General features: G+C 56.8%; 33 protein-coding genes and 1 pseudogene (1 of these 34 running past the window's edge). 16 read left to right on the top strand and 18 right to left on the bottom strand.

Features of this window, described 5'->3' with window-relative positions:
* Positions 1–373: 373 nt before the first annotated feature.
* Positions 374–4,189, bottom strand: a complete 3,816-nt coding sequence (locus tag E1J53_RS21195) for a T9SS type A sorting domain-containing protein (protein WP_173021591.1) — start codon at positions 4,187–4,189, stop codon at positions 374–376.
* Positions 4,190–4,497: 308 nt separating this feature from the next.
* Between E1J53_RS21195 and E1J53_RS21190 the strand changes: the two genes are divergently transcribed.
* Positions 4,498–4,764 carry a YkoF family thiamine/hydroxymethylpyrimidine-binding protein gene (locus E1J53_RS21190; protein ID WP_134274372.1) on the top strand — a complete coding sequence of 89 codons (267 nt, stop codon included), beginning with the start codon at positions 4,498–4,500 and terminating at the stop codon, positions 4,762–4,764.
* 439 nt (positions 4,765–5,203) lie between these two features.
* Here the strand turns inward: E1J53_RS21190 and E1J53_RS21185 are convergent, their stop codons facing one another.
* Positions 5,204–6,529, bottom strand: coding sequence for an ABC transporter permease (locus E1J53_RS21185; protein WP_134274373.1), 1,326 nt, complete (start codon positions 6,527–6,529; stop codon positions 5,204–5,206).
* 76 nt (positions 6,530–6,605) lie between these two features.
* Positions 6,606–7,526 (bottom strand): ABC transporter ATP-binding protein, encoded by a 921-nt coding sequence (locus E1J53_RS21180; RefSeq protein WP_134274374.1) that lies wholly within the window; start codon positions 7,524–7,526, stop codon positions 6,606–6,608.
* Between the two features lie 134 nt (positions 7,527–7,660).
* On the opposite strand from E1J53_RS21180, the gene E1J53_RS21175 reads away from it, so the two are divergent.
* The 3 genes and pseudogenes from E1J53_RS21175 to E1J53_RS24745 form a co-directional block, all read left to right on the top strand.
* A complete protein-coding gene (locus E1J53_RS21175) occupies positions 7,661–8,611 on the top strand; it encodes a diacylglycerol kinase family protein (protein ID WP_134274375.1) in 951 nt (316 codons plus the stop codon).
* Positions 8,604–8,930: a DUF6122 family protein gene (locus tag E1J53_RS21170; RefSeq protein WP_134274376.1), complete on the top strand. Its 327-nt coding sequence runs from the start codon at positions 8,604–8,606 to the stop codon at positions 8,928–8,930. Before E1J53_RS21175 ends, E1J53_RS21170 begins: the two co-directional genes overlap by 8 nt.
* Before the next feature lie 371 nt (positions 8,931–9,301).
* Positions 9,302–9,406, top strand: a pseudogene (locus E1J53_RS24745) (YgjP-like metallopeptidase domain-containing protein); the annotation flags it as partial.
* A 97-nt stretch (positions 9,407–9,503) separates the two neighbouring features.
* Here the strand turns inward: E1J53_RS24745 and E1J53_RS21160 are convergent.
* From E1J53_RS21160 to E1J53_RS21150, 3 genes are all read right to left on the bottom strand, one after another.
* Positions 9,504–10,130, bottom strand: a complete 627-nt coding sequence (locus tag E1J53_RS21160; RefSeq protein ID WP_134274377.1) for a response regulator transcription factor — start codon at positions 10,128–10,130, stop codon at positions 9,504–9,506.
* Positions 10,127–13,123: a histidine kinase gene (locus tag E1J53_RS21155; protein ID WP_173021590.1), complete on the bottom strand. Its 2,997-nt coding sequence runs from the start codon at positions 13,121–13,123 to the stop codon at positions 10,127–10,129. Before E1J53_RS21155 ends, E1J53_RS21160 begins: the two co-directional genes overlap by 4 nt.
* A gap of 68 nt (positions 13,124–13,191) precedes the next feature.
* Positions 13,192–14,514 (bottom strand): hypothetical protein, encoded by a 1,323-nt coding sequence (locus E1J53_RS21150; RefSeq protein WP_134274379.1) that lies wholly within the window; start codon positions 14,512–14,514, stop codon positions 13,192–13,194.
* A 310-nt stretch (positions 14,515–14,824) separates the two neighbouring features.
* Between E1J53_RS21150 and E1J53_RS21145 the strand changes: the two genes are divergently transcribed.
* From E1J53_RS21145 to E1J53_RS21125, 5 genes are all read left to right on the top strand, one after another.
* Positions 14,825–15,535: a hypothetical protein gene (locus E1J53_RS21145; RefSeq protein WP_134274380.1), complete on the top strand. Its 711-nt coding sequence runs from the start codon at positions 14,825–14,827 to the stop codon at positions 15,533–15,535.
* Positions 15,536–15,829: 294 nt separating this feature from the next.
* Complete coding sequence (locus tag E1J53_RS21140) at positions 15,830–17,293, top strand: hypothetical protein (protein ID WP_134274381.1); 1,464 nt, start codon at positions 15,830–15,832, stop codon at positions 17,291–17,293.
* 72 nt (positions 17,294–17,365) lie between these two features.
* The gene (locus E1J53_RS21135; protein ID WP_134274382.1) at positions 17,366–17,905 is read left to right on the top strand and encodes a hypothetical protein; all 540 of its coding nucleotides are present in this window, start codon (positions 17,366–17,368) and stop codon (positions 17,903–17,905) included.
* Positions 17,906–18,038: 133 nt separating this feature from the next.
* Positions 18,039–18,959 (top strand): hypothetical protein, encoded by a 921-nt coding sequence (locus E1J53_RS21130; RefSeq protein WP_134274383.1) that lies wholly within the window; start codon positions 18,039–18,041, stop codon positions 18,957–18,959.
* Positions 18,960–18,962: 3 nt separating this feature from the next.
* Positions 18,963–19,739, top strand: coding sequence for a hypothetical protein (locus E1J53_RS21125; RefSeq protein ID WP_134274384.1), 777 nt, complete (start codon positions 18,963–18,965; stop codon positions 19,737–19,739).
* Positions 19,740–19,909: 170 nt separating this feature from the next.
* Here the strand turns inward: E1J53_RS21125 and E1J53_RS21120 are convergent, their stop codons facing one another.
* The 3 genes from E1J53_RS21120 to E1J53_RS21110 form a co-directional block, all read right to left on the bottom strand.
* Entirely contained in the window at positions 19,910–20,572 is a 663-nt protein-coding gene (locus E1J53_RS21120; protein WP_134274385.1) for a hypothetical protein, read from the bottom strand.
* Positions 20,573–20,651: 79 nt separating this feature from the next.
* Complete coding sequence (locus E1J53_RS21115) at positions 20,652–22,772, bottom strand: helix-hairpin-helix domain-containing protein (RefSeq protein ID WP_134274386.1); 2,121 nt, start codon at positions 22,770–22,772, stop codon at positions 20,652–20,654.
* 751 nt (positions 22,773–23,523) lie between these two features.
* The gene (locus tag E1J53_RS21110; RefSeq protein ID WP_134274387.1) at positions 23,524–24,459 is read right to left on the bottom strand and encodes an NAD(P)-dependent oxidoreductase; all 936 of its coding nucleotides are present in this window, start codon (positions 24,457–24,459) and stop codon (positions 23,524–23,526) included.
* 162 nt (positions 24,460–24,621) lie between these two features.
* Between E1J53_RS21110 and E1J53_RS21105 the strand changes: the two genes are divergently transcribed.
* Positions 24,622–27,222 (top strand): TonB-dependent receptor, encoded by a 2,601-nt coding sequence (locus E1J53_RS21105; protein WP_134274388.1) that lies wholly within the window; start codon positions 24,622–24,624, stop codon positions 27,220–27,222.
* 193 nt (positions 27,223–27,415) lie between these two features.
* Here E1J53_RS21105 and E1J53_RS21100 read toward each other — a convergent pair whose 3' ends face one another.
* Positions 27,416–28,228, bottom strand: coding sequence for an ion transporter (locus E1J53_RS21100; RefSeq protein ID WP_253932215.1), 813 nt, complete (start codon positions 28,226–28,228; stop codon positions 27,416–27,418).
* A 91-nt stretch (positions 28,229–28,319) separates the two neighbouring features.
* On the opposite strand from E1J53_RS21100, the gene E1J53_RS21095 reads away from it, so the two are divergent.
* The gene (locus E1J53_RS21095) at positions 28,320–29,159 is read left to right on the top strand and encodes a sterol desaturase family protein (protein ID WP_134274389.1); all 840 of its coding nucleotides are present in this window, start codon (positions 28,320–28,322) and stop codon (positions 29,157–29,159) included.
* A gap of 7 nt (positions 29,160–29,166) precedes the next feature.
* On the opposite strand, the gene E1J53_RS21090 is transcribed toward E1J53_RS21095, so the two are convergent.
* The 4 genes from E1J53_RS21090 to porV all read right to left on the bottom strand — a co-directional run bounded on the left by E1J53_RS21090 (position 29,167) and on the right by porV (position 32,910).
* Positions 29,167–29,739, bottom strand: coding sequence for a hypothetical protein (locus E1J53_RS21090; RefSeq protein ID WP_134274390.1), 573 nt, complete (start codon positions 29,737–29,739; stop codon positions 29,167–29,169).
* A complete protein-coding gene (locus E1J53_RS21085) occupies positions 29,729–30,229 on the bottom strand; it encodes an RNA polymerase sigma factor (protein WP_368671767.1) in 501 nt (166 codons plus the stop codon). The genes E1J53_RS21090 and E1J53_RS21085 overlap by 11 nt, the downstream gene beginning before the upstream one ends.
* A 184-nt stretch (positions 30,230–30,413) precedes the next feature.
* On the bottom strand, positions 30,414–31,460 hold the full coding sequence (locus E1J53_RS21080) for a DUF1015 family protein (protein WP_134274392.1): 1,047 nt from the start codon (positions 31,458–31,460) through the stop codon (positions 30,414–30,416).
* A 235-nt stretch (positions 31,461–31,695) separates the two neighbouring features.
* Positions 31,696–32,910 carry a type IX secretion system outer membrane channel protein PorV gene (porV, locus tag E1J53_RS21075; protein ID WP_134274393.1) on the bottom strand — a complete coding sequence of 405 codons (1,215 nt, stop codon included), beginning with the start codon at positions 32,908–32,910 and terminating at the stop codon, positions 31,696–31,698.
* A gap of 313 nt (positions 32,911–33,223) precedes the next feature.
* Here porV and E1J53_RS21070 point away from each other — a divergent pair, with 313 nt between their 5' ends.
* A complete protein-coding gene (locus tag E1J53_RS21070) occupies positions 33,224–34,480 on the top strand; it encodes an arginine deiminase family protein (RefSeq protein ID WP_134274394.1) in 1,257 nt (418 codons plus the stop codon).
* An 82-nt stretch (positions 34,481–34,562) separates the two neighbouring features.
* Here E1J53_RS21070 and E1J53_RS21065 read toward each other — a convergent pair whose 3' ends face one another.
* Entirely contained in the window at positions 34,563–35,975 is a 1,413-nt protein-coding gene (locus E1J53_RS21065; protein ID WP_134274395.1) for a Gfo/Idh/MocA family protein, read from the bottom strand.
* 332 nt (positions 35,976–36,307) lie between these two features.
* Between E1J53_RS21065 and E1J53_RS21060 the strand changes: the two genes are divergently transcribed.
* Positions 36,308–37,603, top strand: a complete 1,296-nt coding sequence (locus E1J53_RS21060) for an NAD(P)/FAD-dependent oxidoreductase (protein WP_134274396.1) — start codon at positions 36,308–36,310, stop codon at positions 37,601–37,603.
* A 162-nt stretch (positions 37,604–37,765) separates the two neighbouring features.
* On the opposite strand, the gene E1J53_RS21055 is transcribed toward E1J53_RS21060, so the two are convergent.
* Positions 37,766–38,506, bottom strand: coding sequence for an STAS/SEC14 domain-containing protein (locus tag E1J53_RS21055; RefSeq protein ID WP_134274397.1), 741 nt, complete (start codon positions 38,504–38,506; stop codon positions 37,766–37,768).
* Positions 38,507–39,176: 670 nt separating this feature from the next.
* On the opposite strand from E1J53_RS21055, the gene E1J53_RS21050 reads away from it, so the two are divergent.
* The 3 genes from E1J53_RS21050 (at position 39,177) to E1J53_RS21040 (ending at position 41,614) form a co-directional block, all read left to right on the top strand.
* Positions 39,177–39,980: a 3'-5' exonuclease gene (locus tag E1J53_RS21050; protein ID WP_134274398.1), complete on the top strand. Its 804-nt coding sequence runs from the start codon at positions 39,177–39,179 to the stop codon at positions 39,978–39,980.
* 107 nt (positions 39,981–40,087) lie between these two features.
* Complete coding sequence (locus tag E1J53_RS21045; protein WP_134274399.1) at positions 40,088–41,263, top strand: DegT/DnrJ/EryC1/StrS aminotransferase family protein; 1,176 nt, start codon at positions 40,088–40,090, stop codon at positions 41,261–41,263.
* 93 nt (positions 41,264–41,356) lie between these two features.
* A complete protein-coding gene (locus E1J53_RS21040; protein ID WP_134274400.1) occupies positions 41,357–41,614 on the top strand; it encodes a KTSC domain-containing protein in 258 nt (85 codons plus the stop codon).
* A gap of 138 nt (positions 41,615–41,752) precedes the next feature.
* On the opposite strand, the gene dinB is transcribed toward E1J53_RS21040, so the two are convergent.
* Together dinB and E1J53_RS21030 are read right to left on the bottom strand one after the other, a co-directional pair.
* Positions 41,753–42,886 (bottom strand): DNA polymerase IV, encoded by a 1,134-nt coding sequence (dinB, locus tag E1J53_RS21035; RefSeq protein WP_134274401.1) that lies wholly within the window; start codon positions 42,884–42,886, stop codon positions 41,753–41,755.
* 195 nt (positions 42,887–43,081) lie between these two features.
* A protein-coding gene (locus E1J53_RS21030) for a M56 family metallopeptidase (protein ID WP_134274402.1) crosses the window boundary here: on the bottom strand, positions 43,082–43,201 show its end. 1,359 nt of this gene lie beyond the right edge of the window; only the last 120 of its 1,479 coding nucleotides appear in the window; the start codon falls outside the window, past its right edge — the gene reads right to left on this strand; its stop codon occupies positions 43,082–43,084.

Raw genomic sequence — 43,201 nt, 5'->3', positions numbered from 1 at the left:
TAACGATACGTAAGTAACGATGGCAGCTCCACAGACGATGAGGGCTGCCATCGTCATTTACGCATCTATCCAATTTGAATGTGAGTCAAAAGGAGACAGAGCCAAACTTAAAGGAGGTGTCGCGAAAATTAATACTGAACGCCCCACGTCCGCCGACCGAGTCAAAAACCTTTCGCCGGATAAATCCGGCGCTACTGAATCATTGAAGTCCTATACCCCGCCCGGCCTGATAGTCGATTGGAAGGAGAAAGTGATAAATTAAAAAAGCCCGTCCCCCTTTGTGGGGAACGGGCCGCCATCAATTTTGATGACTAGAGTATAGTGAATCCAGGACACTTCCCTTTGGTTGAAACCTCCGGGGAGTGGTCGTGGACTACTTTTTCACAAAACGGGTAACGGATATCCCCGCTACGTTCGTGAGCCGCAGGAGATAGGTTCCGGCGGGTAGGTCCGCGGCAGACACCCGGAAGCGGCCATCAGCGGCATTGAGGCGTTGCTCGATGAGCGGACGGCCATTCAGGTCCAGGATATGCAAACGGGTATCGTTGGCGCGCATGCCGGAAACCTCCAGCGTGAAGTCACCAACAACGGGGTTCGGGTAGAGGCTGAAGGCATCTACGGCCGGACGGTCCGTCGTCCCGACCGAAAGCACGTTGGGTGCACAGGGCGTTGGCATACTGAGTCCGTACATGATGTCTTCGGCGTCGGGTACCCGCTGGATGGAGAGGTCTTGGGAGGGACCATTCAAATTGATGTCAGCACTCCATAATCCGGCGGAGATGGCCATATCCTGGCCGTCCCGTGGTCCGTCGCCCCAGGCGACGTAGGAGAACAGGTTACTGGCGTCGGAGTAATCTTCCCCACGGATGAGCGCCAGCTCATCGGCTTCGGGATTGAGGAAAGTACCCAGGTTGACGCTCACCCGTTCACCGGGCTTGGCGAGCAGGTCTCCACAGTCAAGGTCAAGGTCCCCGATGCGGACGAAACTGCCGTTTCCTCCCAGGTACAGGTCATTGAAGTTGATGACGCGCTGGGAGAGGTTACGCAATTCGATCATTCCGCTGGCCTCGACTTCATTGATGACGATGTTACCCAGGATGCCACTGGCAACGCAACTGTCTCCCGAATCCCGGATGACGGTCAGTGGATTGGACAGGTCAAAGCATCCCATCAGGTCGGCGGCATTGGCGCCCACGGCGGCTCCCTGGAGTCCGTCGGCGAAGCTCAGGTGCCAAATCAGGCAGGTGCCTTCACCGGCGCCCTCAAGATCAAAGGGAGGTCCGGCGGGCAGGTCGAGGATGTTGAGGCTATCGTCGGTGATGACCCAGGCCATATTGGAGCCGGTAGCGTCCATGAGGTCAACGGCCAGGGAATCGGACTGCATGTCGCCGACGCAGATGGTTACGGTGTCCGTTTCGAAGTCCACGAAGGTAATGGAGCCTCCGTCCGGACTTTCCCGCACTACGGTCAACGGATTGGACAGGTCAAAACAACCGGCCAGGTCACCGGCGTTGGCGCCCACGGCGGCTCCCTGGAGTCCGTCGGCGAAACTGAGGTGCCAGATCAGGCAGGTGCCGGGACCGGCTTCATCGAGGTCGAAGGGAGGGCCGTCCGGCAGGGCCAGGATGTTGAGACTGTCGTCGGTAATCACCCAGGCCATGTTAGCGCCTTCGGCGCCTTCCAGGGTCACGTCCAGCGGATCGGCCACGCCATCACCGGCGCAGATGCTGACGGTGTCGGAGTCCATCCCGGTGAAGCTGATCGTTCCGCCTTCGGCACTGGTTCTGACGACGGTGATGGGGTTCGACAGGTCGAAGCATCCCATGAGGTCAGCGGCATTTGATCCTACGCCGGCCCCTTCCAATCCGTCGGCGAAGCTGAGGTGCCAGATCAGGCAGGTGCCGGGTCCGGCGTTTTCGAGGTCGAAGGGAGGCCCGGCGGGCAGGTCAAGGATGTTGAGGCTGTCGTCGGTAATCACCCAGACCATATTGGCGCCCTCGGCGCCGTCGAGGGTAACCTCCAGCGGATCGGGTTCGCCGTCGCCGGCGCAAATGCTCGTCACGTCACCTCCGCCGGCCAGGGCGATGGTTCCTCCATTGACGCCGTCGCGGATGACGGTCAGCGGATTGGACAGGTCGAAGCATCCCATCAGATCGGCGGCGTTGGCGCCCACGGCGGCTCCTTCGAGGCCGTCGGCGAAGCTCAGGTGCCAGATCAGGCAGGTGCCGCCACCGGCGCCCTCCAGGTTAAAGGGAGGACCATCGGGCAGGGCCAGGATGTTGAGGCTGTCGTCGGTAATCACCCAGGCCATATTGGCGCCCTCGGCGCCTTCCAGGGTAACGTCCAGCGGGTCATCCACACCATCGCCGGCACAGATGCTGACGGTGTCGGAGTCCATCCCGGTGAAGCTGATCATTCCGCCTTCGGCGCTGGTCCGCTCCACGGTGATGGGGTTCGAGAGGTCGAAGCATCCCATGAGGTCGGCGGCGTTGGCGCCCACGGCGGCTCCTTCGAGGCCGTCGGCGAAGCTGAGGTGCCAGATCAGGCAGGTACCGGGACCGGCTTCATCGAGGTCAAAGGGAGGACCATCGGGCAGGGCCAGGATGTTAAGGCTGTCGTCGGTGATCACCCAGGCCATGTTGGCGCCTTCGGCGCCGTCCAGGGTGACGTCCAGCGGATCGGCCACGCCGTCGCCGGCGCAGATGCTCGTCGCGTCACTGCCGTCGGCCAGAGCGATGGTGCCCCCGTCAACGCCCTCGCGAATAACGGTCAGGGGGTTGGACAGGTCGAAGCACCCCATGAGGTCGGCGGCATTGGCGCCCACGGCGGCACCGTCCAGGTCGAAGAAGCTGAGGTGCCAGATCAGGCAGGTACCGCCACCGGCGCCTTCCAGGTCGAAGGGAGGACCATCGGGCAGGGCCAAAATGTTGAGGCTGTCATCGGTGATCACCCAGGCCATATTGTCGCCTACGGCGCCCTCAAGGCTAACGTCCAGCGGATCGGCGACCCCATCACCGGCGCAGATGCTGACGGTGTCGGAATCCATACCGGTAAAGCTGATCGTTCCGCCATCGGGGTCGTTGCGGACGACGGTGATGGGGTTGGAGAGGTCAAAGCATCCGGCCAGGTCGGCGGCGTTGGCGCCGACTTCCGCACCCATCAGTCCGTCGGCGAAGCGCAGGTACCAGATCAGGCAGGTGCCACCACCGGCTTCATCCAGGTCGAAGGGCGGCTCGGCGGGCAGGGCCAGGATGTTGAGGCTGTCGTCGGTGATCACCCAGGCGGCGTTGGCGCCTTCGGATCCCTCTACGTTCACGTTCAGGGGGTCGGGGATGCCGTCACCGGCACAGATCGTGGCGGAATCGGATCCATCATCCAGGCTGATGGTGCCACCGTCTACCGCCTCCCGGTTTACGGTAATGGGGTTGGACAGGGAGAAACAACCGTCAAAATCAGCGGGGTTGTTACCTACTGCTAGCCCCGTAAGGTCTTCGTCGTAGGCAAGGTGCCAGATCAGGCAAGTGCCGGAACCGGCACCGCTGAGGTCGAAAGGACCCGCTCCGGGAGGAATGGCCAGAATGTTGCCGTTGTTGTCGGTAATGAGGAAGGTCGCGCTGTCACCACGAATGGGGCCTTCCAGGGTAACGTCAATGGCGGGGCTGGAACCCTCCACAATGCAGAGATCCTGGCTGTCGCCGCCACCGTCGGTGAGGGTCAGGGTGCCGCCGTCGGCGACGCAGAAGGCGTCACAGCCTTCCCCCGCCTTGCGGTTTACGATCAGGGGGTTGGACAGGCTGAAGCAGCCGTCGGCACCCGCCGCACAAATGTTGTCGCCGATGTTGGCGTCGGTCAGGGTTCCGGAATAGGAAACACTCCAGATAACGATTTCTCCGGTACCGGTGCCCCGGAAATCAAAGGGTGGGCCAGAGGTAGGAATCTCCTGAATGAAACCAGCCGTATTGGTGAAGAAATACTGGCTCGTCCCCCCCACGAATCCGGTACGGATAACGTCGGTTAGGGCGTCGTCACCGTCGTCCAGACATACCGGGATATAGGAACTTCCTTCTACGGAGGACAAGTCCCCTCCGCTCAGGGTGCAGTCGCTTTGGGCGGAGAGGGAAAAACCGCTACCAAGGCAAAGTAAAAAAATCAGCGCTCGAAACGCCATCAAGTAGTGCTTTCTATGCATAGTGATTGGGTTATGGATATTCGGGTTAGATGAATGAAGTAGCCCTATCCAGATCTCGCTGGATAACGCCATGCTTTTTGTAAATCGGATGGTGGGGAAGAATTTGGGACGTATGCTTTCAGTAAAATAGGGGAAATAGTCGAATAAATATGGGGTTAAAGGGTTGAATTCAAGATTATATCCTGTTTTTTGCAAAATTTACGACACCTTGTTTCGTGCATGAATTGTTGAGTCGCGTTGACACGCTGTTGGGGTCGAACCCTCACCTGCTGACCGACGATGTGTAGTAGCTTCGCGGAAAAAAAATTATGACCGCATCGGCCGAGCTGAGCATGTACCCCCTGATCTCCGATTACGAGCAGCCCATCATTGATTTCATCCATCGGTTGCGTAGTTTTTCGGGGGTGACCGTCGCGACCAACGGACTGTCCACCCAGCTCACGGGTGAGTACGATGCCGTGATGGAGGCCATCACCGAGGCCCTGCGGCCGAGCATGGCGGCGGAGACGACCGTCTCCGTGGTCATTAAGGTGCTGAACGTAGGGATTGATCCGGGAGCGGCGGTTGTAGTATAGGGCTTGCTCCTTGCCGCGCTCCGCTGACTGAACCGAACTAAAAGGAGGTGCCCCAAAATCTCCGCGGCACCTCGAAGCGTACTCAGTACCTTTGAGGGTGCTTCCCGGAATGATCTATTTGTCCTGGTTGATTAGGGTTCCCTTGCACCCTCAAAGGAATCGGCCGACTGCGTCAGGTCGATGCACTTCGAGGTGCGATCTGAGGGGCTTTCCCAAAGTGTCCGGATGCCGCCTCCCTCGGCGATGCATGTGTAAGACCTTGCCGCGCTCCTCGTAGCTGTCGAGCGCAGCGAGCTGCTCCGAGGTGTCGTGGTGAGACAGCTAGGAGGACCGGCTGCCTCCTTGTCTGGGTTCCTCAATCACAATAACCTGAAACCACTGCTTTTTTCCGTAGAACCTGGCACCGGCACTCCGTTGCCCAAGTTGTCGTGAGGGGTTCCTAATACTTTGAGAACAGCCAGCGGGCCATGTCCTTAAGCGAACTCTTTTTGCCGTAATTCAGGATGCCTACGCGGTAGATGCGGCCGGCCAGCCAGACCATGGCCGCGGCAAAGGCGATCACGATGACGAGGCTGCCGATGATCTGCCAGGCGGGCGGTTCGAAGGGTAGTCGGGCCGGCATGACGATGGGCGCAAAGAGGGGAATGAAGCTGGAGCCCACCGCCAGACTGGAGTTGGGCGCCTGCATGGCCGCCATCATGATGTACAGGGCCAGGATGACGGGGATGGTGATGGGAATGGTCAGCGACTGCCCCTCGCCGAGGTCGTCGCCCATGGCCGAACCGACGGCGGCAAAGAGGGCGGCGTACATAAAGTAGCCCCCGAGGAAGTAGATGATGAAGCAGGGGATGATGACCCACCAGTTCATCTCCATCACGCCCGCGATGGCCCGTTCGACGAGGCTCTGCATCTCTTCGGGGTCGATGTCCGGATTGGCCGCCGAGGCCTGTTGGGCCGCCTCGGGATCAAAGCCAAAGAAGAGGGTAACCAGGAAGACGGTGGCCGGAATTAGGACCATCCAGGCCAGGACCTGGGTGAGGCCCACGGCCCCGACGCCGATGATTTTTCCCAGCAGTAGGGTAGTGGGGCGCACCGAGGAGATCACCACCTCCACGATGCGGTTCATTTTTTCTTCCATCACCGAGCGCATCACCATCATGCCGTAGATGAAGATGGAGAGGTACATCATGAAACCCATCACCATGCCGATGCCGGCCCCGACGATGCCCGCCATGCTGTTGTCGGCCTTTTCGCCTTCCTCCACGGTGATTTTCTGGGAGCGGATGGCCACGTCGGTGTTCAGAGATTTGAGGGCGCTTTCGTCGAGCCCCAGGGTCTTGATTTTGTAGGCACGCATGGCCTTTTCCACCCGCCGCTCGATGGCCAGCTCGGTGTCCAGGGAAAGTGGCTCGTCGCTATAGAACTGTACGCGGAAATCCTGCGACTTCGGGTTTTTGACCTCCGGAATCACCAGGATGGCGTTGTAGCCGTCCTCCTCTCCGGCCCGGGCCTTAAGGCTGTCCACCGGCTGGTCCTCAAAGCGGAAGTACAGCCCCTTTTCGTCGGGGATTTGGCCGGAGAATACCTGGCCCTGATCCACCACGGCGATGCGGCGTACCTCGTCGTTTTCGTAGCTGAAGATGAACTGCACCACGGCAATGAAGACCGCCAGGCCGAGGGGCGTGAGCAGGGTGGCCAGGATGAACGCCCGGCGACGAACGCGGGTGAGGTATTCCCGCTTGATGACGAGCCAGAGATTTTTCATGGGGTGGGTGATGGTGGGGTGATGAAGGAGTGGAGTGGGCCCCGGAGGGCAGGTGCAAAGGAAGTAGGTGGGGCCATCAGGTCGGGCTCAGGTCGGGTTGCACCTGGGCCACCTGTTTGATGAATACTTCGTTCAGGCTGGGCAGGAGCTCGCGGAACCCGATGATGTGGACGTCGTGATCGAGCAGGTACCGCAGCAGGTCGTTGGCTCGCTGGTCTTCCCGAAGCTGCAGGTCGATGGTGGACGGCGTGGCGTCCGTGGTGGCGTAGCGCTCCAGCAGGTCCGGCGGCAGCGGGCCGTCGTATTCCAGTCGGAAACGGTTGTCCTGAAACTGCCGGCGAATCTCGCTGACCTTACCCTCCAGAATTTTATTGCCGTGGTTGATCAGGACGATGTATTCGCAGAGCTCTTCCACCTGCTCCATGCGGTGGGTGCTGAAGATTATCCCCGTACCCGCTTCGTGCAGCCGCAGGATTTCCTTCCGCATCCGGGTGGTATTGACGGGGTCCAGGCCGCTGAAGGGCTCGTCGAGGATCAGCAGTCGGGGGCTATGCAGCACGGTAGCGATGAACTGCACCTGCTGCTGCATGCCCTTACTGAGTTCCTCGACTTTTTTGTCCCACTGGTCTTCCAGTTCGAATTTGGCCAGCCATTCGCGGGCCTTGGTCTCCGCATCGTTCTTCTCCATGCCCTTCAGGCGGGCAAGGTAGAGGAGTTGCTCCCCGACGTACATTTTCTTGTACAGCCCCCGTTCTTCGGGCAGGTATCCGATCTGGGTGGGGTGGTAGCCGCTGAGCGGTTCTCCGCGGAAATAAATCTGCCCGGAATCGGGTGCGGTGATCGTGGTGATCATCCGGATGAGGGTGGTCTTTCCGGCACCGTTCGGACCCAGCAGCCCGAGGATGGCGTCGGGCGGCATGGCAAAACTGACGTCGTTGGCGGCTACTTTCTCTCCGTAGACTTTGCGGACGGATTCCAGATTGATTAATGGGGGCATAGTGTTGGGTTGGCTTACTAAAGCGACGTTGTCGGTTGTCCTTAACCGAGACGGGAGGACAAAAATGGAAAATTCAGTGGATTTTCGCACCGACTTACGACGAATTCTCTCCGATACTCGACCTTTGGAAACCGATGAAGGACAATTTACCCTGGCATTTTCTGGTAAACCCCGCCGCGGCCCGGGGCCGCGCCCGGCGCTGGTGGGCCCTCCACCTGCCCCAAATCGAGCGGGCGCTTCCCGGCCTGAGCTGGGAGATGAGCTCCCCCGAAGTCAGCCTTACGGACCTGGCCGAGCGGGCCGTCCGTAGTGGTCGCCGGCGCATCGTGGGCGTGGGCGGAGACGGCACCCACCACGACATCCTCAACGGCCTGGTCGCCGCCGGACTACCCGAAGATCTGGTGTACCTGCCGCTGCCCACGGGGTCGGGCAACGACTGGGTGCGCACGCTGGGCGTGCCGCGGCGGCTCTCCGACTGGCTCGGTATGTTGTCCTCCGCGCGGACGATCCGCCACACGGTCGGGGTGCTGCATTACCGCAGCCAGGCCTTCGGCGGAGGGATGCCGCAGCAGCGCTACTTCCTCAACGTGGCCGGCATGGCCTACGACGCCGAGGTGGTGCGCCGGGCGGAGAAAAGCCAATTTAAACGCCGACTTCTCTATCCCGTCCTGACGCTGGCCTACCTCGGTGAATACCTCGCGCCCACCGTGAAGCTGGCCTGGGACGAGGGGCAGGCAACCTGCCCCGTCCACACGATCAACCTCGGCCTGGGGCGCTACTCCGGTGGCGGCATGTCCCTGGTGCCTCAGGCCGATCCCCAGCGGGGAGACTTCGCCCTGACCTACGCCCGCCGCCTGCCCATCTGGAAAATCCTGCTCCATTCCTGGCGCTTCTACACCACCACCATCGGCCGGGTGCCCGGCGTGACGACGACCACCACCCACGCCCTCACCGCCACCCCCACCGAGGGAAAGCTGGAGCTGGAGGCCGACGGAGAATGGCTGGGCTACGGTCCGGTGCGGGCGGAAGTATTTCCGCAGCGGCTCGCGGTGCTGGTTCCCCAGAAAAGTACGGACCATGATTGACCCGGACCTCCTGCGGCCCGTCGTTCACTACTCCCTCCATTTTCTGGCTCCGGGGCTGATCGCCTACACCTTTTTTCGTGACGACTGGAAGCGGGCCTGGCTACTCATGATCGCGACAATGCTCGTCGATCTGGATCACCTGCTGGCCACCCCTCTCTTCGACCCCGACCGCTGCAGCATCGGCTTTCACCCCCTGCACACCTCCTACGCCATGGTCGCCTACGCCCTCATGCTTTTTTACCGGCCGTTGCGCATCATTGGCGTCGGCCTGCTCTTCCATATGGTAACGGACGGGATTGATTGTTGGTGGATGGATTGAGGGAGTAGTGGGGGATGACTAATTTGCCATTCCATGAAATCTATGCTTAGCGCTTTGGGTAATGGTGTTCGCTCCGACAAAGAATCGACCAGCATTCCTGCTTTTTGGGGCAGAAACATTACCACCTATAATTATTGAAATTTACAGTATTTGCAATGAATTATGTCGTGTACTCATTTCCCGAGCATAAAAAGCCCGCGCTAACAAGCGCATCGGTGCGCTTGTAGCGCATTACTCTGATCGCCTCAGGGTCACGCTCCGCCAATTGAGAGTTGTTCAGATGAGCGGTATCTGGTGACCCTGTACGCCGAAGTGGTCCGTGTCCATCGAATAGCAGTTAATTTTAGGCGGCTCCCTTCGTATTCTGCTACGTTGTTATCCACGAACTGGCGCACCAACTACAGCTTAACCACTCGCAGGATATTTGGCGAATCGTGAAGATCCAGTTGTTAGATTACATCCGGGCCAAGTTTTGACTAGAGGAGGGGGATAAGAAATTCTGTGACGTACTGATCGTGGACGATTTGCAGGTAATTTGCCATTTACGGTATCCACAAGTTTACCTCTAAGCGCTCATTTATCTAAATAAATCCGCATCGCTTCCACCCGGTTATTAACGTGAAGCTTTTTGAAGATGGCGTACATATGAGACTTAACGGTATCCAGTGCAACGCCCATTTGAGCGGCGATTTCTTTATTGAGTAATCCCTGAGCGGCCAACGACAACACCTCGTTCTGCTTTTTGGTAAGTTGCTCCATTACTTTCTGTTTATGGGACGGCTGCCGAAAGCTGGAAAGCACTCTTTGAGCGATACGCCGACTCATTGGTGCTCCACCTGCAATCAATTCACGGAGGGAAGAGATTACACCTAAAATACCGTCCTGCTTGAGGATGTAACCGGAGGCTCCATACCGCAACGCATCAAAAAGCTTCTCGTTGTCGTCAAAGACGGTAAACACGAGAAACCTTAGGTTAGGGTTGGCCGCCATCATTTTAATCATTGCTTCGATTCCCTGTATTTCTCCGGCTAGCCCGAGATCGAGCAACACGACTTCGGTACCATCGTAGGGCACGACGCGTACAGCCGTTTCCCCGTAGGCGTAAGAGCCGACAACGGAAAAACCATCACTGGAGTGAATATTACTAACGATCTTCTTTACGATATCTTCTTGATCTTCAATGATGCTAACTTTGATCATGACTCCTGTTCAGATTTAGGATAATTAATGACAATTCTGGTTCCAGAAGGCGCAACATGCTCAATGCGTAGGTTTGCTCCGATTTCTTCGCACTTTCGCTGCATATTCCGCAGCCCGAATTTAACCCCACGATCGTCGCTATTTTGCTTGGTAGCCGCCATGCCAACGCCATCGTCCTGAATAGAAAGAGTGTAATCACCTGATCCGCGGGCCGTTAAACATAAAACCACTCCGCTAGCTCCCGCGTGCTTTATTATGTTGTTAAAACTTTCCTTCACCAACAATGTAAGGTTTCGTTTTTCTTTACTGGATAGTTCTCTGACCACAGGCGGCAAATTGACGACTCCTTTAAAGTCGATGGGTAAACCCGCGAAAGTTTCCCGCCCGATAAACTCGAACTGGTCATACAAATCCCGCAAGGAAGAACGACTGGCGTCCAGGGTGTAGATAATGTCCCGCACGTTCAGTATCGCGCCTCTGGCCAGTTCACCGATGCGCTGAATTTCCTGGCTCACTCCTTTCTTTTCAGTAGCGCTAAGGGCTAATGACTGCGCCAAAAACATGATGGAAGACAACTGCCCACCGAGGTCGTCATGTACCTCTTCGGCAATCCGGTCTCGCTCCAAGGCGAGATGTTCCTGCAGCTCCCGGCGGCGGACCTCACGCGCCAAGGCACGCCGAACGAGCATGTAATGGACTAAGTAAAGGACGCTGGAAAGCGTGAGCATCGTAAGTAGGATGAACCACCAGCGTAAGTAGAACGGTGGATCAATGACTAATTGATAGGTCGACTTTCCGACGGTAACCCCGTTATGGTTAATCGCCCCAACGGTCAGTGTATAGTGTCCCCAGCGGAGACCGGGAAGCCGCAAAGGAGCATCATTGCCCACCGTTTGGGAAAAGTCATAGTCACCGGTAAGCCGGACTTTTAACCGATAGGTCTCCCAAGGAGTCGCTCCTGAGGCCGTGCTTAGCCGAACCTGGACGTCGTTCTGATAATAGTCGAGATCAAGGCGATTATCTCTCTCCATTTGTATTTTCCTATCGGACTCCGCTCCGTTAATCCATAATTGACTGATGTACGGCCTCGCTGGCGTGTTATCTGGCTGTAACTCGGTGGGGTTCACCCGCAGTACACCATTAGAAGTAGTAAATAGCAGACTGCCGTCGATTTGCGCAATGACGGGAAAAGGCTCAAAGATTTCTCCGGCCGGGAGGCCGTCAAGTTCAGTATACCGCCTTGTTTGTCCGTCAAGGTGTGAGAACAGACCCGCTGAGGTGCCCAACCAGAGTATACCCTGCTGGTCTATGCTTAGTGCCCAAACCTGGAGTACGTCATCCCCATTATCACTCAGTTCGATACGGGCCAACCGGCCGTTTTGATAGCGCCACAGCCCGGTTGCCGAGCCCAGATAGTAGACCTCCCCTTCTGGATCAAAGACCAGGTCAAAGACCTCGACGCCTACGTGGATCGAATCCGTCAGCCGCAACTCTCCCTGAGTTAATTGACCAATGTAGAAGCCGGTACTCCGGGAGGCCACCGCTATGGTTCTTTCGTTCAGCCGCCGGAGGAAAGTATACTGCGCACCTTCGGGAAAGCCTAGCCCATGGTCGGACTGACGAATACGAACGGTATCGTTCTCAATCGTCATCCACCCTACCCTACCCTCCGTAACCGCTATAATTCTGTCTTCGCCGAAGTCGGCAATACCCCGGCCAAGACCTCGCGCAAAGTGGAAGGTACTAATTTTTTGTCGCGGTTTATTCAGAACGTAAAGGGCCTCATTCCCCATTTGGTAAATACGGCCCGACTGATCGGCGAAGAATTCTTTTTTGTCAGGCATTCCGATAGTACTGCGTATATCCGTGGGTTCAGTAGATGCAGATAAGTTCGTGTGAGTATCCTCTACAACTGGATCAAAAATCTCACCAACCTCCCGAAAAGTTCCATTTTGAGTTCGACAGGTATGCCCACCACCTCCCTCCGTGACGCAGTAATCGTACGGAAGCGACACCCAGGCATCTTTGAGAGGGCTTTCGGGCATTACTACATCGTAGCCTTCAGTAGAAGTTAGCCAATGCGAGCCTCCCGGCGCTAGCCAGGCAGCACCAAACTGTTTTCCATTTGGTGGGCGAAGTTGGACAACTTCACCAGCTACCGGATTGTAGGCTAAGTAGCCGTAATCGGGATAATATAAAATCAGTTTACGCCGCAGGCTATCATAGGTAAGGTGAGTTAGACTATGGTTAGGAAGACTGGGAGCAAGGACTTTGGCGATCCCGGACTGATCACTATTCCCGGTTCTATACCGGTACAATCCATAAGTGCCGCCGAGGTAAAATTCGCCCGATCCTGTCGCGACACCGTGGTAGAATCGGGTAGAATCAGGAACGGCTTTTACTGTCCACCTTTTATTTTTCCTAGAGATAAGGTCAATCCCCTTCCCATAGTTCCACGGCAGACCAATGAACAGTGGTTCACCGTTTGCACCGCTACCTGTAGCGAAAAAGTTACCGCGGGTAACCGGCCCTGGGCCGACGAACCGCTGACGGAGGAGATCAAAGCCGAGGAGTTGGTCCTTAGCCTTCAACCAAAGCGTATCCTTGTTATTGGAGAGGAGGATAGCACGGTAGCCTTCCCGAAAGACTCGGCTGTTTGCATGCGGTTTATTCTCCGTGTATTGATAAGTCCGAAATTCCTCTACTTCAGGATCATACCGATGCAGGGCCTCATAGGTAGTGAACCACAGGCCGCCGTCGGCGGCCGGGAAAAGGCTAGATTGTATGTTTTGAGAGTGGAGAATAGAATCCTGACTGGGATCTCGGATGACCAGTTGGCGGGTGGTGCGACCGTTGAAACGGAAGAGACCGTTGGAGCCAGCGATGTAGAGAAAGCCTCGTTCGTCAGAATAGGTAAAACTGGCATTCCTGATGTCTGGTAAATCAATCGAGTAAGAGTTCAGGCCTTGTGAAAGTACTGATTCAGAGGCCAAAACCACTAAAAGGGTAAATAGGCAGCACCATCTTGGTAATAAGCATTTCGCTGGTTTAGCCACAGTAATCATGGTCGTCCATCACGCATTTCCCATACCTCCGGGCATGGATGAGCTAGTACGAGAAGGGGGAGTTCCGTTTGATACACGGTTGACTCCGACATATGTGTTGGATCCGAAGGCTCATCATCCTGGGCCTGATTGGTGTCAAATCTGTAGAATGGTCCTGAATTCTCGCTATTCTGCGTTGCGTTTTGATACGGATTAATGCCTTCACGGTAAACTACCTCTGCCTTTAGTGTAAAGTCATACGCTTCCGGTCCGGGACGCACACCGTCATTTAGGCCAATTCGTTCAACTTGTGCCAACCCTCCTGCCGTTTGACCAAGACAAATTTTCGCACCTGTAAAAACAACGTCAGCTACCCGACCGATTTGTGCAATTAGCGGATGACGTTGATTAATCATTGACATCTTACCGTGTAACAACGAGAAGTTGAATTCAGAGAAAAAGGCAAAATCAAAGGACCGTTTTCCTGATTTCCAGTATTGCAATCGGGTACGACCCTCACCAGGTATTGGCAGATCAATTAGTTTGGCATAAATCTCTCGATAGACTTGGTCATTTTCGTCAAACTGCATGAAAACATTAGAATCATCAAGTAAACTAGGATCGATTTTCCGAAGCCTATTCATCAATTCTTCTTCGGTATCCCCCGGAAACTGCTTGCCTTTTACAGTCGTATAACCAGCCGGACTAAAACACACCCAATCAGTTCCATACGCCCCTGGATTGTCTTTATCGAAGGCACTTCCGTCGACATTGAACTCACTTATTAACTGGACTTCTGACCGGATGTAAGTATTATTTGAATTACCCAGTGGAATTTCATACTCTACGTCTTTATTGAATGAGATAACCTGCGTAATAATCACTCGATTGATGGTATGCTGCTCGGATGGCTCAAACCAGACTTTAAAGCCTATTCTTTGGATGTCCGTGAAGTCATCCTTTTGCAGATAAATCGGGTTATTTCCGTCATAGCGCAGTACAATTGAAGGTACAGTAATTTGGTCTTCAATCTTTGCCTCCCATAGTGGAATCTTCTTTGGAGCCAGTAAAGCTTCAGTCGTCGGGTCTTTTCTACCCTGCATTGTAGAATCTACCGATGGATAAGCAAATAAATTACTAAGTATATTGCCGAATCCTTTGACAAAAAAGCCAGTATAGTCTTCAACTATTGCGGTAGTATCCGATGTATCATCCGGCCTACCATGCACGTCAGGATCAACTTCTACCTCAGGACCAAGTACAATATCCTCCCTTTTCTGCTTTATGAAAATTGTGTCAATTAACCGCCCAAAAAATCCCCGTTGTTTTTCAATACTCATAATAAATGTGTTTTAGGTTATTCGATATCACCGATGAGCGTAAATCCGCTAATGAAGCCCATTCTCCGGTAGTTGTTCCGGTACAAAGATCAGCCCCACATCCTCGCACTAACATAGCACTTTAGTGGTAGAGAACACACCGCACCCCTGAAAAACCAGGTTTAAACAAACGTATTTAAGCGGCCCCACCCTATTTCTCCTACTAAAGTGCTATTTCTCATCCTGCCCCCTACCCGGAACTTTGCATCATCCCCTCACCGGAACCGCGCCCAAGCTCCTCTGCCCAACCGTGGTTCACAACCCACGGAAGATGCTCTACCCAAGGTATTTATACTTAATCCGCCTGAGCGTGTACGCCTGCCTGCTGCTGTTTACAGCGATGCTCAGCGCGCAAACGCGACCAGGCAAAATTCCCGGAACGGTTCGTTCTCAACCCCTCCCCCAGGCCACGAGGCCGGGTGAGTTAGCACGACCGACTCCGCCGGCAGAGCGCACCGGCTGCTGCCTCCCCACCACCACCGCCCGCAACCGCGAAGCGCTCTTCCTGGAACCCACCGGTTCCATCAGCGCAGATTACCGGCTTACCGTAGATGTCTCGGGCGAATTCGCCAACATCCTAAGGGCTTATATTAATTACATCAGTAGTATTTCTCCCTGCGCCAACCGCTTCGTTACCATGTGGACCCTGACGAACCTTTCTACTAACGAAGAAAGCAGGCAGTGGATATTCGTTGATAAGGGCAATCCTCATATGCATAACAATCCCCACGTTTTCAACCTCCCCGTTAAGGTCAATACGCCGTACCGGATGCACGTCTACACCTACTTCGAGCCCAAAGGTTGCGACATTGGTCGGTGCATTGACGATACCAGCCTAATCGATTTTTCCATCCTTGTCTCTCCGAACGCCCGCCAGGTCGCTCCCATCCTCGTCCTCAGCGATGCCGGTCGGGAAATCAGCCGCCGGCCGCTCGGAAACGGTAAAACGAAACTCTTCCCCAACAACCGCCGCCAGAACTAAACCCTCCACCCACAAAGCTTCATCATGAAATTCTCGTTCCAATTCACCTCCGCCTGCCTGCGGTGGCCCCTCCTCCTTTTGTCAGGACTGATCTTTTTGGGCGGCTCGCCGCTGCTGCAAGCCCAGGTGCCTGGAGATCCACAACTTACAAAAAAGAACCTACTGCTCCGTCAGCAACTAAAAAATGCGCCTCCGGTAAAAAGTGCAACGCTTTGCCCTCCTCTACCAGATCCAACTGGCTGTACAAACGGTGACTTCGAATCCGGTACACTAAACGCCTCATTCATCACCGGCATGTATGGAAAAAAAGAATCCTCCTCACTGAGCTACACGGGAGTTCAGTGCGCCATCTCCGGAGGCAACGGCCTCCAGTCCACCGCTCATCACACGATCGTCAGTGCAGCTGCACCCGACCACCTCGGCGTTCCGATCCCGGTAGTGCCACCTGGTTCCGGTGGAAACTTTGCGCTTCGCCTCGGCAATAGCGCAGATGGATCTGGTACGGAAATGATCACCAAAACGATCAATGTCACTGCCGATAATGCGTACTACACCTTTGATTACGCCGTAGTGCTAGAAGACCCCGGAGCTGATCACGCGGATCCCTTCAGGCCGACCTTCCGCGTTCGGGTTTACAATCGGGTAACCGGTCGGTACATTCCCAACCTCGTCAGTATGGGGCCAAACGGCCAGGACTTCGTCGTACCCAATTCTAGCTCGTTTTTCTCTACCTATACGAGCCCCGATCGTAGTCACCAGCCAATTATGTACAGTCAGTGGCAATGTGCTACCATCGACCTGTCAAGCCTGATCGGGCAGCGGGTTTCTATCGAATTTATCAACGAAGACTGTGCTTGGGGTGCCCACTTTGCCTACACCTACCTCGATAATCTGTGCGGTGGATGCCAGCTGCCCAACTTCCCAAAGATCAGCCTCAACGAAAAGGCTTCCGGAGAATGCGGAACCGGTGATTGGTGCTTCAGTTACTCCGCACCCGCTAACATCAGGACCTCGGTCCAGTTAAGCGTCAAAAGCACCACCGGCCAGGTACTACTCAGTAAGCAGAGCTCTCTGAGCAACGGCGGCAACGGACAAGCTTGCTTTTCGCTGACTTTCGACGAGTATAACGCACTACTACAGGCGGGGCACCAAACCGTTAACATCGTAGCGACCGGAAACTTCTCCGAGAACGGCATTAAGCTTCCCACCCAGTTTGCCGGCCTGAACAACTTCCCGCTAAAGTGCCCGGACTATGACATCGCCCCCTGTTGCGCGCCGATTTCCAACACCCTACTTGCCGAGTTATTCACTTACCAGAGTACCGGCAGCATCTCCGCCCCCTACCGGATGGAGTATACTCCGACTACCTTCTTCAACCAGGCGATGCAAAGCTTTTTTCAGTACCAAAAGGCACTCCATCCGACCCTTCAACGCATTGAATATCACTACCTGTTGCAGCAGGTGAACGGAAGTGCAGCACCAACGCCACTGGGCGGAGCCATCGTCAAGGTAAGCCCTGGGATAAATCAGCCAGCTTTTTTCCCTCAGAACCTCAGCGTAAATCAGTGGTACGAAATCACCGTAAACGCTTTTCCTAAAGGTGCCAGGTGGGGTCTACCCGACCGTTGCCGCGAAGCCAAGTTCCGTTTCCGCGTACAGGTCAGTACGAACGCTCGTAACGCCGTCCCCACTCTCGAAGTAAATACCGGACAAAAGACTTTTCGTAAGCCTCTCCTTCCTACTTCCAGCAGCCGGTAAGCGACCGCCCATCATTTCTCCCCTGGGCGGGTAGCAACCTGCCTGCTGCCCGCCTGGATAAAACAATACTCCATGAAATCGATTCTCCTCACCATTTTGCTAGTCGCAATGACGCTTACGCTAGCTGCTCAGCGTCCCGAGGTTCTCCGCCAGCCAGGGCGACAGTTGGCAAAGAGCCTGATTTTGGTACAACTTAATGATGATATCCGGCCAGTCGCCGTCTGCGCAAGCAAAGAAGGTAAATGGACGAGCGTCCAGGAGACTTGTGCTCCTTGTACCTACGCCTGCATCATTGCCATAATTAACAAGCCCTTCCCCGATCCAGCCAGCGCGCGAAGTCAAAAAAGGGCCATTGGCATTCCGTCCCGTCCAAATACTGCCCTATCTCAAAAAGAGTACAACAATACAATCCTCTTACCCGACGAGGCCATACAGACCATCGTTGATCAAAGCAGGAATAAAATCAAACAGGCTTGCCTCTACATCTGCAACAGCGGCACGGATGTAATCGCCTCAACCGATCCTACTGACTGCGTTGGCCGACTCCTTATCGACGTAGTAGAGTACTCCATTAAGCAACTAACTACTACCCGACCCGAAGGATACCGCTAACAAAGACCTTGTTCGCTCACTAGCCCCTCGCACCGCACCTGCGGCCGCGCCGGATAAATAACCACATTCTATAAATAAAAAACCAAACAGCGACAAGCTTCGTCGCCTAAACCATTCATCAATCCCATCAGTCATGAGCCAAAACGCCATTGACGTCGCCTCCCGTTTCGGTGACATTCCCTTCAAAGACTTCACCGTCGGCCTCGTCACCGAGGTCTTCGACGCCCTCGTCGAATCCCACATGCTTCAGGTAGAAGAATACGCCGACCTCGTTCAGCGGACCTCACAGGACCTCTCCGTCTATATCAACAACACCAAAGACGGGGTGTCCTTTTCGGACGTGACGGACTTCGTCCTCGCCTATGAATTACCAGAACCCCCGACCGACACGCTCGAAAACCTGCTTAAGCAACTAGAGAGTCCAACCGCCACTAAGCCCGATATTGATAAAGATGAAGCTAGCGGAACAGCGGATCCCGATGTAAACGGAAACTCCACTCCGGGTTCCTGGTGGGGCGCACTAATCACCTCCCTGGCACCGGCAATAAATAACCTCGTCGATAAGATCGAAGACCCCAACAAGGTCAATGGTCTTCAGGCCATTCAGGACTACAACCAGGCAGTCCTTGATGGAGCAGATACCATCGCTGATAAAATCCCCACCTATCAGGCTATCCAGTCCGCGATCGCCAGCCTGATCACCTCCAACAAGTACGGTATTCTGCAGAGTGTCATCAAGCAGGGCATGATGCGCCTCGTCGTCACCGAAGGAGAGATCGAGACCCGCATTACTTTCTCTACCTGGAATAACTCCAGCAGCGGTAGCTCGACCAGTTCTTCGCTCAAGAACAAAGTAAAAACCAAAGAAAAGGAGCGTTTCGGCCGGGGGCTACCCATCTGGTTCTACAAAAAGAACAAACGCAAAAACGTCACCCGCCGCGTTACCGTCAACACCGCCAAATCCTACCAGCGAGACTCCAGCGGGACCTCCGTCAACATTTTTGGACGGTGCCTGATCCGCTTCAAGTCCGACTACGCGCCCCTCAACGGTTAAGCCATGGAATACGAAAAAGTCAGCCTGGGCTTCGCCGAATTCACCGCCAAACTGATCGAAGAGTCCTTCGAAGCCATCCTTTCTTCTCAGCAGTATCAAATCGAGCGCTACCTCCGTCTGACCGAAAGCCTCGATGCCGACGAGCCAATCAGTGGCTTGGTTAAAGAAGAAGAGGTGGACGAGGAAATTCGGTCTCGCTTCGGCAGTCTTTTATCCCGTGGCATGGTCCTCTCCAACGAAGAGAGCGATCGGTTGGCCGGCTTACCCGAGCCGGTCAACCTCCCGGGGGGAGAAAGGATAAACGCTGAAGGAGAAGCCGCCATCCGCGCCATCATCACTGACCTCGTCTACGAGCGTAAAACGGAAGTCCTACGGACTATGATCAATCAGTCTGCCCTCGCCCGGATTCACGTTACCGAAGGTGAACTAGAAACCAAGCTAGAGCTATCCAATTTGATTCCTCGCCAGGAAGAACCTCCCGTAACTAAAAAGACAGCCTCCCGCAAAGCCCAACGTAAAGTGGACCTCGGTACGGTTGAGCAGGTCCAACCGGGATTTTCCATGAGCGATCCCCGCGTGACCAAAGTCAACCTCAAACGCATCAAAGATCCCGATACCGGGGCAGAGATCGTCGTCGTAGACCGCAACAAACTCTTGGAAGCCAGTCGCAAGACCGCTGTTGCCTCGGTACCAGACTTACGACTCATCGCTAAACCTGCTACCAACTCCTCTTCCTCTAGCATATTGGCTACGCTGAAGATCAAATTCAAAACGGTATGAACGAAAGTGATATTCTATTGGAAATGGTTGTATTGCAGTCTTTAATTTCCCATTGGACTACTTTAGCTCCTTGGCGAATCACGGTAGAGGTCATAATGCCAACGGGTGCTGTTTATCAATTTCATTTGTAAGGACCATCAGTTTCACTTTCCAATTTGCTGAGACGACAGCTACCTTGGCTTTTCGTATCGAAGTGAGTAAGTTGCCCTTTTAGTCTCTCTGTGTAGAGATCCTACTCCTGGAGTAGCTGTGATGGAAAAGATGATATTGTGGGGCATGAGCAACTGGTTTCCGGGAGTTAAAATGCAGGGGATAGCTTCTTTTTTGATCCAGGTACCTGATGACTTTAACCGCATATATTCACCAATGTAGCCCATCAAAGGGTCATAAATCTCCTTTAAGCGTGCGTCATCCCAAAAAAGATCAGGGTCTAGTGTTTCATCGATCTCTTTAAAACTCGCAAGGCTGAAGGTTAATTTTTTAGAAGGAATCCTAGTGATTGACGAGAGCGAAGGGACAGCGTTTTTTACTAAAAGTGAAAAATCATCCTCAATACTGTGATAAAACTTCCACTGATCGTGAGAAGATTGGATACCTCGCTTTAGGTTATGGGATATTTTTCTTCGAAAATCATTGGAAGCAATCAAGTGCTCCTCCGCCACAATAGCTCCTTTCCCCGTGATTTGATTAACTTCAATGAACTCTCCAGCGGTACTTCTATAAATAGTGTATTTGGTGAAACGTTCATCAAAGTTGATACGATCGGTCCACTGGGTATCTACTTTTGAATTATTGAGGATAGACTCAAGCTCTTTTTTTCTCAATTTTTTCATCTAGGCAGGAATTTGAAAAAGTATCATCCTCTCCTCTTGCGTATTTACCCAGCAACCAGCAACACCCCAACCAGCAACCCTAAAACCGCCACACCGCCTGCGCGCCCACTTCCGTGCGCCGGCTCTGGTCGGTGGCCTCCAGGCCCGTACCGAAGAGGTTACCGTCGGTGTAGGTCGTCTGGGCGATGCGGCCCTCGAGCGTCAGGCCGCGGATACCCTTGTAGCGGAGGACCAGGAAGCTGCGCGTTCCGCGGTTGTAGTAGGGCAGTACGCGGGCGTTGTACAGCAGGCCGTTTTCGTACTGGTAGAACCGGACGTTGAAACCGTCCGTGTCGATCAGGGCCACCCGGGCGCTGAAGCTCCACGGTCCGCGTGGACGGTAGTGGAGGTCCTGGTAGAGCATCAGGCCACGCTCCCGGCCGTTGAGTTCGTCTTCGGTGAAGCCGGCGTCCAGGCGGCTACGCCACTCCAGGAAGGGATTGATCTTGTAGGCGAAGTGGAGTCGCCCCTGGAAACGCGTCCGGTCCACGACGGGGTCCAGGTTGGTGAAGATGGTTTCGTCGCCGTCGGTGCCGAAGCCCTTGGTTTCCGAACGGATTTCCACGTAGGTTTCCAGTTTGCGTTTCTCCCAGTAGGTGACCCGCAGCCGGTATTCCCGACCGGAGCTCGGCGCGTCGATGTTGAAGCGCAGGAAGGGGTGACGGAAGATGTCGTAGTAGGCATTGATACGCCAGTTTTTTCCCGGCCGGGCTTCGAGGCCGAGGTAGAGGCCCTCCTCGTTTCTGCCCCCGGCGGTTTCGGCGAAGGGACGGGCCAGCAGCGCCTGGTAATCGGGGTCAAACTTCCGGTAGACCACGGCAAGGTCCATGAAACGATCCAGGCCGACGAGGGCGCCGTGGAGCTGGGCGATGCCCCCGTTGTCGCTGGCGGCCACTTCCCCGAAGAAACTGAAATTGCGAATTCGGTAGCGGTAGTCGATGCTGAGGTTTTGCAGGTCCGTGCCCCGGAAGAAAAAGCGGTTATAGGGCTGGTCGCGGGGCTGGAGGGGCTGGCTCAGGTTCTCCCCGAGGAAGTTGAGGTTGAGCTGCAGGCGACTGTTAGGCTGAAAGCGCAGGTTACCGCCGTAGCTGGTCTGCTGGATCGAGTTGCGGTCCTCCAGCTCGTTGGGCGTCCGGTTGAAGCCGGTGAAGTTGAGGGAGGACACGGCGAGCAGGTCGGCGTCAATGTCCAGGGTGTCGGTGGGTTGCACGATATTGGCCGTCCGCCCGCGGCGGCTCCCGAAGAGGGTGAGCTCCGTCTTTTCGCCCAGCGCCAGGGTCGCGGCACCGCCGCGCATGAAGCTGAATTCGTTCACGCTGGCGTAGGGACGAATGACCGGTCCGCCGCGCACCACGGTGGTGGTCTGGCTGCTCTTTCCGTAGCCGAAACCAGTGTACAGGATGAGCCCCTGCCCCAGGCTGACGCTGTAGTCGCCGATGGCCACGGCCTTCACCGTGCGGTTGACGTTGCGGAGGAAGAAATGGGCGCTGTAGTAATCGAAGCCACGATTGCGGGTGCCGTTATTCTCCCCGAAAAAGGTCTCCCCGGGGTCCTTTTCGGCCACGACCCCGAAGCTCATCTGGTTGCCGTAGCGCTGGCGGAACTTCACGTAGAGCCGGTCCGGACTGCCGAGGTAAAAATTGGTGGCCTCCTCCGGTCCCAGTTCGTATCCGCGGGCGCTTTCCAGCCGGCGGTCCCAACGGACAAACAGTTCCCGGTTGCCCTCGGCGATCATGCGGGTCAGGGGGGTGGTGGCGTCGTCCAGGGTGCCGTCAATCTGCACGAAGGGCACCGCCCGGCGGATGGCCTCCAGGTCCAGGCTGGGGATGGTCTGAAGTTCGTAGATACTGATGAACTTGCCCAGCCGCTCCCGGTAATCCAGCAGCTGGTTGATCTGCACGGGGGTGAACAGCAGCGTTTCGGCCAGCTCGTCGTAGGTCGCCTTGTTGAGGTCCAGCGGCCGACGCCGGTAGGTTTCCAGCACCGCAAAGGCGGCGTTGAAGGTGAACTCGTCGCTTTCGTCCCCCTCCCCGGCGATGACGTCCTCGATGATGGTTTCCTGCACGTCCAGTCCGTCCGTGAGGGTCGTATCCACCTGGGCGCATAGGAAGCCCGGGAGCAGAAAGAAAAAGCAGGGGAGAAAGCGAAGGAAGAGGCGCATAAACGCAGGTGCAGAGTGAGCGGGTAAAGCAGTGTGGTAAAGGTAATTTTTTCTCGGCGGATGCCAAGCCCCCCTCGGCCGACGAGTTAGTTCCTGCGTCACGCCCCGTTGGGCGAGTTCACGTGCATTCCCTGGTGTTGCATCTTCCGGTCCATCTGGCCGGGCCAGCCCGGAAGGCGACCACACCCATTGCCCGCAGTAGCCGAACCAAGCCACTCCGTTAGCGACGGCTTCAGCCGTTGCCCCCGAACCTGCCGGATGAATCCGGCGCTACCGGATCATCGATGATTATCGGCAAAGCCGTTTACACCTTATTTCCGTCTAAGCCTCACTTGGCCGGGCCAGTCCGAAAGGCGACCACATCCATTGCCCGCAGTAGCTGAACCAAGCCACTCCGGTAGCGACGGCTTCAGCCGTTGCCCCCGAACCTGCCGGATGAATCCGGCGCTACCGGATCATCGATGATTATCGGCAAAGCCGTTTACACCTTATTTCCGCCTAAGCCTCACTTGGCCGGGCCAGTCCGAAAGGCGACCACACCCATTGCCCGCAGTAGCCGAACCAAGCCACTCCGTTAGCGATGGCTTCAGCCGCTGCCCCCCGAACCTGCCGGATGAATCCGGCGCTACCGGATCATCAATGATTATCGGCAAAGCCGTTAAGACCTTATCCATGCCTAAGCCCTACTCGGCCGCCGCCTGCTGAGGACCCAAAATCGCTCTTCCTCCTATTCCTGGGAACCTCCACCTCCCTAAGTCCAACCCTTCTCAATGTTGGCCCGCACCCCCGCGAGCAATTCCATGCGCGCCTCCACGCTGGCCCAGCCCATGTGCGGCGTGAGCAACAGGCGGTGGCGTTCCCGGACGTTGAAGTAGGGATGGTTTTCGGGGATGGGCTCCCGGGAGAAGACGTCCACGGCCGCCCCGGCAATCTGGCCCTCGTTGAGGGCCCGGACGAGGTCCGCCTCCTTGACGACCCCTCCCCGGGCCACGTTGATGAGGTAGGCCCAGTCCTGCATTTTTTCCAGGGCCGCGTAGTCGATGAGGTTCTCCGTCCGCTCGTTGAGCGGACAGTGGACGGAGACCACCGCGCTGGTCCGCAACAACTCCTCCAGCGACATCTGGGGGTAGGGCTGGTCGTGGTTCCGGCCGGAGGAGGAGTAGTACACCACCTGGGCGCCGTAGGCGGTGGCCAGTTCGGCCACCCGTCGCCCGATGCTGCCCATCCCGATGATGCCGTACTGGGCGCCCTTCAACTCGTAGAAGGGTTGCCGCCAGTAGGCGAAGGAGTGATGGCGGGAATAGGTGCCGTCGTAGACCGCTTCGTTGAGGTGAATCAGGTCCATGGACATGGTAAACAGCATCGTCAGGGTCAGCTGCGCCACGGCCTCGGTGCTGTATCCGCTGACGTTACGTACGGGAATGCCGCGGTTGGCCGCGGCCGACAGGCTGATGTTGTTCATGCCTGTGGCGGCCACGCAGATCAGCTTCAACTGGGGCAGTTGGGCCAGCTCCGCTTCCCGCAGCACCACTTTGTTGACCACGGCCACGTCTGCTTCCCGCAAGCGGGGCACGACCTCCTCCGGGGTGGTGTTTTCGTAGCTGATGAATTCCCCGAGGGCGGAAAACTTGGCCAGTTCATCGGGTAGGTCGGCCACGGTAGCCGCATCAAGGAAAACAATCTGCATGGACGAGTGCTGTTTTGGGGTTGCCCAAGATACTGGTTATTGGCCCACTATCCCGCAGGGGTGGTCGTCCGCTCAAGCAAGGAAGCGCAGTATTTCCCGAAATAGCGTAAAAAAGTGATCGGGATAGCCAACAAATGCCCCCCTCCCGTAGCTTTGTACTATATGCGTTTTTCTTCTCTGCTCATTTTGCTTTTCACCCTCTTCCTTGGCACCTGCGTCCTCGCCCAGGAAGCAGAAATTCACGGACAAATCACCAACGAGGAGGGCGAACCTCTGATTGGGGCTACGGTCCGCGTGGTGGGCTCGGTGGTCGGAGCCGCCACGAATTACGACGGCCGCTATAAAATCGACGTTCCCCCGGGAAGAATTCGGCTCCTGTTCTCCTACATTGGCTACGGAAACGTCGATACCCTGCTGCGGGTCACGCCCGAGGAGCGGGAAATTGAAATCGACGTGGTCATGCGGGAGGTCTTTACCGAAACGGGAGAAGTGATCGTATTTGGTCGGCGCGCCAACGGGCAAACGGAGGCCCTGCGCAACCAGCAATCAGCCCTGAGTGACCGGACCATCATTCACGCCGACCTCTTCAACAAATATCCCGACGTGACGCTGTCCGAAACCGTGCAACGCATGCCGGGCGTAACGATCACCCGAAACAATGGCGTGGGGGAACAGGTGCAGGTCCGTGGACTCCCCGAGCAGTTCACGGCCATTTCCATGAACGGGCAACGCCTACCCGTCATCCAGCCCGAAGCCGACCGGGCGGGCAACCTGGACATCATTCAGAGTAACCTCGTGGAGGAAGTGCGGGTGATCAAGTCCCGGACGACGGACCTCGACGCCGACGCCATCGGCGGTACGGTGGACTTCATTTTCCGCCAGCCCCAGGACAAGTTCGAGGTGATGGCCCAGGCCGGACTCGGCCAGAACTTTGGCTTCAGTGACTTTCCGGATGCGGCAACCGGCATCACCCAACTGGCGGGTGTCTTCAACTCGGAGCTGAGCGACGAAAAGGTCTACGCCCTGGCGGCGGGCAGCTACTTCCGGCAGGGGCGCGGCAACCGCACCCAGTTTTTCGGCTATGGCACCAACGATACGGAAGGCACCGATATCAACCGTACTTCCCCCTTCGATACGGACCGGCTGACCAAAAGGACGGGCTTCGTCGGAGCCGTGGAACTGCGGCCCAGTATCTACAACCGACTGCGTCTGAGTTACAACCACAGCGCCACCGACGAGGTGATCCGGCAGCGGCAGCTTTTCGCTTACCGCACCTTCGCGGGCAATACCCTGGTGACCGAATGGGAGGAAGACCGCCGACTGGACATCATTACGCTGGACGTGGAAAATAATTTTCCGAGCACCCGCCTGGATTACACCCTTAGTTACGCCACCAACTCCGAGGACATCATTGACCATAACCGGAGCTGGCACGGTTTCAGTAACGATGACCTTAGCCAGGAACAGCTCCGGACCGCCACCCCCTACACCGCTTTCGGAGACGGTCCTCAATCGCAGTATCGCCGCGCCAGTTTCGATAGCCGACTCGACGAAAGAGTGGCCGTCGGTGGGGTGAACCTGACCCGCTACGTCAGCCCGAGTAAGACGAGCTTCGTCCGGGCGGGCGCCCGGTTGCGGATCAAAGAGCGGACCCACGGGCAGATTAATCTTAATCAGTTTGACACGTTCGGAGAGGAAATCCCCATCGGCACCTACTTTGAGCTGCCGGAGGAGCCCTACTTCTCTTCGCCGGTCCCGCTGGACGATGATTCTCTGGCCTACGAGGCCGACGAACGAATTTCGGCCTTTTATGGCATGTACGTCGCCAACTGGTCGTCCAAAATCACCACGTCCGTTGGCCTCCGCTACGAGTCTACCGCCCTGGGGTACCGCAACCCCGATTTTTTCCAGGGTACGGTGGATTCTATGGACTCGAACTACAACAACTTTTTTCCCGACGTCAACCTGACCTACCGCATCCGGCAGGACCGGCAGATTCGCTTTAGCTACTACGAGGCCATTGCCCGTCCGGCCTACGCCAGCCTGGTGCCCCGGAGTATCCGGGGGGGCGACGTGGACATGATCAGCATTGGCAACCCCGATCTGCTGCCCACCCTGAGTAGTAACCTCGGTATCACCTTCGAGCGCTACGGTCGCCGCGACGGACTGTTTGAGGTCGGGATTTACGCGAAGTTCCTGGACCGGCCGACGCTGGTGGAGGCCACCCGCTCCGGCAGTGGCACCCATCCACTCTTGCTGCTGCAGCCCATCAACGTGGAGTCGGCCCGCCTCTTTGGGGTGGAACTGGGTTTCTACCAGAATCTGGGTTTTCTGGACGCTAAGTGGCGCTTCCTGAGCGTGAACGGGACCTACAACTTCAACGTGCTGGACGAGAACGACCGCGATCAGCTGTCTACGGCCTTCACCCTGGCCGGGGCTCCCCGGCAGTCGGCCAACGTCAGCCTGGTGTACGCCAACCCCAACACCCGGCTGAACGTGGTGCTGGCGGCCAATTTCCGCGACCGGGTCCTGGACCGCATCCAGGACGGCCGGCCGATTTACCGCAACGCCCTCTTCCAGCTCGACCTGGCCATGGACTACGAGGTAATCAAAAACGTCTCCCTCTACCTCCGGGGTAACAACCTCACGGATCACGCCTACGAAGAGTGGATTGAACAGCCCAACGACGATAACGCCCTCCTCCGCAGCCGCACCAACTTCGGTAGTTGGGGAGTGGTTGGTGTCCGGTTCCGACCGGAGTAACCGGGAAGTGTACGGGCACTTCTGCGCGCATTGGCCTGACGCAGTCGGCTGATTTCTTTTGGGGGTGCCATTCAGCCAGTATAAATAGGTGACCCGGAAGCACACTCAAAGGTACTGCGTACGCTTCGAGGTGCGGGGATGTTTGGGGTGCTGCGAGGAACTACGAGTAGCTAAATCCTTAGTCCTAAATCCTTCAACCTAAATCCTCCCCTTTCTGCAGCATATCCCGCAGCGAGCGGATTTCCTCGGTCAGGTCGTCGACCTTCTTTTCGAGTTCCCGGTTGTTGTCCATCGTCATCTCGTCGACGAAGACGGCGTTGGCAAGGCTCATCCCGAAGATACCCCCCAGGACCACTACGATGGCGAAGTAAAAGCGGGTGATGCCGATGGCGGAATCGCTGAGGAAGGGCAGGCCGGTGTCCGGGTCGACGCGCTTGGCGATGGCGGCGGGAATTTCGTTCCAACCCTCCAGGGTAAAGAGTTGGAAAATGGAATAGATACTGACCAGGGGATTACCGAAGTACTCCGGAGCAATGTCGGCGTAGAAGTTGCAGGTAATCATGGCGAGCATGAAGTTGAGGAAGACCAGCGCCCCGAGGACGAATACGGAGGCCTTCAGCGCCCGGCCCAGGCCGGTCATGACCTGTTCGATGTTCGGGATGAAACGGAGGAAGCGCACCAGACGAATCAGGCGGAACAGCCGTAGCAGTACGATGAGCTGGGTGCCGTGCATCGATTCATTGTGCTCGAGAAAGAGCACCGGCAGACTACCCAGGACAATCAGACAGTCAAAACGGTTCCAGTTGCTGGAGAAGTAGGCCTTGGGTTTCAGGACCGCCAGTTTCACCAGCATTTCCACGAGGAAGAAGATGATGAAGGCGCAGTCAATCCACCACAACCACTTGTTATCCTTGTACTGGGGGAAATACATGGTAAAGATCACCACCGCATTGACGATGATGGCCGTTAGCATGGCCTTTTCGTTCAGGAACAATCGCTTGAGCATGGGGTGCAAAAATGGGCTTGAAGGGCGAAAATAAGGTGAGCAAGGCGAATACGGGGTTCCGGAGTAAGCCCGCAGTTTTTATTTTTGCTGCATGGAATCGATCGTGCATTACTTTGAAACTATCCCCAGCAGCCACCGGGCCATCATTCTGGTGGGGGGAATTGCGCTCTTCTGGATCATCGAAAGCGCCGTGCCGCTCTTCAATTTCAAGTACCGGAAATGGAAGCACGCGGGCATCAACATTTTCTTTACCGTGACGACCATCGTCGTTAATTTTGCCCTGGCCTTCATCCTGTTACTGACCAGCGACTGGACGGTCGCCAACAACTTCGGCCTTCTCCAGTGGGTGGAGCTGCCCGTCTGGGCCATGGCGCTCGTCGGCCTGCCCCTGATGGACCTCGTGGGCGCTTATTTCGCGCACTGGACCGAGCACCGCGTCCCTTTCCTGTGGAAGTTTCACCTCATCCACCATACCGATCAGGAGGTGGACACCACCACCGCGAACCGGCACCATCCCGGAGAAAGCGTCATTCGCTTCGCGTTCACCACCCTCGGGGTCCTGGTGCTGGGCGCGCCCATGTGGCTGGTGTTTCTTTATCAGAGCATGAGTGTGGTGCTCAGTCAGTTCACCCACGCGAACATCACCGTTCCGCGCTGGCTGAACACCATCCTGAGCCCCGTCTTCGTCACCCCGGACATGCACCGGGTACACCACCACTACCGGATGCCCTACACGGATACCAACTTCGGTAACATCTTCAGCTTCTGGGACAAACTCTTCGGTACCTACGTCGCCGTGGACAACCGCAAGCTTCGCTACGGGGTAGACACCCACATGGACGTGGCCGAACACCAAAACATCGGCCGGATGCTGGCGATTCCCTTCGGTAAGACCCGTAAGGTCAAGTACGACCGGGAGGAGCAGCTTTAGGCCGGTGCTAGGAGTTGATCTCCCGGTGCAGGGCTTCTAATTCATCCAGCTTTGACCGGTGAAACCGGCGGTGTTCCCAGCGGCCGGCCAGGTAGGTCAGCAGGAAGAAGGTGGCCAGGAGGAGGTAACTCCACCAGGGTAGGGTGCCCTTTTCGAGGAAGGCACCAAAAGAACTCAGTGCGATCAGCAAAATGTAACCCAGGCCCAGCTGGCTCAGGCGAACCCGATAGCGGGTGTCCGAAATGGCCTGCGCCAGGCTGCCTTCCAGGTTGTTGGAGAAATTTTGTTGCGCCCGTAGTCTGGCACGGCGGGAAAGGGCCACGAAGAGTGCCATCCCCAACATCAGGGCGATGACGACGAACGGGAAAATTTCCTGCCGACCCTTCACGATGAGCGAGATCAGCAGGAGCAGGCTGACGGGAACGTTGACCATCAGAATGACCGATTCGGTAATGGTGGTGATGCGTTCGGCTCCCGCCCGTTTCTTGGCAACCATTTTCTCCAGATTGTTTAGGTTGATCTCGTACATTTCTCGTTGATTTTCTGCGGCCCAACAAGCCCTGATGTCCTCAAAGTTCATGCGCCCTGGTTTGTCTGGCCGCTTCGGCCAGTTGTTGTTTAATGCGGTGCAGGCGGGTGCCCACGTTGGTTGTCGTCATCCCGATAATGTCCCCGATCTCCGCGTGGGGGAAACCGTCCAGGTGAAGCAAAATCAGCGACCGATCGATCTTGGGAAGGCCCTGGATGGCCCGGTACAACCATTCCAACTGGGGGTGTTGGTAGGTCCTGCCGGGTAAGAGGATCGGTGCCCGCTCCGTTTCCCGAAGCCGACGGTTTTCCTTTTTGCGCCATTTGATGGCCACGTTGAGCGCAATGCGGTAGAGCCAGGTACTTTCCGAGGCCTCGCCGCGAAAGGCGGGGACCGACCGCCACACCTGCAGCAGGATGTCCTGGATCAAATCTTCCTGATCTTCGGCCGTCCTGGCGTAGGCGCGGCCGACCTTAAAGAAGATCTCGGCGTGCTGCCGCAGCCATTCGTGATATACCCGCCTTCTTGCCGCGTCGTCCACTGGGGGAGCTTGAAAGATGACCTAATGAGAATATTCTTTTGGGCGCAAGCGCAGGTGCGTGGCTTTTTCCAGAAGAGCCCGGCACCGGCGTTCTCGCCATACCTGAATATTCTACTGACTTAGTCCTCGCCACTCCCGCAGGCATCACAACGGGCCGGTATTTTAAGATTTTCTTAACGTTTGGTCACGGTATCCAGACCAGCAACCCGCTGGGCACGCGGGGCTCGAACCGGGTACTTTTGGGGGGCAGGCAACGATTGGCGGCGATCTCCCGAAAGAACTGCGCCTCGGGCAGGGGAAAGCCCCGCAAGATGATCTTCCCTTCGACGCCTTCCGGGAAAAGTACCGGCCCGTCGGGGGAGGCTTTGTGGTACACCGACGAGATGCGCTCGTCGCTGCGGGTATCCGTAATGCCGAAGACGGCCGGGAGGACGGTTGCGTTCAGCCAGCCGGAATCGGTATCGTCGGTGGCTTCCCTCCGGGAGAGGTGATAAAAATCGCACCGGTAGGCCAGCAGCCAGTCGCCCGTTTGCTGGGGCGGACGCGGGCGTGCGACGGGCTCGATGGAGAAGAAGGGACGGAGTTTATCGAGTAGTTCCGCCGGGGACCAGTCGGGCGGTTCGATGATGCGCAGGAAGGTATCCACGCGGACTTCATCGGCCCCCATGATCACTACGGGTAACCAGTAAAACGGGCTCTCGGGCCCCTGGCCCGAGGCCAGGCGGGCGTGACTTTCGGCCCGGTGGTGGCCGTCGGCGATACAAATCGTCTGGTCGGGCGGCAGGGGGACCGGTCGGATGGGGCCTTCCGGGGCCCAGTCTTGCAGCACGTAATCGTTGTCGATGCCGGCGAAACGGACGGGATTGCCGGTAGCCTCCGGGGTATCCGCCCACCAGTCTTTGAGGCTGGGTACCAGCAACAGAATGGGCTTGGCCAGGGCGCCGCCGTCGCCGATGATCAGCTCGCGCTGCCGGGCCAGCCGGCTGTTGAGGGTTTGCTCGTGGGGCTTGACGGTGCCGTCGAGAAAGGCGGCGGAGGGCAGGAGCCCGCAGATGCCGCGGCAACTGCCCCCGAAGTGGCGGGTAACGTAAAGTTCCTTGAAGGTAGGATATTCCTTTTTCAGGAAGGTGCCGGCGGGTAACTGGCGGACGCCGTTGCGGGTGTAGGGTAGAGCCTGCAGACCATCCGGTGCGTGATGGTGGTGGGGGAAAGGATGCAAGTAGAGCGACATGCCAACGAACAATTTCCGCAAGGTAGCACTGCAGTCCCTTATTTCACAAGCAACAATTGTATCCTTCGGCCCCTACGGGCATAGTACAAAAGAGAAAGGCGCGGCACAAGTGCCACACCTTTCCTGAACTAAACCCCAGTTATAAAAAATCTTAATTGCCGGGTGCATCCGGCGTTCACTGCAATATACGGTTTTCGGCAGGCGAAAATTGCGTGAGAATGTTAATATTTTTAATTTATTCTCCGGGCTGGGCTCCGAAATCGAAGAGGAGGCTGAAGCGGAGCGTATTGTCCAGCGGGTTCCGTTGGTTGCTCGTGGGGACGAGGTAGCTGAAGTTAAGGCCGAAGATGTTGTACTTCAGGCCGAGTCCTGCGGTGAGGTAGCGGCGGCCACCCTTGGTCTGATCCTCGTGGAAGTAGCCGGCCCGTACCGCAAACTGCTTGTCGTACCAGTACTCTGCACCGGCACTGAAAGTGAACTCGCGGAGTTCCTCACCGAAACCTTGGGGAGCATCGGAGAGACTGGTGAAAATTCCGGCGATGGGTGACAAATCGTCGATTTCGTTTTGGGTCCGGCCGCAGTTAGCGGTACCATCACAGGGAGTGGGGACCAGGAGTTTGTTGGTTTCCAGGGTCAGCGTCAATTCGTTGTATTCGTCGAACCGGAAGGTGTAGGCGGCACCGACGGCCAGGTTGGCGGGCAGGAAGTCGCGGACGGTATCCTGGGTGTAGGTAATTTTCGAACCTACGTTAGTGATGGCGGCACCGATGGCGAAGGAGTTCCGTCCGCCGCTGTTGTTGCGGATGTCATCGTTGCGGTAGGTGAAGCCCAGGTCGGCGGCGAAAGCCTGACCGGCTTCCAGTACCGTACCACTCACTTCCTGGCCGGCGGCGAGGTTAGAGTTGATGTACTTACCGGTAAGGCTGGCGCTGAAGCGATCGCTGAGTTTACGCGTGTAGGCCAGCGCAAACTCGAATTCGTTGGGTTTACCCGTACCGGTGCTCTGTCCGTTGACGTCCGTGTACTGAATGTCGCCTAGGCTAAAGTAGCGCAAGCTGGCGCCGACGGCCTGAAATTCGTCGAGTTTCTTGTATCCACCGAGGTAGGCCAGGTAGACGTCGTTGAGCCCCAGGGCCTGCAGCCAGGGGGTGTAGGTCGCTCCCAGGGCTACGTCTTCTTCGGCGAAGGCCAGCCGGCTGGCGTTGTAGTGCAGGGAGTTGGCGTCCCCGGACAGGGCCACGCCGGCATCGCCCATGGCGCCGCCCCGGGCGTCGGGGTTGATGCGCAGGAAGGGTACCGCAGAGACTACGGTATTGATGCAGGGGCCTCCGGTACCCGGCTGGACGGCATTGCCGTCCTGGTCAAGTACGCAGGCGCCCTGGGCGCCGAGGGGAAGGGTGAGGCAGCAAATAGCTAAAATGCTCAGGGAGTTGAGTAGAAGTCGTTGCATTGTTATTCTATGATTCCGAAAAAAATGGTCGCCGGGGAAGATTTTCAAAGCGAAGCTGTAGATAGATCGCTCCACGAGGGTAGCAAAATGTCTTTTAAGGCTTTTTTAACGGTACTTCCGATCAGCTTATTTTCGGGGAGATGACTTTAGGCCGGCAAAGATAGGGTGTCCGGTTTGCTTGCGGATGGATAAACGGCGTCTTTTCTCTTCCGGTAGGGATGAGGTCATAGGGCTGCGGACCTACGTGCGCCCTGAAATCATTATGCTTTTACACTCCTTTTGCTTCTGCTTACTGCCAACTACCTTTGCTGCCATGCCTATCCAAGTAAAATCTGAAATCGCTCCGCTGCGGCGGGTGCTGGTACACCGACCCGATGCGGGTACTTCCTCCATTACGCCCCGCCGCGCCGAAGAACTGTTGTTTGACGATATCGTCTACCTCCCCCAGATGCAGAAGGAGCACGACGTTTTTACCGCCCTGCTCCGGCGATTCCTGGGTAAGGACGGCGTACTGGAAATGGCGGACCTACTCGCCGAAGCCATCGCCGCCGCCCCCGAAGCCACCCGGGAAAGCCTCGAGCTGATCGTGGGCTGGGAAGAACTCCCCAATAAGTACGTTGACCTTTTGGCAGAACTCTCTCCCCGGGAGTTAAGCGAGGTGCTCATCACCGGAGCCTACGGCAACGAAGGCTGGGTGTTGTTTGACCCCATCCCTAATTTCATCTTTACCCGGGACATTGCCGTGACCATCAACGATCACGTTTTGGTGACCAAGGCGGCGAAGATGGCCCGGTCCCGCGAAAACTTCCTGACCCGACTGGTGATCTTCGCTCACCCCACCTTCCGCCACCTATGGGAAGAGAACCGGGTGATTAACCTGAACGACGTCAATAAATTTCCTCCCAGCCACCTGGCAGAAAAGGTGAGCATTGAGGGGGGAGACGTCATGCTGCTCCGGGAGAACTACCTCTTCATCGGGGAAAGTGAGCGCTCCAGCAGCTACAGCCTGCGCTCCCTGGCCGATGAATTGTTCAAACGCCAGGTGGTGGAGTACGTTGTCCGGGTGAGCGTGCCCGCCGAACGGAGCTTCATGCACCTGGACACCATCTTTACCCAAATCGACGAGCACGACTACGTCTGTTACGAGCCCATCATCTGTGAAGGTGGCCGACAGGGCGGCGTGGAGGTCTGGCACAAAGATGGTGGGTCCACCTTTTACAACAGCCTCAAGGAATGCATCCTGGCCGAAATCGACCCGGTTGCCCGCTTCCTTCCCGCCGGTGGGGGTAAGTCCCCCTACCAGGAACGGGAGCAGTGGACGGACGGCTGCAACCTCGTCGCCCTCCGTCCCGGAGTGGCCGTTACCTACGACCGCAATCCCGTCACGGCGGAAACCCTGCGGAAGGCCGGCTATTCCATCGTGCCGGCCGAGGAGCTCATCAGCCGCATCGATAAGGAGGGCCTCAACCCCGACACTGTGCGCAAGACCATCATCACCCTGCCGAGTGGCGAACTCAGCCGGGGTAGGGGAGGGAGCCACTGCATGACCTGTCCGATTGAACGGGGGTAGGGCTTCCTACCTACAAAGTCACGCAGTGACGTCCTGCCGTCTAATAGCTCGCCTGGCGAGCGCACCAAAAACACCTGGCGTTTTAAAACTCCCGCGTCTTATTGTTCTGCACGAAGTAGTTCATCTCCGGTACGTTGGTGACTTCCATCTTCTCGCCGTCCCACTCCAGTTTGGTGCGGCCGGGGACGATGTACTCGTCGGGCTTGCCGCCCTGCTTCGGGAAGCGGTGGCTGTAGCCGCGTACGGCCAGATTGCCCATCAGGACGGTTTCGGCCAACGGACCGGCCTTGGCGAAGTGGCTACTGGGCTGGTAGCCCTCCTTGATGCCGTTGATCCAGTCCATTTGGTGGCTGGTGGTCACCCGGGGGAGGGTTTCGGGGATGTTGATGTTGTTCATCAGTTTGGTGGGTAGCAAGCGGGGGTTGGCGCCGTAGACGTCGGCGATCAGCTTACCCTTGGTGCCCTCCATGATGATGCCGTTGCCGCCGTCGCCCAGGAGCTCGTCCACCAGGAGTTCGTCCGGACGGCGGGGTAGGATACCGCCATCCATCCAGATGAGTTCAACGGGCGGCTTTTCTCCCCGGGCGGGGAACTGGATATGAATCTTTGTGCTGGGGGGACAGCTTTCGGGGTTGTAATCGGGGTTCCAGTTCTGGCTGAAGACCTGCCCCACGCTGGCTTCCGCTTCGGTGGGGTAGCCCAGTTCGAGAATGTAGAAGGGGGTATCGATGATGTGGCAACCCATGTCGCCGAGGGCGCCGGTACCGAAATCCCAGTATCCCCGCCAGGCGAAGGGGTGGTAGGCGGAGTGGTAGGGGCGGTCGGCCGCGGGGCCCAGCCACAGGTTCCAGTCCAGATGATCGGGAACACTCTCTCCGACGGTGGGCGCAGGGCCTCCCTGGGGCCATACGGGGCGATTGGACCAGGCGTAGACCGTGTGCACGTCGCCGAGCAAGCCCGCTTCGTAAATCTCCTGGGTCTTGCGAATGCCCTCGCCACTGGCCCCCTGGTTGCCCATCTGGGTGATGAGTTTGGGGTTGGCGGCGGCGGCTTCGGTCAGTGCCCGTACTTCGGCGATGCTATGGGCCAGTGGTTTTTCGATGTAGACGTGCTTGCCCAGCGCCATGCAGGCGAGCCCCGTGATGGCGTGGGTGTGATCCGGGGTGGAGATCATGACGGCATCGATGTCCTTGCCCATCTCATCGAGCATCTTCCGGTAGTCACGGTAGGTTTTTGCCTTGGGGAAATTGGCGTAGGTATCGGCCGCACGACGGTCATCGACGTCGCAAAGGGCAACGACGTTCTGGCTGGCCACCGCGTTAACGTTACTGCGTCCCTTACCTCCCGCGCCAATGGCGGCTACGTTGACGGTGTCACTAGGGGCAGTAAACCCTGGCCCCCCCAGCACGTGGCGGGGGACGATGGTAAAGGCTGCGGCGGCCGTGGCGGCCGTTTTGATGAATTTTCTGCGGTTGGGGTTGGATTGCTTTGGCATGATGGACTTAAATCTTTTTCGTGGGGTGGAAGATAGGAAATTGGCGGGGTAATCTTGCGGGAACGGACCCCATGAACGCGGCTTTTCGGGAAGTTACGTGGCACCCGCACGCCGGTGCCCGACTTCTCCTTGTGCCGGCCCGTCAAGGCTTTACCGCCCGGCAGGATAATTTTTGATCCCGATGAAGTCCGGGTAATCCCGGACCGACGCCCGAAACGGCAAATGTTGCCAATGCACCGTAGAACTTCCGAAGTTCAAGGGAAAGACGACGGCGGATAACTTTTCCCTTCCCCCACCCAACCTTTATCTTGCGGCTGACCTTCCAATGGTACATGGATCCAACGACAAAAATCAACATCCCCGAGAGTGATCTGGAACGCATCGTGATCGTCGGCGGCGGCTTTGGTGGCCTGAAGCTGGCCCGGAGTCTCCGACGGTCGAACTACCAGGTTGTGCTGATCGATAAGAATAACTACCACCAGTTTCAGCCCCTGTTTTATCAGGTGGCGATGGCGGGACTGGAACCGAGCAGCATCGTATTCCCCTTCCGCAAGCTGTTTCAGGGGGAAAAGAATATGTACATCCGGGTGACGGAGGTGACCGACGTTGATCCGGTAGCCAAACGGCTGCAAACGCCCCTCGGGCACTGCAATTACGACCACCTGATCATCGCCACCGGAGCGGACACCAATTACTTCGGGAACGAGCGGATTCAGGAGCACGCGCTGCCGATGAAGTCCGTAGCGGAGGCGCTCTACCTCCGTAACAATATTCTCGATGACTACGAGGACGCCCTGACGACCCCGGAATACGATCCGCGGCAGGAGTTGGTGGACATCGCCATCGTGGGCGGTGGCCCCACCGGGGTGGAGCTGGCCGGCGCCCTGGCCGAAATGAAAAAGCACGTGCTGCCCAAGGATTACCCCGAGCTGCACATTGAGGAGGAGGTAGACATTTACCTCATCCAGGCCGGAGATCACCTCCTGAAGGGGATGAGCCCGGAAAGCAGTGCCAAGGCCCTGCGTTACCTGGAAGACATGGGCGTCAAGGTGCTGCTAAACAGCCGGGTGACTGACTTTGACGGTAAGGCCGTATTCCTGAAGGATGGCACCAGTATCCCGACGCAGAAAGTGATCTGGGCGGCGGGCATCAAGGGCGAACCCATCAGGGGCTTGCCGGAATCGGCGATCACCTACGGTAACCGCCTGGCCGTAGACCGCTACCACCGCGTGAAGGACTGTGAAGATATTTATGCGGTGGGTGACGTAGCCTACATGGAAGAAGAGGGTTGGCCGCAGGGCCACCCCCAGGTAGCGCAGGTGGCCATCCAGATGGGCAAAAACCTGGCCGGGAACTTCAAACGACGGAAAAAGGGAAAGGAGCTCACGGCCTTCAGCTACCACGACAAGGGTAGTATGGCAACCATCGGACGCGCCCGGGCGGTGGTGGACATCCCCAAACCCAGCATCCACTTCGGGGGCATTTTCGCCTGGTTGGTCTGGTTACTGGTACACCTTTTCGCCATCCTGGGCACGAAGAATAAACTCTTCGTCTTCCTGAACTGGGTGGTCAATTACATCAACTATAACCAGAGCCTTCGCCTGATCATTAAGCCGAAGGTGAAGTGACATAGTAGGTAGGGGGGTAGGAGGTAGAGTTGGTACGGAAAGGGATCTGGTTTTGCTGCCAGAGGTCCAATTGTATAATAAAGGGGATGGTCCAGATTGCGCAGCAATCGCCCCGCTACTTGCTACCGTACTATCCCCTAACCTTCGGCCCACGGCCGGAGGTTACCCCAACCAGGAAATGGCGCGTTTGCGCTCGGTGGTGTTGAAGGCGGAGAGCTCCAGTCCCGGAGTGAGCAGGTCACCGAGTTTGACGGTGGTTTTCAGCCAGGATTGGTCGCCGATGATGGCCATGCGCTCGACGTTCTTGTAGTTCTTGATGCCGGTTTTGAGGTCTTCCAGCAGTGCCTGACCGCTAAATCCGCTGACGTCCACGATTTCCAGGAGCATCCGGGCCTTCCCGTATTTTTTTACCTGTTCCTCAATCAGTACGTTGATCCGGTCGTAGTCGGCCACTTCCATCTTGTCGACGACGGCAATACCGAGCAGGTGTTCTTCGCCGAGGTCAATCTCCTTAACGGCGTTAGAGACTTTGGGCTCGGGGTTTTTCTTGAGCCACTCGTGCGCCAGTTCTCCCTCACTGAGGGCAAAGGTTTTGATTTCCATGCGCGGCGTCAGCCAGTCTACGCTACTCGTCAGCGAGGCCAGCCAGCTGTGGTCCGTCAGGATGGCGTATTTCTCAATTTTATCCCAGAGTTCCTGCTTTTTCTTCAGCATCTTCCAGAAGGTCTGGAAGGATTGGAAACCGCCGATGTTCTTGACGTTACCGAGCAGTCGAAGTCTTCCGTGGGTAATCACTTTGGCCTCGACGGCAATGAGCAGTTTACGGATGCCTTCGTCATCCACTTCACCGTCGAGGGTGAAGCCTAGCATATTGTCCTGGGAAAGAGGGAAAACTGAAATCATTGGTTGGTTTTGATGGTCTCTTGGATATAACCTCTAAGATGACTGAAATGATGAGGCCAGGCGTGGATTTTCGACAAATGCCGAATACCGACGGATGAAAAGGCTACTGTTGGCTATTTCTGCCGGAGGGGCTGAGGTGTAGTGCAGCGACTGAATGGTATTGATCGTGCCCGTCCCAATTTCCGTAACCTGTGGGAACCCTTAGATTTGGATAAAGGGCAACGGCCCCGAGTTCCGCTAAGCTCGTCGGGATCGCTGATTGTATGACAATGCAGCGGCCCCGAGATTTGCTTCGCAGCTACCTTCGGTGGTCGCTAAGCTCGTCGGGATCGCTGATTGTATGACAATGCAGCGACGTGCAGGTGCAACGTTGACCCCGCGGGGCCACGTAGGTGGCCGTCTGGCGGATCGTTTTGCCTTCTGCCGGCCGTAAAACCAGGTAGGACGACTTGCCGGAGTCCCGGTCTGGCTACCGGACCTCGCTGACGAATAGGTGGTGTGATGAATGGAAGGGCAGGGGATTAGCGGGTAACGTTATTCCTAAGTGATATGTATATCTTCCGGGCTCACAGTCGGTGCGGCTGGTTTTCTTTGACTACCTTAGCAGACGGTTGGGGTATCTTCCTCTCCTACATGCCAGCTAAGAACAGCCTAGAAACCACACACTTTTATGTTATCCCTTACCCACGACCTGGTCTTCTTTGACCTGGAGGCTACCGGTTTAAACATCGTTCAGGATCGAATCTGCCAAATTGCCCTCATCAAGCTTTTTGCCGACGGACGGCCACCCGAAGAACTGGAGATGCGCATCAATCCCCTCAAGCGCATCAGCGCCGAGGCTACGGCCGTTCACGGGATGACCAACGAGGACCTGAAGGACGAGCCCACCTTTGCCGACGTGGCCCAGCAAATCTTTGACTTCATCGGGGATGCGGACCTGGGGGGCTACAACTCCAACCGCTACGATGTGCCTCTGCTGCAGGAAGAATTTTACCGGGCGGGACTTTTTCTGGATACCAGCTCGCGGCGGCTCATCGATGCGCAGCAAATTTTTTACCGCATGGAGCCCCGCACCCTGAGTGCGGCCCTGAAGTATTACGCCGGCCGCGAGATGGAGAACGCCCACGATGCTCTGGCCGACGTACGGGCCACGGTTGACGTCTTTCGCGGACAAATGGATATGTACGCCGGCCGGGAATTCATCGATGATGAGGGGCAGGTGAGCCACCCCTTCGAGAACATGGACGCCGTGTCCGACTTCTGCAAGGATGACCGTTTCCTGGACGCCACCCGCCGCCTGAAGAAGGGACCGGACGGGCGGCCGCAGTTCAACTTCGGCAAGTACAATGGGCAGCCGGTGGAGGAAGTCTTCGCCAAGGACCCCAGTTACCTCAACTGGATCCTGAGCAAGGATTTCAGTATGGAAGTCAAGAGCCTCGTCCAGGCCATTGAAAACCACCGTCGGGGAAAGTAGGGGCCTTAGCGAAGGGGCTCGCGTTACATTCCTTCAGACATGACGTTGCTCAAACACGATTTGTGTCCCCGTGGTCGTACCTTTGCGGCCTAAAACATCGCTACGATATGGCTACTCCGACCGCGGCCGATGGCCGCGCCCAACTCCCCCCCGTCAGCAATATTCAAATGGTGGACCTCAAGGCCCAGTACCGGGCCATGCAGGAAGAGGTGGACGCTGCCGTACTGGACGTCATCCGCAGCGGGGCCTTCATCAACGGTCCGGCGGTGAAGCAGTTCCAGGCCGGACTGGAGGCTTACCTTCGTTGCGATCACGTCATTCCCTGCGCCAACGGAACCGATGCTCTGCAAATCGCCATGATGGCCCTTGGCCTGGAGCCCGGAGACGAGGTAATCGTGCCGGCCTTCACCTACGTCGCCACCGCGGAGGTCATTGCCTTGTTACGGCTGAGCCCCGTAATGGTGGACGTTGATCCCCGAACGTTCAACATCACCGCCGAGCTGATCGAGCCGGCCATCACCGAGCGGACCAAAGCCATCGTGCCCGTCCACCTCTTCGGACAAAGCTGCGATATGGAACCCATCCGTGCGCTGGCCCGAAAGCATAACCTCTTTGTGGTAGAAGATAACGCTCAGGCCATCGGCGCTGAATACACCTTCAGCGACGGCAGCAAGCACCGTACGGGCACGCTGGGAGACATCGGATGCACCAGCTTCTACCCAAGTAAAAACCTCGGTGCCTACGGTGATGGCGGAGCCATCAACACCGACAGCGACGAACTGGCCGCCAAACTCCGGATGGTCGCCAACCACGGACAAAACCGCCGCTACTACCACGACGTAGTGGGATGCAACAGCCGGCTGGATTCCATCCAGGCCGCCGTGTTGAACTGTAAGTTGAAGCGTCTGGACGATTACGGCGCCCGCCGCAACGCGGCGGCCGACCACTACGATCAGGCCCTCGCCGATATCGAGGGATTGCTCACCCCGGCCCGCCAGCCCAATAGCACCCACGTTTTCCATCAGTACACCCTGCGGGTAGACGGGGGGCGGCGGGATGCCCTGCAGGAGCACCTGAAGACGGCCGGCATTCCCAGCATGATCTACTATCCGGTGCCGCTCTACGATCAGAATGCCTTCAGGGGGACCGCGGCCAACGAAGTGAACTTCCTGCCCACCACGGATATGCTGTGTAAGGAAGTCATCTCCCTACCCATGCACAGTGAATTCGATGAACCAACCCTCGAGTTCATCACCGACACGGTACGGGCCTTCTTTGCCTAGGTCGTGAGGTTTTGTGTTTAAAATTAAATTTTAAAACATTACGGGGTTTGGAGTGTTTTTATTCAGCGCTTTGGCGTTGAAAAAGAACTCGTTATGGCTCTGCCGATTCTCTTACAGCCCATCGATTCTCAGATGCTTTCCGAAATGGGGTATCTGAAGTCTACCCAAACCCTTTTCGTACGGTTCCGGAACAACGGTGCCGTATACGCTTACCTGGGAGTAGCCCCCGAACACTGGCACCGTCTGCGGGCCACGGCGAGCGTGGGGCGTTACATGCAACGGAACATTCTGGGGCAGCACCGGGCGGTACGCATCTCCACGGGGGATAAGGAATCCGCTAAGGTGGCCTAGTGCCTTACTTTTAGTGGCCCGTCGCGCTTGCCGGCAAGCTACTTATCGCCATCCATCGAGCGAAAACCCCGCTTTCCCTCCCCCAACTACCCGCTACCCGCTACTCCCATTCTACCCGCTACCTCTCTACCCGCTACCTTACCCCCTCTTCACGCTTCCCTTCCCGAATCTTTTGCGCACCTTGTCCATGGCCAGGAGGAGTTGGTTATTTTCCTCCACGTTGTCGAACAGGTCGAGCTGGGTGTGCCCCGTGGCGAGGCGGTCGAAGCGCACCCCGACCAGGCGGATGCACTGCCGGCGGGTAAACAATTCGATGAACAACTGATCCACTAAGTGAAGCAACTGCTGGTCGTGGGCGGTGTAGGGAATGCGCCGGCTACGGGTGTAGGTGTTGAAGTCGGTGTAGCGAATTTTGACGGTCAGCCCCGCCGTGAGCCGACCGGCCTGCCGGAGTTCGTAGGCCAGTTTGGTGGTCAGGTCACGGAGGCAGCGACGGAGCACTTCCACGTCGATGGTGTCGTGCTGGAAGGTGTGCTCGGCGGAAAAGGATTTTCGGTCGGAGTAGGGGATGACCGCCCGGTGATCAATACCGTTGGCGCGCCGGTGAATTTCCCGGCCGGATTTACCAAATTCCCGTTCGAGCAACTTCACCGGAACCTGACTCAGGGTGCCGGTCTTACGAATGCCAAGCAGACTCAGTTTACGGGCCGTGGACGGGCCAATGGACGGAATCTTGCGCACCGGCAGTGGAGCCAGAAAGGCCCGCTCGGCGCCAGCGGCCACCCAGCCCGAACCATTGGGCTTGGCCTCCCCGGCCCGGACCTTTGAAACCAGCTTGTTAATCGCCAGACCCGCCGAAAGGGGGAGTCCCGTTTCTTTGGCAATCCGCTCCCGTAACTCCCGACTCCAGCGGACACAGCCAACGTAACGGTCCATACCCGAAATGTCGACGTAAAATTCGTCGATGGAGGCCTTCTCAAATACCGGACCTTCTTCGGCGATGATCTCCGTAACGATGCCCGAATACTTCTCGTATTCTTCAAAATCACCCCGGATGACCCGGGCTTCCGGACAACGCCGCAGCGCCACGGCCATGGGCATCCCCGCGTGAATGCCAAAACGCCGGGCCTCGTAGCTACAGCTGGAGACTACTCCCCGACCATTGGTCCCCCCCACCAATACGGGGACTCCCCGTAACTGACTGTTCTTCATCACCTCCACCGACGCGAAAAAGGCATCCATGTCGAGGTGAAGAATCGCTTTTTGATACATGCACTGCGCTTTGCTGAGTTTCAAACAATACGCAGCAAAGGAAGTGATTTGCGTGTTTATTTAAAAACAATTTGTGTTAAAAATTAGTGCGAACGGTACTTCCCCTTGAGAAAGCGGAGGTATGATGAACGATGTTTGACGTTTGACGTGATTTCAAACGTCAAACGTCAAACATCAGATCCCAAACATCAAACGTCACTCCCCCTTCAGATTGGCAAGCTGTTCGCGAATCTGCTGGATTTGTTCTTCCAGCTTTTCCCGACTGGTCAGCTCCAGGTGATAGGTGTACTTCCCGTAGTCTTTCGCGTTCTTGTA

This window comes from Lewinella sp. W8 (assembly GCF_004375085.3).
Taxonomy (GTDB): domain Bacteria; phylum Bacteroidota; class Bacteroidia; order Chitinophagales; family Saprospiraceae; genus Neolewinella.
Note: the sequence above shows the minus strand (reverse complement) of the source record. Positions and strands in the feature narration are given on the sequence as shown.

Coding starts and splice junctions, on each gene's coding strand:
- E1J53_RS21040 (WP_134274400.1), top strand. CDS start 41,357: ATGGCTCTGCCGATTCTCTTACAGCCCATCGATTCTCAGATGCTTTCC.
- E1J53_RS21100 (WP_253932215.1), bottom strand. CDS start 28,228: ATGCTCAAGCGATTGTTCCTGAACGAAAAGGCCATGCTAACGGCCATC.
- E1J53_RS21190 (WP_134274372.1), top strand. CDS start 4,498: ATGACCGCATCGGCCGAGCTGAGCATGTACCCCCTGATCTCCGATTAC.
- E1J53_RS21055 (WP_134274397.1), bottom strand. CDS start 38,506: ATGATTTCAGTTTTCCCTCTTTCCCAGGACAATATGCTAGGCTTCACC.
- E1J53_RS21160 (WP_134274377.1), bottom strand. CDS start 10,130: ATGATCAAAGTTAGCATCATTGAAGATCAAGAAGATATCGTAAAGAAG.
- E1J53_RS21050 (WP_134274398.1), top strand. CDS start 39,177: ATGTTATCCCTTACCCACGACCTGGTCTTCTTTGACCTGGAGGCTACC.
- E1J53_RS21120 (WP_134274385.1), bottom strand. CDS start 20,572: ATGAAAAAATTGAGAAAAAAAGAGCTTGAGTCTATCCTCAATAATTCA.
- E1J53_RS21125 (WP_134274384.1), top strand. CDS start 18,963: ATGGAATACGAAAAAGTCAGCCTGGGCTTCGCCGAATTCACCGCCAAA.
- E1J53_RS21090 (WP_134274390.1), bottom strand. CDS start 29,739: ATGAACTTTGAGGACATCAGGGCTTGTTGGGCCGCAGAAAATCAACGA.
- E1J53_RS21130 (WP_134274383.1), top strand. CDS start 18,039: ATGAGCCAAAACGCCATTGACGTCGCCTCCCGTTTCGGTGACATTCCC.
- E1J53_RS21070 (WP_134274394.1), top strand. CDS start 33,224: ATGCCTATCCAAGTAAAATCTGAAATCGCTCCGCTGCGGCGGGTGCTG.
- E1J53_RS21195 (WP_173021591.1), bottom strand. CDS start 4,189: ATGCATAGAAAGCACTACTTGATGGCGTTTCGAGCGCTGATTTTTTTA.
- E1J53_RS21150 (WP_134274379.1), bottom strand. CDS start 14,514: ATGAGTATTGAAAAACAACGGGGATTTTTTGGGCGGTTAATTGACACA.
- E1J53_RS21170 (WP_134274376.1), top strand. CDS start 8,604: ATGATTGACCCGGACCTCCTGCGGCCCGTCGTTCACTACTCCCTCCAT.
- E1J53_RS21185 (WP_134274373.1), bottom strand. CDS start 6,529: ATGAAAAATCTCTGGCTCGTCATCAAGCGGGAATACCTCACCCGCGTT.
- E1J53_RS21115 (WP_134274386.1), bottom strand. CDS start 22,772: ATGCGCCTCTTCCTTCGCTTTCTCCCCTGCTTTTTCTTTCTGCTCCCG.
- E1J53_RS21180 (WP_134274374.1), bottom strand. CDS start 7,526: ATGCCCCCATTAATCAATCTGGAATCCGTCCGCAAAGTCTACGGAGAG.
- E1J53_RS21145 (WP_134274380.1), top strand. CDS start 14,825: ATGCTCTACCCAAGGTATTTATACTTAATCCGCCTGAGCGTGTACGCC.
- E1J53_RS21065 (WP_134274395.1), bottom strand. CDS start 35,975: ATGCCAAAGCAATCCAACCCCAACCGCAGAAAATTCATCAAAACGGCC.
- porV (WP_134274393.1), bottom strand. CDS start 32,910: ATGCAACGACTTCTACTCAACTCCCTGAGCATTTTAGCTATTTGCTGC.
- E1J53_RS21095 (WP_134274389.1), top strand. CDS start 28,320: ATGGAATCGATCGTGCATTACTTTGAAACTATCCCCAGCAGCCACCGG.
- E1J53_RS21135 (WP_134274382.1), top strand. CDS start 17,366: ATGAAATCGATTCTCCTCACCATTTTGCTAGTCGCAATGACGCTTACG.
- E1J53_RS21140 (WP_134274381.1), top strand. CDS start 15,830: ATGTATGGAAAAAAAGAATCCTCCTCACTGAGCTACACGGGAGTTCAG.
- E1J53_RS21110 (WP_134274387.1), bottom strand. CDS start 24,459: ATGCAGATTGTTTTCCTTGATGCGGCTACCGTGGCCGACCTACCCGAT.
- dinB (WP_134274401.1), bottom strand. CDS start 42,886: ATGTATCAAAAAGCGATTCTTCACCTCGACATGGATGCCTTTTTCGCG.
- E1J53_RS21105 (WP_134274388.1), top strand. CDS start 24,622: ATGCGTTTTTCTTCTCTGCTCATTTTGCTTTTCACCCTCTTCCTTGGC.
- E1J53_RS21060 (WP_134274396.1), top strand. CDS start 36,308: ATGGATCCAACGACAAAAATCAACATCCCCGAGAGTGATCTGGAACGC.
- E1J53_RS21175 (WP_134274375.1), top strand. CDS start 7,661: ATGAAGGACAATTTACCCTGGCATTTTCTGGTAAACCCCGCCGCGGCC.
- E1J53_RS21080 (WP_134274392.1), bottom strand. CDS start 31,460: ATGTCGCTCTACTTGCATCCTTTCCCCCACCACCATCACGCACCGGAT.
- E1J53_RS21045 (WP_134274399.1), top strand. CDS start 40,088: ATGGCTACTCCGACCGCGGCCGATGGCCGCGCCCAACTCCCCCCCGTC.